The following is a 57671-nucleotide window of genomic DNA, read 5'->3' as shown; positions in this document are numbered from 1 at the left end:
GAAATAATCGTTCGCTTTCGCCGCGGAATGGAAGCACTCGACGATTTCTTCCGCTATCAGGGCCGCTTGAACGCGTTCTTCAGTGGGCGGTTCGAGACCCGGTCGCTCCAAAACCACCAGGACCTGAACCGGGAAGGGCTTATGGCACGGATACTCTCGGCTTCCTATATGCCGCTTCCATATGACCCGGACTATCACGACCTGCTAAAAGCCGTCGATACCGCGTTCGCAAGGTTCGAGCGCTCGGGCAAGGTGCGGATCGATTACAACACCGATGTTCATTACGGCCGTCCGGCGGCCTGATCTTACGAAAGGACTCAACTGCATCCGGTCATCTTTCAGATAGGCGCCTTCAAACTTCACAGTTACGGCCTCATGGTGATGCTCGCCTTCGTCTTCGGTTTCTATCTGGCTGCTCGGCGGGGGAAGGCAATGGGCGTTTCGACCGAGGCGATATCCGATCTGACGCTCTGGATTATGGTCGGCTCGCTGGCAGGTGCTCGACTTACCTATGTGATTGCGCATTGGCGGGAGTTCGAAGGCCGGTGGCTCGACGCGATCAGCCCGATACAGAGCGACGGCACCATCGGCATTGCCGGGCTGGTCGTCCTGGGAGGCGTTGCCGCCGCGATTCCGATAGTGATCTGGCAGACACGCAAGCGCGGTCTCCGTTTCCTGCAAGTCGCCGATGTGATGATGCCGTCGCTCGCCTTTGGCCTGGCATTGGGACGGATCGGCTGCCATCTCAACGGCTGCTGCTTCGGCACACCGACCGATCTGCCCTGGGGTCTGCGCTTCCCTGAGACTTGCCTCGCCGGGGCGGTCTATCCGGGGAAAGCGCTCCACCCTACGCAACTTTACGAATCGCTTTACGCCGCCGGGATCGGCATCGCACTCATTCTAAGGACACCGTACCGCCGCTTCGAAGGAGAACTCTTTCACCTGTTTCTGGTTCTCTACGGTATCTTCAGGTTCTTCAATGAGATCGTCCGGCACTATGATGCGCGGCTGAACCTCTTCGAGGTCGGGGGCGTCCATTTCACCGGCAGCATGGCGGGGTCGCTTCTGATGATCGGCGTCGGTGTTTACAATCTCTTGCAGGGCGGCAAGGCGGGTCGCCGTGCCGGGTAAACTGATCACCCTCGAAGGAATCGACGGCTCGGGCAAGTCAACCCAGGCCGCGTCGTTGGCAGAATATCTAAGGGTGCAGGGCAATGAGGTGGTCCTTCTGCGCGAGCCGGGCGGCACCCCGGTCGGGGAAGCGATCCGGCAGATTCTGCTCGGCGATGTAGTCTCAGCGCAGACTTCCGGCGCGAGAGATGATATTCCGGGCGCAATGACGGAGTTTCTCCTCTTCAGCGCGGCCCGTGCGGCACTGGTTCGGCAGGTAATCGCACCGGCGCTCGACCAGGGCAGGACCGTCCTGCTCGATCGGTTCTACGATTCGTCCGACGCTTACCAAGCCTTCGGGCGGGGGCTTGACCGGGAGTTTGTCCGGAACGTCAACCGGCATTCTGCGGGCGGTCTGGTCCCCGAGCGGACGCTCCTCTTCGACCTGACGCCGGATTCTGCACTAAAGCGTATCCCCCGTCCGGTCGACCGGATGGAACGTGAAGGCTTCGAGTTCCTCGCCCGCGTCCGCGAAGGCTACCTTGCCATTGCACGTGAAGAACCTCATCGGATTCGGGTGATCGACGCTTCGCAGCCGCAGGTCAAGGTGTTCGAAGATGCTAAACGCGCACTTGAAGAGTAGAGATGCCTCTCGATTTGGAGTCCAATTCATCTTCAGTTAGTTCGAATAGAGCCGTCAAGAATTCACTTCGCAACGATACAACTTATGGCAGAACAAGAGGGAAGACGCAGCGTACTAATCGCATCGCCGTCGTTGAAGAACGACGGCTTAGTGGAAGCCTTGCGGCATGCGCCGGGGCTCGACGTCGTCGAAGCCACAGATCCTGCTGAAGCGATTGAGGTCATCGGCCGCAAGCCGCTCGATTTGATCCTCTTTGACTGGCAGGGCGACACCGCCATCCCGGTCGAATTGGTCATTCGCGCCCGGGGCTACGATGCCGGGCTCTCGATCATCGCTGTAACCGACGATTCCGGTCGCGAGAGCGAGCGGCTCTGGGGGCTGGGCGTAAGCGACTGCCTGCCTCGCCCGGCCGGGCCGACGGAACTCCTGGGCCGTGTTCAGCGCAGTTTGCACCATCGGTCGCTCGAGCAGCAATGCGATCACCTGAACCGCGAGAACAAGAAACTCTACGAGATGTCGGTAACCGACGGCCTGACCAAACTGGTCAACCGGCGGCACCTGTCGGAGCGGCTCACCGCCGAGTTTTCGCGCGCGATCCGGTTCAGCGGCCGGTTCGGGTTGCTCATCATCGACATCGATCACTTCAAGAAGGTGAATGACCGCTTCGGCCACCTCGCCGGGGATCGGGTACTGGTCGAGGTCTCCCGCCTCATCAAGGAGTCCTTGCGCTCGATCGATACCGCCGGGAGATACGGGGGGGAAGAATTCGTCGTCCTTCTGCCCGAGACAGCATGCGAGGGCGTCGCCTTCGTCGCCGAGCGGCTCCGGCGCAGCATCGAGGAGTGCGACCTGTCGGCGCTTGAGTCCGACCTGCCGCTGCCGTCTCATGTGACAGTCAGCATCGGCGGTGCGGTCTATCCCGACCAGTTGGTGCGCACCGGCGAAGAACTTCTCGAAACCGCCGACCGAAGCCTTTACGCAGCCAAGCAAAACGGTCGCAACCGAGTGGAAATCTGCTGATGGCAACAACTGATGCCGGAGTGATGCAGGGGGGCGGTCCCGACCATTCCGGGCAATAAGAGATAGCCCGCAACCTCGTGCGGCTTCATGCTTATGAGTTTCTTTTGCGCACCTCGCCGGATCTGGCACGGGAACTTCCGACGCTGATCGACTCCTGGATACCATCAACCCGCCGTCCGAAGGCGGCTCGTCATCCCGTTCACCGGGTCTGCGATAACCTGCTCACCTGTGTCGATCTGAATGAAGCCCGGCTGACACCGCCTTCAGACGACATTCTTATCGCGGTGCACTCCGACCATCAGCCGACAGACGGTGAAGTGCGCGAGTCACTGCGCATGGGGCTTTACGACAGCGGCGCTCTTCAGCGGGACGGCCATTTTGAGATCGACGAGTGGAGCAGCATTGCGATAGGTCGTGCACCGCTCTTGCGGCAGGCATTGGCACTAACAGGACGCGCCGCCGCCAGCGATCTCCCGGTTCTGATTGCGGGCGAAACCGGCACCGGTAAGGAATTGGTTGCGCGCTTGATTCACCGGCATAGCAGTAGGTCGAATAATCCCTGCACGTTCGTCAACTGTGGCGCCATACCGGAGGGCTTGATCGAGTCGGATCTTTTCGGATTCGAAGCCGGCGCCTTCACCGGTGCGGCCAAAGGTGGATATTCGGGGCGGCTCGAGTCTGCCGCCGGAGGAACGGTTATTCTGGACGAAGTTGGAGAACTTTCGCCCCGGGCTCAAGCCGCGCTCCTGCGAGTCCTCCAGACGGGGGAACTGCAGCGCGTCGGTGGTGGGATCAAGGCGGTCAGTTTTCGGCTCATAGCGATCGCCAATGCTCCACTCGATGAAGCCGTCGCCGCGGGCCGGTTTCGCCGCGACCTTTATTACCGGATAGCTGTCCTGCCGATACATCTGCCGCCGCTGCGTCGTCGCAACGGTGATATAACGTTGCTCGCAAATCATATCCTTGAACGGCTCAACGCCGCCAATCCCGCAAGACCCCGGGCGACACTCTTCCGCGAAGCCCTCGCCCGACTCGATATTTACGTCTGGCCCGGCAATGTCCGCGAACTGGAGAACGTCATCGCCCGGGCGCTCATTCTTACGGCCGGCACCTCGATCCCGGCCAAGGCGATCATTTTCGACGGCGGCATCGCGGGAGACGCCTCTGCGGACGAACCGGCAAGGCGCTATCCCGACATCCCGACCGAATGGGAGCAGTTCCTGTTTGAACATCCCGCCGGCCTGACAAGCAGCCTCTGGGCACGCCGGTTTAAGTGCAGTGAAGCGACCGCCCGGCGACGGCTGCAAAGCCTTATCGAATCCGGCATCCTCGTCCGGATCGGCGACCGACGCGGCAGCAAATACCACCTTGCAAATGAATCTAACGAATTGGATGAACAATACTACGATCCGGCCGGCCCGGACGAGGCATTATGATAAAGGATGACACGATGCGTCTGACCGCAATCCTTGCCATTCTTATTGCTGCAGTCGATCCGGCTTCCCTAAAAGGTGCACCCGAATCGACCGTTGCGATCGACATCTATAATCGCGATTTGGCACAGGTTCGCGACACCAGGCAGGTCGATCTGGTGCGGGGCAGTCAGACGATCGACTTCACCGGCATCGCTCCCGGCATCTTCGGCCATACCGCCAACGTGGTGCCGTCGGGACGGGGCGGCGAAAACATTCGCACGCTCTCGCTCGCTTACCACTACGACCTGGTTAGCCAGGAGAAACTGATGGATCGCTACCGCGGGCAGTGGTTCTCGTTCAGCGCCGACGATGCTACCTATGCCGGCCGGTTGCTTCGCTTCGACGCGACGCACCTTTTTCTGCAGCCCGACACCGGCGATGTCATTGTTCAGGTCGTTGAGCGAGGTAAATTGAAGGAGATGTTCTACCCGCGCTTGCCCGACGGCCTCTACACCCGACCTACGCTGCGCTGGGAAGTCAATGCGGCTCAAGGCGTCAAAGGTCGTCTTGTCGAGATCAGTTACCTGACCACCGGCATCACCTGGATGTGCGACTACCGGGCAGACCTAAGCGACGAGACGCTGTCGCTGAGTGCGAATTTCACCATCGCCAACGACCTCGAACTTGATTTGGAGGATGCGACGGTGACGCTGGTCGCCGGGAAAGTGCACCGGTCCGACGACCCGGAAGGCGGAAGCGGCGACGAAGCGTCGGAAGGGCGGGAGAAATTTGGCCGACCGGAGGCAGCAGCTCAAGTTTCGGGGGAGCGATTCGACGAATACTACCGCTACACTCTGCCCCGCCCGGTCAGCCTATCGGCCGGGCAGACGCTTCAGGTGCCAGCATTCGAACCTGTTGTATTCAAGTATGAGCGTCGCTACCTCTTCCCGCATCTGCTCGACAGCCGGGAAGTGCGGGTGAAGGTCTCGTTTCAGAGCGGCGCCGGCACAGGCAAGTCTGCGCGCCCCTTGCCCGAGGGTGATGTCGGATTCTATCGCCGGGACAATTCGGGAGCGCTCATCTTCGCCGGGCAGGATTTTCTCCCTGGCACACCGGCCGGGGGAACGATCGAACTCGACCTCGGAGGCGCTTTCGATCTTACCGCCCGGCGGACGCGACTTACGCAATCCCGCCCTACGCGCGACCGCCACTCTGAGACCTGGCGCGTCGACCTGCGCAACGGCGGAGCCCGCGAAGCCGTAGTGCATGTCGAACAGCGTATTTATGGCTATGCGACTGTGGAGTCTGCCGAGGCGGGCGGCCATTCCGTCGAGCCAATTCGGGAGGCCTCCGACCGGGTCCTCTTTCCGGTGCCGGTTCCAGCGGGAAGCGCGGTGGCTCTGACGTTCACGATCAGTTTTGGCTACTGAGGTGAGGAATGCCGATGCTAATGCTGATGCTGATGGTGAAGTTAGACAGATCGTTTCCAAGCCTTTGAGCTAACCAGTTGGATCGCCATCCTGTGATTTTGACATTGGCATTGGCATTTTCATTGACATTGGCATCGAAGTCGGACAGCGCTGCTGCGGTCGAAATAGTAGCCGGGCGCGCTGAGGCTACTGTCAAGCGTGGATACGAGCGCGTCTGGCACTACCGGCTGTTGATGGAGACCGCCGACACGATGCGCGACACGTTCAAGACCGGTCTGATAGGGCTGCCCTGGACGTCCATTACCACCACCGTCGGCTACGAAGAAGCGAAGGAACTGGCGACCAAACCGGGCTGGGCTGCGTGGCTGGTGAAGGAACTAAAGGCGCGCAACATCGGGCCCGGGAGCAAAGTCGCCGTCTCGCTCACCGGCTCATTCCCAGCGCTCAATCTGGCTCTATTGGCAGCACTGCAGGAACTTAAGGTAAAGATGGTGGGGATCTGCTCGGTGGGGGCCTCCAGTTTCGGCGCTAATGAGCCGGGCTTCACCTGGCCGGAACTGGAACGTTATCTGTTCGAGGAGGGGGTTTTGAAGATTGGCTCCACGGCCGTGACCTTTGGCGGAACCGGCGACCGCGGCGCGGAGTGGGATGAGTATGCGCAACGCCAGGCGCTCGGCTGCGTCGAACGGAGCGGCCTCGACCTGATCCGTCCGGCGCACTTGCGCGATGCCATCCGCAAGCGAATGGCTCTCTACGGCGATCCCAAGGACTATTTCTGCTATATCAACGTCGGCGGAAGCCAAGCCTCGCTCGGCGCCGGAGCCAAACTCCGCTTCACCCATGGCGGCTGGTTCTACGAGCCGCTACCGGTCAAGGGTGATCCCCCCGGCGTGATGGACTACTTTCTCGAAGCCGGAACGCCCTGCCTCAACCTGCTCTTTCTCGACGACTTGAACCGTAAAGAGAATATCGTTAAGTGATGCCGATGATGATGCTAATGATGATGATGATATTGCTCTGATGATCTGTTGAAAACCTCAACTTGTGCATACCGGACGCCCTCGTCCGGCGTGTTCAAGTCACGTTATTTTAGCCGAATCTCCATTGTGCATTCCTATTCGGCATTGGCATTAATTCTTTGTCTATAACTAAAGTCCATCCCATGAACCAAAGTCAACCTTCCCAGCAGATTCAAGTCCAGATCGACGAGAAGACCGGTCAGGGCATCTATGCCAACCTGGCGCTCATCAGTCATTCATCAGCCGAGTTCGTCATCGACTTCACCCGAATGCTGCCCGGAATGCCGAAAGCGGTCGTGCAGGCGCGGATCGTGCTGACGCCGATTCACACCAAATCGCTGCTCAAGGCCCTCGACGAGAACATCCGCCGATATGAAGAACGTTACGGTGAGATCAAGATGGGGTCCGACAAGCACGAATCGCGCAACATCGGGTTTCAGACCGGGGAGGAGTGAACTATTATTCTGTTTAACAAACAGTTGCCTTGGAGGGCGGACATTCCTGTCCGCCCTTCTGGAAAGGAATACTGAATCAGGGCGGATAGGAATGTCCGCCCTCCAGGAATGGCAACTACAATCTGCCAGTAGTATAAGAGGCGAGCGGTGGGGGGAAGATAATGGAGCGAATAGATCCACCATTATCTTAAGGAACTCTACTTACAACCGCCTAAGTCCTCTGCCTTCAACCCGGTGACTATCCGTTCCGGCGTCGCGGGCAGTTCTTCGATCCGGACGCCGGCGGCGTCGTAGATAGCATTGAGAATAGCCGGGATCGTCGGCATAATGGCGCCTTCGCCGACCTCCTTGGCGCCGAACGGGCCGTTCGGTTCGTCGGTCTCGATGACGACGGCTTCGATCCTGGGAATGTCCATCGCCGTCGGAATCTTGTATTCGGCGAGGTTGGCATTCAGGATGTTGCCCCGTCGGTCGTAGTGTATCTGCTCGAAAAGAGCCTCGCCCATCCCCATCGAAACCGACCCCTGCATCTGCCCTTCGACTTGCGTACGGTTGATCGCAAAGCCGCAGTCGTGAGCTCCAACCACCCGCTCAACAGTCACTTCGCCGGTCTCCATATCGACCGCGACCTCGGCGATCTGCGCCGAGCAACCGAAGGCTGGTGAAGTCCCGACCGTAGCGCCTTTGAACGAACCTCCCAATTTCGGCGGTTTGTATTTGCCCGTTCCGACGATCGTCCCCCGCCCAAGGTAGGCGATCCGTGCAGCTTCGCGGAAGGTGAGGTCGGGCGTATCGGGGATGTCCCCGAAGTTGAAATGCTCGGCGGCGAACTCCTTGCGGATGGCTGCAAAGTCGAGCGACCCGTTCGACGACTTGACATAGCCTTGCTCGATGCGCAGATGAGCCGCCTCGACGCCGCAGCGGCGGGCAACTTCGGTTAGTATCTGGTCCCGGCATGCTTCGGCGGCTTCCCGGGCGGCGGCTCCGGCCATCAGCGTCGTCCGGCTTGAGTATGCCCCCAAATCGACCGAGAGGTCGCTGTCGCCGCTGACCACTTTGACATCGGCGAGGGGCACGGCGAGCACTTCGGCGGTGATCATCGCCAGCATCGTATCCGAACCCTGCCCGATGTCGGCGGCGCCAGACTCGACGATTACCTGACCGCCAGTCTCGCTGACGCGGGTAACGACCGTCGCGTGGAAGGTCTCCGACCGGTAAATCGGGTAGCCGGCTCCCGATACGAAGAAGCCGCACGCGACGCCGCGCCCGCGACGAACTCGGCTGTCATCGCGGGCGGGAAGAATCCCACCCTCCAAGTTTTGCTGCGAGTCCCATCCGGCAACATCCCTTACTGCCTCAAGACACTCCCGCATCCCCAGGCTCGACATGTAGAGTTCGTTGCAGGTCGTTTCGCCTCGCCCCATGACATTGCGAAGTCGCAGTTCGAGGGGATCGATATGCAGTTCTCCCGCGATCCGGTCAAGTTGCGTCTCAAAGAGCGCCCGCGCGATGACCGCGCCATGGCCGCGCTGAGCGCCGCAGGCGGGCTTGTTCGTTACCACCCGATAACCGTCGTAGGTCATATTCTTCAGCCGGTAGGGGCCGCCTAACAACGACCCGGCATAATAGACCGTCGCGATGCCGAAACTGGCGAAGGCTCCACCGTCGAGAATGCACTTATGGCGCAGGAAGAGGAGCGTCCCGTCGCGCTTGACGCCGGTCGTCATCGTGTGGAAGAACTGATGCCGGGCGCGGGAGTGGAGAAAAACCTGCTCGCGGTCGAAGGTCATCCGCACCGGCTTGCCGGTTCTTAGCGCGAGTGCACAGACGACCAGTTCGGCTGTAGAGCAGGAGGCTTTTGGCCCGAAACCGCCGCCAACCGCCGGTTTGATCACCCGGACTTTCTCCGGACGCAGTCCCAAAGCCATTGCGAGCGTCCGCTGGACATAGTGAGGAGCCTGCGTCGATGACCACATCGTGAGCCGCCCCGAGGCATCGACTTCAGCCAGAACCGCTTGCGGCTCGAGGAATGCGGCATCCTGCATTTTCGAAATGATCCGATCGGTGCGAATGAAATCTGCCTCACGTTCGGCGGCATCGCAATCTCCGAAGTTCCAGTGCACCTCGGCGCAGATGTTGCGCGGGTACTTGTCGTGCAATTGCGGCTGACCGTCGTCCATTGCGATCTGGCCATCCAGAACCGGGGGTAGTTCCTCATAATCGACTTCAATCAATGAGACGGCTTCGCGAGCCCGGTCGAGGTCTATCGCGGCAACGGCGGCCACCTCGTCACCCACATAGCGCACCTGTTCGCGAGCCAGTATCGACTCGTCGTAACGGGCTGGAGAAACGCCATAGACTATGCTGCCGATATCCTTGCCGGTGATGACCGCCTTGACGCCGGGCAGCCGCTCGGCTCGCGAGGTGTCGATCCGAAGGATGCGGCCATGCGCAATGGGGCTATGCAGGATGGCGCAGTGGAGCGCACCCGGGCGGGCGATGTCGTCCGTGTAGAGCGCCCGTCCGGTTACCTTGTCAAGGGCATCGATCCGCGGCGCGCGGCTGTTGAGAATCTGATACTTGCTCATCGGGCTAAACGCTCGCTCGCTTACTCGCTTCCCGTATCGCCTCGAATATCTTTTGATACCCCGTGCATCGGCAGAGATTGCCGGACAAGGCTCTTCGTATGTCTTCGTCCGTTGGATCGGGCGTCTCCCGCAGGAGCGCCAGCGACGAGAGCACCATGCCGGGGGTGCAGAAGCCGCACTGGATGGCGCCGACCTCGACGAAAGCCTCTTGCAGCGGGTGCAAGTGCCCGTTTTCGGCCAGACCTTCGATGGTGGTCACATCGCGTCCGTCAACCTCAAGCGCCGGCACCAGGCACGAGAAGACCGGCAGGCCGTCGAGCAACACCGTGCAGGCACCGCAATCGCCCATGTTGCAGCCGACCTTGGTGCCGGTCAAGCCGAGGTCGTCGCGCAGGAGTTCGACCAGCATATGGCGCGGTTCGACGGCGACGTCATAGGCAATGCCGTTGACACGGAGGCTCATCAGGACTTTGCCTGGCGCTCTTAGGGCGCCCTGCGACTCTGGAAGAGACTCAAGCGCCATAGATCTGCTCCAAAACCCGTCGCGTCAGCACGGCGACCATTTTGCTCCGGTAGTCCTTTCCGCCCCGGTAATCGGTAATCGGAGTCGCGGCTTCCGACGCCAACACTGCGGCTTTCAGCATCTGCGACTCATCCATCTCCGACCCGATAAGCGCTTCCGATGCTTGCCTTGCTACCAATGGCCGGGGACCGACCGCTCCGAGGGCGATGACAGCATCTGACACCTGCCCGACTCGGTCCACCCAAACCGCTCCTGCAACTCCGACGACCGCAATCTCGAGGCTCTTGCGCTGGGCTAGTTTGAGATATGCGCCACGGCTCTGCATCCGGCAGTCGGACGGCAGATCGAAGATGACGTTGGAGACGATCTCGTCTGGTTCGAGGGCGGTCCTTCCTGGCGCGATGATGAAATCTTCCGCCGGGATATTCCTTTCACCTCGTAGCGAGACAGCCTGAACCTGGCCCCGATGCGCGATAGTTGGGATGGCAGTATCGGCGGCTGGCCGACCGTTGCAAAGGTTGCCGCCGTAAGTTCCCCGGTTGCGCACCGGTGCCGAGCCGAGTTGCCGTGCGCCATCGCCAAGCGCCGGGAGATGCTCCCGGACGACTGGCGAACGCTCGAGTTCGGCGATCGTCGTAAGCGCTCCGATACGAATAACTCCCGTCCCTATGCGAATGCCGCGCAGTTCATTCAACCTCCAGAGCGCGCAAAGGACCTCAGGGCGCCCGGCAGAGGAACTACGCGCTTCCCAGATGCCCTCCGGCGGACGGCCAAGCGGCGGCCGGGTGCCGTTCGGAATGACCGGCAGGCGCATATCGACGAGCAGGTCAGTGCCTCCGGCAAGCACCTTGACGCGACGATCCTGATGGTCGGCGAGATACCGGAGCGCCTCCGGGAGCGTCGCCGGTCTATGGATGTCAAACTTGGGCAGCATTAGTCATATACTTCCGGGTGCAGATTATTATTGTATTCTCCCCCTTGCTTCGAGGGGGGTGTATAGACCGGACTGATGGGTAACAAACGTGCGGGGAGATGGGTGACAGTTTTTATTCATAGGGTTGATCCCAATGAACGGTATCGACCCTTTGATTACAGAAGTATACAACGAATAGGCCGTTAACACTGATATGCAGATTTCAATCATTCCAGAGCCACCGGCTGAGAGCCTGAAGCCCTCACTTGCACCAGCCGCCCGGCGACGGCAATGGCAATCTCGACCGGTGTGTGCGATCCTATGTCGAGCCCAATGGGGCATTCGATGCGGGCAATTTCATCCTTTGAGAAGCCGTCATCGGAAAGCCGTTTCTTAATTTCCAGAGATTTCCGGGGGCTGCCTATGACTCCGAGGTATCGGCAGGGCTTTCGCGCCACTCGCGTCAGGACCCGGTAGTCGTCGGCGTGGCAATGGGTCATTATGGCGATCAAGTCATCGGGTGCTGACATTAGCGCATCGGCCAGGTCTTCATACCGGCCGGTTACGATTCGGCAGCGGGGAAATCTCCCGGCGGAAGCCCACTCGGGACGCTCGTCATAGATCGTTACCGATAAGCCGAGGTCAACGGCGAGCCGCGCCGTCGGCTGAGCGACGTGTCCGGCTCCGAAGAGGTGCAGAGCCGGACCGGTGCCGAACGGCTCGATCAGCAATTCGACCCGCCCACCGCAGATCATGCCGGTCTCAACCGCTTCGAGGTCATTCAGGCTTAGTTCGAGCCGGGATATCTGCCCCGATGCCATGGCTTCGAGAGCCTTCAGGATGGCGAGCCGTTCAACCGCAGCTCCACCGACCGACCCGACGACGTCCCCGGCGGGATCGACGAGCATCCGGCTGCCTTCCTTGCGCGGCGTTGAGCCGGTCGCTTTGACGATGGTTACCAACGCAAACCGCTCCCCAGCCTCAATTCGTCTCGCTACTTCTACCAAATACTCGCTCACTCGCTCGCCCCTTGAAGACCATACCTTTCCGCATCCTCCGAAGTGTCGATGTTGACCAGAACTCCCGGATCGTCAACCTCGACCTCGCAGACGTTGACTGCCGGCAGATAGAGCACCTTGCGGGCGCCGCCATTGGCAATCCGGCTCTTCAGATGCCGAAAGGTCTGCCGTCCCCACCAGACCGGATGACCGCGACGACCTGCGAAGAGCGGCACGACGGCGTTGACGGCATTGGCGGCGCGCTGAATGCTCAGCAATGTCCCGTCCTTGATGACGGGGTGATCGACCGGCCAGATAAGCAAACCGGGCGCTCCCGCCGGCAGGGAGTTCAGAGCCAGCCGTAAGGAACTGATCGGGCCGCGCTCGGGCCGGTCGTTGACGATGACCAGAGGCCGGTCGAGCGTCCAGTGCACCCATTCGGCAAGGTCTTCGGTGGCGACCACAACCGACGACAACGTCCAGCCGCACCGTTTCAGAGCCTCCGCCATCAGCCGGAGCACCGGCTCGCGCTCTTTGGTGAGCATTGCCTTCGGGAAGCCCATACGTAACGAGTTCCCACCGGCCATGATAGAGGCTGGATGTTGCGTCATCTCGCGACGCTTTCAGTTCGGCGGGCGATTGTCGTCACTCCTGCAGCGCGAGCAGTTTCAGCAGCCGCTGATGTCCCCGTTCGACGTCCTCCTGTGCGCGGACGATGTCTTCCTCTTTGAAATGGGCGAACCGGCGCTGGAGAGCGAGGTAGTCTCCAACCGGCCGGCGCGGAGGGTCGAGGGTCAATCGTCCCTGCCCGTTTGCTACCTCGTATAGAGGGAAGATGCCGGTTTCGGTCGCAAGGCGGCTGATGACGATCGAATCGGCTTCGACCGACTTATGCCCCGGCGGACAGGCGGAAAAGACATGGATAAACCGAAAGCCGTGCATTCCTTTGGCAGTCCGGAACTTCCGCTCGAAGTCTTCGGGATAGGCCGGATTCGCGGAGGCAATGTAGGGTATGTCGTGCGCCAACATCAGAGTCAGGGCGTCCTTCTTGGGCCGGTTCTTGGGCGAACCGGCGGGCGTCGTTGTCGTCCAGGCGCCGTAGGGCGTCGCCGACGATTGTTGGATGCCGGTGTTCATATAGGCTTCGTTGTCATAGCAGACATAGAGCATATCGTCGTTGCGCGACGCCGAAGCTGAGACTGCCGCCAGGCCGATGTCAAACGTCCCCCCATCACCGGCCCAGCCGACAACGACGGTCTCACTCCGTCCCTGGGAGCGCAGGCCGTTCAAAAGCCCGGCTGCGGTCGAGGCCGTTGCCGCAAAGGCGGTATGGTAGAGCGCCGCGCCGAGCGCCGAAATCGGCCAGGGCCCGTCAACTACTGCCATACAGCAGGCGGGAATCACAAAGACGCAGTCCGGCGCAAGCACCCGGACTGCCATCCGGAGTGCGAGTATTCCACCACAGCCGGGGCAGGCCAAATGCCCGCTGCAGAGGACATCCGTATTGGCAAAACCCGCCGCCGACTGTGGCATCACCTTCACTGCCCCCCCCTTCCCCTCACTCCGAACCACTCCAATAGCGCATTTCCTGACTTCTGCCCTCTGCTTTCTACCCTGCGCGCCGTTTCCTCTGCAAGCGTCTTCGGATCTATCTCCCGGCCGCCCAGTCCACCGGCCAGACCGATCACCCGGGGCCGTTGCGGGAGGTCATAAAGCGCTGACCGGCATTCGGCTGCGAAGATGCCGCCATGCCCATACGAGCACGACCGGTCGAAGACGACGAGATGCTCGAGACGTTCGCACCGCCGACGTAGATCGGCGACGGGAAAGGGTCTAAAGAGCCATAGTCCGAGGGCTCCAGCCCTTATGCCTGCCTCCCGCAGGTGATCGACGGCGAGGGTCATAGTGATGGCGGCTGTTCCAGCGGCCAGCAGTGCCACCTCGGCGTCCTCCATCCGGTAGGCTTGAAGGGCATTCAGGCATCGTCCGGTGAGGGACTTCCAGAGCGCCGCTTCCTCGGCGATGAGATCTGGAGTCGCTTCCATCACCTGTTCGAGTTCTACCCGCGTCTCCATCCAGGCTTGAACACCCTTCATCCCACCGAAGGCTGCCGGGTGGTCGGGATCGATCCGGTAAGCCGCCTCCCGCCGGGGCAGGAACCGATCGACCAGAGATTGATCGGGAATATCGACCGGTTCGACGGTGTGCGACAGGACGAACGCATCGAGTACCACCATCGCCGGCAATGAGACGCGCTCGGCGACCTTGAACGCGAGCAGAGTGCTGTCGAGCACCTCCTGATTGTCCCGGCAATAGAACTGCAGCCAGCCGGTGTCGCGCTGCGAGAGACTGTCCTGCTGGTCGGTATAGATCGTCCAGGGCGGCGCAAGACTGCGGTTCACTTCTGCCATCACTACCGGATGCCGGCCGCCGGCTGCCCAGTGGAGCATCTCGTGCATATAGGCAAGCCCCTGGCTCGAGGTCGCTGTAAAGGCCCGCGCACCGGCCGCCGACGCTCCGATGCAAGCCGACATCGAGGAGTGCTCCGATTCGCTGTGGATGAATCGCGCGCTGCACCGGCCGTCGGCACACATCTCGGCGAGTTCTTCGACGATGGACGTTTGCGGCGTTATCGGATAGGCGGCGATCACCTCGGCTCGCGCCAGCCGAACGGCATGACTGACGGCGGAATTGCCGGTGAGGACTTTATGCAAGGGATATTAAGGCTGTTCGAGCGAAACTACTCACTTGGCTCAATACAAGGCTAATGGAAAGCACTGTGTGGTCCGAATCCGCTCTTTATTAATGAGTGCATATTGTTGTTCTTGGAGGGCAGACATTCCTGTCCGCCCTGAATTGGAAGCTCGTCTTGGCAGGGGGCGGATAAGAATGTCCGCCCCCTGCCAAGGCAACGCTTTTCTGCAGTTATTAATAAGGATTGGGTGAGAGGAAAATCCTATTATTAATCGGGGCATCAAATAGTAGCATCAGTAGGACGGACATTCTTGTCCGTCCAAAGGGCAGGCAGGAATGCCTGCCCTACTGGAGAATACCACAATTATCTGCACCCATTAACATTAAGGGGTGCATCGATTAGTGTCATCCTGAACGAAGTGAAGGATCTCGTCTGGAATGTCCATCTTAGGTCGTGATGCTTCACTGCGTTCAGCATGACAAGCGCCCTTCTTGACACAATATATTGCACCAGGTAATATTAACGGCGGCGATTTCCAAATCGCCCAAGAGATGGTCGGATTGGAATCCGACCCTACGCGAACACCCACTCTCGGAAAGGGCAACTATAAACTGCCCCCAGTAATATCAAGTCCTTTTAGACGTTTCTTACCAAACGGATAAACTTCCTGCCCCATATTCTTGTGCACCACATCGTAGATGGCGCGAGTGATGCAGATGCCGCCCGGCACCGCGAGGGGCCGCACCCGCGCCGCCACGTTGACGCCGTCGCCGAAAACATCGCCCTCCCGAATGACGATGTCCCCCAGATGAACGCCGATGCGCACCTCAATCTGGTCGTGGTCCGGCTTCCCCCGATTGTATTCAGTCAGGTCCTTCTGGATCTCCAATGCCGCCAGAACCGCGCTGGTCGCGCTGTTGAAGCGCGCCAGAAAGCCGTCCCCGGTGCCCTTGACGACCTCGCCTTCGTGCCGGTCGAAAATCTCGCGCAGCATCCGGTTGTGCACCTCCAGCAGGCGCAGCATTTTTGCTTCATCGATGCGAATCTTGCTTGTGTAGTCGACGATGTCGGTGAACATAATGGCGGAGAGTCGCTGGTCGGACACGGTTCTATTCCGCTCGCTAAGGAACCGCCACCAGCCGGATCACCTGCGGCGCGCCGCGGCGCAGTTCTTCGAACGCCTCATTGATCTGTTCTAGCGGATAGCGACCGGTTACCAGTTCCTTCACCTTGATTCGCCCCGTTGCTGCCATGTCGATGATGCGGGGATAATCGACCGGCCGGCAGCCGAGCGATCCGGTGATGCCCTGCTCGAAGAACATGATCTTCGCTGCAGGCAGTTCGACCGTTTGATTGGTGTAACCGATCAGGATGCAGCGTCCGCCCTTGCGCAGGGTCGAGAACGCCGCCTGGATCGTCTCCGGCTTGCCGATGGCCTCGAACGCCACATCGACGCCGTCGCCGAGAAGTTTCCGCATGGCTTTGTCGAAGCGCCCGCCCTCGACTGTCGAAGCATCAATGGTGTGCGCCGCGCCGAACTGCCGCGCCAGTTCCAGTTTCTCCGGCGCGATATCGACCGCTACCACGACCGCTCCTTGCGCGGCAGCGATTTGCACGCAGTTGATTCCTACCCCGCCACAGCCGAAGACCGCTACCCGGTCGCCTGGTTTCACGGCGCCACGATTCACCACCGCGTGGAATGGCGTCGAAACTGCGTCGGCGATAATCGACCCCTCGATCAGCGGCACCGCGTCGGGCAGATGGAGCGCGTCCTTAGCTGGCGCAACCACGTACTCAGCAAAGGCGCCGTCGAGGTGGTTGCCGAACATCCGCATATCGTCGCAGATGTTTTCGCGCCCCTCCCGGCAGTTCCGGCATACGCCGCAGGTTAACACGGCGGGCAGGAGGAGCCGGTCGCCTTCGTTCCAACCCTTGACGCCAGTGCCCAATGCGGCGACGGTCCCGGATGCTTCGTGACCCAGGATCAGAGGCGGCGTCTTGAACGTCGGGACGCCGTGGTCGAGGTAGTGTAGGTCGGTGTGGCAAAGCCCGCAAGCGGCAACTTTGACCAACAACTCACCCGGGCCGGCGACCGGCATCGGGACGTCTTCGATGCGCAGAGGTTGATGCGGCCCATAAAAAATTGCTGCCTTCATAAGTCCTTACTCTTAATAATATGGAAAGTGTGCGAGTGAGCGAGTAGACGAGTGAACGAGTGTGCGGGCAGCCGAGTTTGTGGGAGCATAGGCGAAAATGTCTCGCTTACTCGCTTACTCACTTACTCGCTCACTTCTTCGTATAGACTACCATCGCCCCCGACTCGCCTTCGCTGAAGCACTCCTTGCAGCAGCCTTCGCACTCTACCGGGTCGAAAGGGACGATCATCACCTCGAAGCCGATTTCGCGATACATTCCGGCGACCTCGCTGAGTCGCGGTTCGCTGCCGATGAACCTCGGCTCCCAGCCGTCGAGCAGCGCTGCCCGGGGCGGTTGCAGGTTATCCGCGGCCAAAGAGCCCCTCACGCGGGAGTTCCCGCTCGAACGCAACCAGTTTCGCCGGATGGAAGCCGCGCTCCTTAAAGAAGGAGATCACTTCGGGCCAGTCTTCAGAGACGAGCGTCGTCATCGTCTCGACGCCGGCTTTGGCCGCGACGGCGCAGTATTCTTCGAGCAGCGTCCGCCCGACGCCGGTCCGCTTATATTGCGGATCGACGCCGATCGTATCGACCGACGCGACCGGCTGCATTATGCCATATTCGCCGGTATTGACTTCGCCCAGAATATACCCGACAAGCCGGCCTGCGGCTTCAGCCACAAGGCCGAGCAGGATAGGCGCGTCTTCCCCGAAGAAGCGGCGAAACTTACGGTCGTAATAGAGGTCGCGCCGGAGGCCGGTCAATTGGGCGTCGAGTTCTATCAGGCGAACCTTGTCTTCCCGACGCAGATTGCGAATAATGAGGCCGGGCGGAAGCGGCGCTTTACGTTTCATTGCTCTCTGCTCTTGATACTTGACACTTGATACTTGATACTTGGAGTCTCAGAAGAGATCATCCAATTCCCCCGACACCGGCATCGCGCCGTGCGCAGCCAGATGCGCCGCGAGGAGTTCCGACTCCCGTTTGGTATAGAGCGGATCTATCTCCCACCGGCACCATACGGCATCGGGATTTTCGTGGTGGGCTTCACGGAAGAGGGTTCTCAGGTCCGAGGCGCCGCTAATACGAATCGTCTTGCGGTCGGCATCGGCAAGAATCAGGACGCCCTCGAGTGCCGGCACGTCGTCAACCATTTCGGGTTTGAACCGGCGCCATTCATCCGGAGGCAAAGGTGAGGGACTGATCCTGGCGCGCAAATGGCACTGCAGGCAGCGGCTTGCTTCCAGGCGGGCTGCACTATCGTCGAAGCCGACCTGGATCGGGTCGAAGTTGGTGGTGCGCTCCGAAACAGGCTGTTCCAGAGGGTGTGAGCGGTCAAGGCTTGCAAAGCCGCCGATGCGACCAAGGCTGCCCCCGGCTGACCTGGCAATACTCTTCGACACTTCGCCCTTGCCGCCCAGAAACCGGTCAACCTCTCGTGCGGCGCGACGTCCATCCGCCATCGCTTCGACGATGGTCGTCGGTCCGGTAACCATATCCCCGCAAGTGAACAATCCCTTACCGGTCAGAAACCGGCGGTCTATCCCAAGCCGTTGCCCGATGGCGACGATCACACTCCGGACGGGGAGGTCTTTCGTGGTCGTAGTATCATAGAGCGGGCTGAACCGACCGGCGGGGTCGAAGACGCGGGTGCACTTCTTCAGTCGGATACCGGTCAATTCGTCGTCCCGGACGTTGAATGACTCGACGCCCCAGCCGTAATCGATGGCGATCCCCTCGTCCTGCGCCAGACGGAGTTCGTCGGGATGCGCCGGAATCTCTTCACGGCTTTCAAGGCAGACCATGCGGACATTCGACGCGCCAACCCGGAGCGCGCTCATCGCACAGTCGACCGCCACCGCGCCTCCGCCCACCACAATGACATCACCCTCCAGTTCGGGGGGATTCCCGCTTGAAATGGACCTTAGAAAGTCAAGCCCTCTAATTACTGCAGGATGCTCTTCGCCGGGCACACCGAGCCGGGCAGTCTGACTCAGCCCTATTGCCACTAACAGAGCGTCGAAATTCAAATCGTGCAGGTCTTCAGGAGTGAAATCGCGTCCCAACTCCCCGCCGGGGTGGTAACCCATTCCCAGGTCTTTGAGATATTTCAGATCGCGGTCGATGACCGCATCGGGCAGACGGAAGTTGGGAATCGCTTCACGGAGCATCCCTCCGGGGCGGGCATTGCGGTCGAAGACCGTGACCGCATGGCCCATCCGCAAGAGGTCATAGGCAGCGGCCAGACCGGCCGGCCCGGAGCCGACGATGGCCACCCGGCGACCGGACGGAGGCACTTTAGGCGCGTGGACTTCACATTCGCTTGCAACGTCGCTGGCGAACCGCTTCAGGAGGCAGATCGAGGCTGGCTCGCCGAGCGCCGTCCGGCGGCAGTTCGCTTCACAGGGATGAAAGCAGGCGTAGCCGAGCACGCCCGGCAGCGCAGCGCGGTCGCGAATGATCTCTAACGCATTCAAAGGACGACCAGCCGCGATTTCAGCGAGGTAGCCGGGGATGTCGATACCGAGCGGGCACGATTCCACGCAAGGCGCCTGCCCTTCTATCAGAGGCGCTATCCCGGGCTTGTCGCGCAAGGCGCCGGTGGGGCAAACTTCGACACAGGCGCCGCAGAAGCGGCAGTCCGAGTCGGCAAGTGTCGGTTCGTTCGTCCCGACGACAACACCCGATTTGACGATCGACGCGCCGAGCGCATCGACGCCGCGGACGTCGCGGCATATGCGGACGCAGCGGGTGCAACTAATGCAAAGTTCGTAGTCGCGCAGGTAGAGCGGTTCATCGATTACGGCAGGACGACCTTCATTGCGATAGGGAGGCGTATCAGGAGGGATGCCTACCCACTCCGAGACCCGGCCGATCTCGCAGCGGCCCAGCAATTCACAGCAGCGTTCGAGGACCGGAACGTTCATGCTGCAACTGAGTCGGTCGCAGCCGTGCCGTTGGGCGCAGGTAAGGCAGGCGTGGGGATGACGGGCGAGGATCGCCTTCAAAGCGTCTCGACGCGCCCGGGTGATATCGTCGCCATTAGTCCGGACGCGTATTCCCTCGCGGACGATCGCATCGCACGACCGCACCAGCCCGACGCCCTCAATGGAGACCAGACAGAGGTCGCAGTGCGGATTGAGGTGGCTGGAATGCAGTGTTCCATCATCAAGTCCGCCTTCCTCATTCCTCATTCCGTATTCTGCATTTCCCCGCCAGACCGATTCAGACCATTGGAAGGGCCGAAATGGATCAAGGTCGGGATGATCGCACAGTCCGGGCAAGTAGATGCCGGACGCGATCAGTTCGAGTCTCAGGCGGCCGCCCGTCTGAACCTCGACCTCCCGCCCATCAACAACAATGGTTATCCGGCCCACTTGACACTTGATACTTGATACTTGGCACTTGATACTTGATACTTGGCACTTGATACTTAATACTTGCCACTACCACGAGTGGCTTATTGCGCCGGCTTTGCAAGCCGCTGCGCAAGGCAGCGGCGGCCGATTTGCTACCGGCTTGCAGGGTGCGCAGGCATACTTGATGTTGTGCCGGAAGGTGGTGCCTATCGAGGCGACGTCATCGTCATAGTCGTCCGGCTCGACGACGAACATCCCAACCGGACAGGCTTGGGTGCAGGAGTGTTCGGCGCAGGTGGCACATCGGTCGGTGTCGATAGTGATGTAGTAACTGCCCGATCCATCGGTGTAGCCGTAGTTGGCGATCATATTAGGCTCATGGCTTAGGGCTTAAGGCTTAAGGTTCAGGGCTTAAGAATTTTGGAATCATTCGCCCTGCGGTGTGAATTGATAAGCGCGCCGAGGAGTTGGGCGCATTCAGTCTATTGGGCAAGCAGATTGTCCCGTTTGTCTTGCGGCAAATGGCCGAGACTGGCAGCGAAGTCGATCAGGTATCCAGTTTCTGCAAGCGACCCCATCGCAACGTCGAGGAATCTCAAGCAATCTCCGCGACTGGTGCGATGAGAGCCCTCAACGGAGTTAGTTGGAACTGATAGCGCTGCCCGGCGCAATTGGTTCGTTGCTCCGAACAACTCTTCATTTGGAAATAGTCTGGTCGATTCATAGACCATAAGGGCAAGACTTTGCGCCGATCGAAATACCCGAAGTTTCCGGTAGTCCCTTGACATCATCTCACCCCTTGAGTGATCTTGAGCCCTAAGCCTTGAGCCCCAAGCCCTTCTCAAGCAGCGCCTTCGCAAATAGTGCCGCGCCGAGCGCACCCGCGATCTGAGTGTCGTAGGAACTGGTCATCGAGGTAACGCCGAGTTCCTTTTCGAGGCGCCGGACGACGCCGCTGTTCTTGGCAATGCCGCCGGTGATCGCGAACCCGCCTTCCATACCGAGCCGCTCGATCAGCGAAACGACGCGATGCGCCATCGCCGAGCAGTAGGCCGCGAGGACAAGGTTCTTCGGCCAGCCGGACCGGAGCAGCCCGGCGGCTTCGGTCTTGGCGAAGACGACACAGGTCGAAGAGACCGGCGTCGGCTCGCTCTCGACCTGGAACGACATTTCGCCGACCTGCTCAATGGGGATTGCGAGTAAATCGGCAAAGACTTCCATCCCGCGTCCGGTCCCGGCAGCGCACTTGTCGTTCATCAGGAAGTTCGTCACCTTGCCCCGTTCGTCGCAGCGGATCGCCTTGCAGTCCTGCCCGCCCATATCGAGCAGCGTCCGGACAGCCGGGCCATACATATAATTGGCACCGCGGGCATGACAGGCAATCTCGGTGATGGCTTTATGAGCAAACGGCACATTGACCCGCCCGTAACCGGTGCCGACAATGAAGGGGATATCGCCAACCTGCAGTCCCGTGCCTTCGAGCGCCCACTCGAACGCCTTGCGGGCGCTGTCAGGCGAGTCGGAGCCGGTGCGCATATTGCTGTAGGCGTAGAGATTGCCTTCGTAGAGCACCACCGCCTGCGATGAGACCGATCCGACATCGACGCCTCCGGAGAGGATGCCTCCGCCGCGCGGATCGACCGCTTCGTTGCGCCAGTTGTATTCCTTCCACCGCCAGTATTCGACTGACATTGCTGACTCCTCCAATGCGGACTGTTGTTGATTTGAATGAGTAAGCGAGTAAGCGTTAGTTATTATGCAAGATGTTGTTTGCGAATGGCGGAGGCGAGGCTGCCGATCATCTGAGATAGTTCTATGCAGCGTTCGATCAGGGTTGTCAAATCTGCCTCGCTAATCTTACCGGATGCCTGCAGGATGTAGTGTTGCGTCTTCAATTCACGCAGGAACCTTTGGCGATCAAGAGATATCTCCTGAATTCCGCTTGCGAGTTTCGCTCATATCCCTCCGCGATGTTCGATGCAATGGAAACTGCCGCACGCCGCAACTGATCTCGAAGCCCCCAATCCTTGGCGAGCGGCTCCTGATCGCAGAGGGAATAGAGATCGACCGCAAGCCTGCATGCCCGCTTCCAGACCTCTATATCCTCCACCTTCCTGAAGACCGTCCCCATTTTCTACTCCCGCCTGTTCACTTACCCGCTTACCCGCTTACTCGCCTACCCGCTTACTTCCTACGCCACCGCCGGCACTTCGGCTTCGGCAAAGCGCTCGGCGGCGTGGAACGCGGCTCCCTCGGCCGGGACAAACTCAGGATCGGATAGGATTTCGATCTCCATCTCGAGCGTCCGCTTCAGCGATACAATGAAGCCGGTATTGTGAGCCATCCCTCCCATTAGCACGACCGCCGGTGTGATGCTGACTCGCCGGGCCATCGAGACGATGCGGCTGGCGATGGCGTCGAGCACTGCGCGAGCGATGTCCTGCTTCGGCGTCCGGGCGTGGAGCAGCGATACCACCTCGCTCTCGGCGAATACTGCGCATTGGGCATTCATCGGCACCGCCTGCTGCGAAGTCAGCGCGAGCGGGCCGAACTCCTCGAGTTTCACTTCGAGGGCGCGCGACATCGACTCGATAAACGTGCCCGCTCCGGCGGCGCACTTCTCATTGACCGCAAAGTCCTTCACCCGGCCGTCGGGATTGACCAGAATGGCGCGTCCTTCCTCGGCTCCAACGTCGAGCACAGTGCGCACTGCGTCGTTGCGAGCGATGGCGCCCCGCGCCGCGGCGCCTACCTCGGTCAGGAGATCCTGCGCGAATGGCGCTACCCGGCGGCCGGCTCCGGTTGCCGCGATACGGGACAGTTCGCTCTCGGCGATGCCAGCGAGGGCGCAGGCTTCCCGCAAGGCTTCAGCCGCGACGACCTCTTGTTCGAACCCCGAAAACCGCTTCACGCGAGCCAGCACTTCGCCGTCGCGCAGGATGACGACCTTGGTGGTCTTCGACCCCAGGTCAAGTCCGGCTGTAATCAATTATCTATCCCTAATGATTATTCTCACCACAAAGCACACCAAGAGCACCAGGATATCTTTGTGATCTTTGTGTTCTTTGTGGTTAATTCCTAAGTCCCAGCGTCTCCATGAACGCATCCATGCGGTCTTTGGTCTTCGCTTCGTCGAACTCCCGCTCGTCGCCCATATTGCCTTCGAAGGTCATCACCGGCACGCCGGCTTCGGCGATGGCGAGGCGGTTTTCCATTATGCCGCAGGAGAGGCCTTCGCAGCCGCGATTCAGGTGCAGCATGACGCCGTCGAGTTTCCATTCCTTGACGATCCGCAGCATCATCTTCGACTTCAAACTTGCGTCATAGAAATGCTGCCATTCGGGTTTGGAGAGGTTCCAGTCCGCCAGTATCCGGAGCGCCTGATCGCGGGTATCCATCGGCAAGCCGAGGGCCATCGGAGTTGTCCGCGCGCCCCAACTGCCGTCCGGCTTCTCTTCCCAGATGCCGATTAGGGCGAAGGTGTAAAGGCTCCCGACCGAGACCGCGCCGAAGCCTTCGAGGTAGCGGAATATCTTCAAGAAGCCCCACGGCGGCTGGGTATCGGACATCAGCCGGCAACGCTCGCTCGGAACGGCAGCGATGCCGCGCGCCACGCGGTCGGCAACCTCGTCCCGCAATTCCTCGTAGAAGTCGGCGAACTCCTTCTTCGACTTGTTGAGCGTCCCGAGGACGTAGAGCGAATACATCGTCTTTTCGTCGAGCGGTGCCGGGATCGCCTTGTTGAGGGCACAGACCTCGGCCCAGGCGGAGGTGGCTCGCGTCTCGTTCTGCACCGCTTCGATCAGCAGTTCGTCGTCGTAGCGGCGGCCGGTGATGCGCTCGAGGAAGTCAATCGACTCGTGCATCTGCCCGACGACGAAGTTCAGTTTGTGGTCGTCGATCAGGTGATAGGGACCGACCGAAACGTCGATACAAAAGTAGGGGATCTGCTTGTATTCCGCGACATGCTGATACCACTTGGCGTGGGAGCAGCAGATATGATCCTGAAAGGCGAAGTCGGGCTTCGGATACTTCCCGCCGAAGTTGAACTCGTCGAGATACATCGACCCCCAGTAGTTGCGCATATAACTGCAGAGATCGCGCGCCCAGCCCTTGGCTTCGGCGGCTTCGAGGGCGCGCTGGCTGAATGGCTTGTTGAAGGCCATCGACGCGCCGTAAGGCTCGCCGGTGATGGGCCAGACGTCGCGCCCTAGCCCGGCGGGGATGGCGTCGAACGACCAAGCGCCGCCGGTCCAGCGCAACCCGCCGCACTCGTGGGCGGTGGCGTAGTCGCGATAGTAGTTATCCCGAAGTTCCTTGGCTTTAGCCCAGCACTTCAGGGGTTCGGTGGGGTAGGTGGACATTAGTATTCCGAATGATGCGGATTATGTTTCCTTGGAATTGCTGACATTCATATAAATGGCGTCCCGAGCTCTAATTGCGGTCTTGAGTACAATAATCATTCCAATAGACGTCAACAGTTTTACAAAAGCATTTAAGCCGGGATCGGTCAATCGGGCTAACAAGTCAAGTGCCTCATAAGGCAATAAGATCCAGATGATCCCTATGATGATGGAAAACTGATATCGACGCCGCATTGCTGGATTAGATGATATCAAAGAGAGCATAAGCAAAGCTATCCCTATCAATATCTGAATGACGGCCAGCACTAAGATTCCGCTTGAATCACTAACAGGTGCCCCTCTCTTGATTCCTTGTAGAAACTCATCTCCCATAGTTCCTGCAACTCCCAGAACAAGAATAAGCCCAAGAATAGAATAGGCAATGCCAAATATTCTGGTAGACAATGTGGCTTTTTGAATCAAGCTGTCAAGCCTACCTTTAGATATTTCGCCAGTCACTTCGATGGAAGTCAGACAAGAATCCCTAAGTGATTTTGGCGCTATGATAAGGAGAATTCCAGCAGCTGCCGTCAAAATACCGGCGCGATAGCTGTATTCTTGACCCATGAAATTACCTATCCAAGACGCGAATACTCCAAGTGCAGTTAGCAATGAGAAATTTAATCTCCAAGATTTCCGAAAAGCCCTCATCGCAAATACTCCGGAAAGCGTTATCATGATAAGTGAAAGCACGCCTCTGCCACCAATAGCGTTATTGTTGAGCAAGGATAGAATGAGGTATTCATGTGTGGTTCCCTTGCCCGATAGGAAAGATATTGGGGCGACCAACAATCCCGCCAAGATTGGCAATTTCACGGCTGCATCAATCAATGACAAGATTAGACAAATTCCGATGAAGAAAAGCAAGACTCCCGCAACCTCTCCCAGATCCTTGCTTAGACCCGGGCGTGTTGGATATTTTAGGTCCAGTTCGCGGTTTTGCTCTAGCGCTTCTTCAACTCCAGATGGATAGTAGCCAAGTGTATTTTGTATCTCGGCGAATCCATTCCCCGCCCAATAAAATAAGGAGGCGGTCAGAGTTGCTATGGCAAGTAATGCTCCCACTCGCTCGAGGTATCTCAGTTGCTTCCAAGAAGCTGTCCAAGTATTGATCATTTGGGTTGATATTGTCACTGTTCTTCTCCGTCATCGAATCTTTCGACCGCCCAATCTGCATCATTGAAGTACCTTATCGCAAAGTGTCTATTCGATGTATCGTTAAAGGTCATCCCCAACCCGACAGCGGTAACCTGCCGGGAATTTAGAATTGGCAGCGGATAGGTTCTATCAGTTCTGATGATAGCGTGATAGTTTACACTTGCAAAGAGGTCGATGTCAACCGTAAGAAAGCTTGAGGCAGAGAATGAGATCTGAATCCTATGAAGATAGTTGGGTTCGTTAAGAAGCTCCACCGATCTTGTAAACAATCTGCCTTCTTCTCTTTCAATACTTCCGTAAGCTACATCTCTATAATAGTCAAGATCTTTCATCGCTGACTCAGCGATCTCGGGCGAAAGCAGATAGAAACTGATCTCGTATATTATTTTAGCGATCAATCTATGATCTTGAAACGAAATGGCAGGAAAATGTGTCTCTATGTTTCCAATCTGCCTCATTTCGATTGAGTATCCCGCTTCTCGAAGATCGATACTCTCATGCGGCTTGAGTTTGAGAAATTCTGGCGTTACGATTTCACCGATGTATCGGCCTGCCTTTTCGTTTGGCCAATTCAGCTCCTTGTCTCTGGATAACAATGTGCGCAGTAGAGGCAAGGTGTTATCTATATCCGCGACTCTTTCACCCGTAAAAGATGGCTTGGGAATAAGTATAGGGTGCCCATCCTTCATATGAAACCTTCTTTCGGCGCCATCCTGTGTATCTGTTCCTATGGTTTCACCTATTCTCAGGATGTTATTTTGAATATCAGAAAGTTCAAGACAGTTTATAGCTTGAATAATCCGTGGATCATTCAGTATAAGCTTATCCGCCTCGCTCAATTTGCTGTTACAGCATCTGCAGACATCTTGACTGATGAATGATCCCATTATGATCTGTGGAACGATATGCTCGCGAGATCTATTGGTCTCGTCTAAGTCGCAGCCGCAGAAAATGCAATTTGAATAAAGTGCCTTCATTCCTGTTTTTACAAAGAAATGTAGATCTGAATTCCATCTTCCGAAGGAATGATGATGTTTAGCTTCACTTTTGCCTCACCCTCCCCAACACCTCATGCCTCCCTACCGCCACCAGCACGATAACCTCGCTCCCCATCTGGCATATCAACCGGTGGTCGCGGTCGATGCGCACCTCCAAGTATTGAGGCAGCCGTTGCAGCCGCTTCAAGCCAAGCGACGGATGCGACCGGTCGGCGGCAAGCAGGCGGATCGCTTTCGCTGCCCTCGCCTGAACGTCCGCAGGCAGTTTCTTCCACATCCGCTTGAATTGACTCAGCCGGATGATCTGCATCAGTCGTTCAGGTCCTTCAGCAGGTCATCGACGCTCGCGAAGGTCTCGTATTCGCCCTCGCGCAGTTCCTTCTCGGCGGTTTGAAGCGCCCTCTGCCATTCCGGTGTGAAGAGATAGGCTTCATCCCGAGGAATGGTAACGACCGGCAGCAGGCGCAGCGAATCGCCCTCGACTTTCACGATGAACTCATCCCCCTCATTGATTCCCAACTCGCTGACCGCCTCTTCCGGAAGCGTGATCTGGCGTCTCGAACGTAGTTGAACTTTCATTGTAATCCCTCTACCGTTCAGAAATTCTGATTTTCTGAAAGATAACACCTATACCCCTCCAAAGCAATAACCCTCGTTCCTCATTCTACATTCTACATTCTGCATTCTACATTCAAAACAACTCCTCCTGCCCGATCATCTCCAAGAACGCTTCTACCCTGATCCTAAACGGCCCCAGCGGCGTGGTAGCGTCGAACTCGAGCATCAGGTTCGGGATGTCGTGCTCGTTCAGGAAGGCTCTTAGCGGCACCATGTCGCACTCGTGCGGGTCGCAGAACTTCTGCTGGATGATGATGGCGCCTTGCACCTCCCACTCCCGCGCCAGACGCAGGATATGCTCGAAGCGGGTGCGATCCTCCCAGTCTTTCACCGGGCAGGTCGGGCGGTCGATGTAGCGCTGGGCGATCGCGGTCATCAGGTCGCGCCCCCCCTTCTCGTCCCCCCCGCTAAGCGGGGGGGATTTATCCTCGCGCACTTCCCTCCCGCTAAGCGGAGGGGATTTATCCTCGCGCACTTCCCTCCCGCTAAGCGGGGGGGATTTATCCTCGCGCACTTCCCCCCCGCTGAGCGGGGGGGATTGAAGGGGGGGAACCTCACATTGATTCCAAAAATACCGCGTCCCGGTGCAGTGTTCGTCCATCACCACCGTCGCGCCGACCTTTTCGACCATCTCGATGAACGGGATGTCGTCGTTCTCCGAGCCGATGATCATCAATTTCGCCCCGGTCTGGCGGGTAAGGCTTCGGTTGGGCAGTTCCTTCAGCACCCGCCGCAGTTCGGCGGAATGTTCCTCCTTATCAACCCACATGCTCGAGGTGGTCATCCACATCGCTTCGGTGCCGGTCACCTTGGGGCTGTCGCCTTTGCGAAACTCATAGACTTCGCGCATCAAGCGGCGGTTCTCGTTGACGACGGCGATGCCGCGGTTCAGGTCGTCTTCACTTAGCGTTGTCCCGTCGTAGGCCTCCAGAGCCGCGCGAAACTTCGCCAGTTCGCTCCGGTGATAGGGCACTGCATGAGGCGTCTGAACCTTCTGCGGCATATAGATGTAGTAATTGAACGGCACCGGAACGTGCATCTGCCATGAGTTGAACGACTGCCGCAGGTGAATGCAACTTTGCGTCAGCAGGATGCCGTCGAGATAGTCGTAGCGCCCTTTAAGCCCTTGCGCCAGGACGTCGCGGGAAAAGGGACAATACATCCCGAACATATATTTTTCGGCGACGTCCTGGGGCTGGTGACCGCCTAACACGCGCGCCGGGAGCCAGTTCGCCGCGACGAGGATTTCCTCGGGGGCATAACTGCAAAAGCAGCCCATCACTTTGCCGCCGGTGCGCGCCTTCCACCCTTTAGCGTAAGCGTGCCGTTCTTCATACCAGGATTTGAATTGAGAAAACACTTCGGCCTCTTTTTACCACCAAGAACACAAAGACCACAAAGAATTCTTGGCGCTCTTTGCGTGCCTAGTGGTTAGTTGTCTTTCCAGTTTGGTTCGCGCTTTTCCATAAAGGCGTTTAGCCCCTCGACCGCGTCCGCCATCGTCATCAGTTCCTGCCGATAGATGCGATCCGATTCCTGTGCCGCCATTTCGGGCGAAAGGCGCATCCCTTCGAGCGCCGCTCTCTTTGCCACTCGAAGGACAACTCCACTGTTGCAAATGATCCGGTCAACGAATCGGTCCACTTCGTCCGAAAAACGATCCACCGGAAACACCTTCGTTGCCAATTTCATTTTTGCTGCGTCTTCTGCACTGAAGACATCCCCGGTCAGGATCACCTCCATCGCGTTCTGCCAGCCCATCTTCATCGCGAAATGGGCACAAGCCGCGGGAGGGAAGACACCGACTTTGATCTCCGGCTGACCGAACTTGGCGCGCTCCGACGCCAGTACAAAATCGCACATTAGCGCCAGTTCACAGCCGCCGCCAAGGCAGAGCCCGTCCACCGCAGCAACGGTTGGCACCGGATAGGTGCGCACCAGTTCGCACAATTCGCCGAAGGTGTCGAGCATGGGTTCAAACTGCCCGGGCAGGTGTTCACTCACGTCCGCCCCGGCCGACCAGGCTTTCCCCTCAGACCGAATGACGACGGCTCGCAGGTGGGGATCGGAGGAGGCGTCCTGCAAAACTCGGATCATCTCCTTCATCACCGCGCCAGTCAGAATGTTGACGGGTGGATGGGAGAGAATGATGTCGAGGCGGTGGTCGTCCGGATCGATCTTGATATAATGGGAATCCATTCTTTTCTTCCATTACAAGGCGCTTAAAGATCACAAAATCACATTTCTTTGTGCTATTTGTGCTCTTTGTGGTTAGTTTTCAATTCTAAACGGCAGGCAAGAGTTGGCCAGGAATCCCTTCGCCCGCTCGATGAACTCCTCGTCTGTCAAGCGCCGTTCACGCCATTCGCGGTCGCCGGTTTCGAAGCCTAACAGCACATTCGATGATAGGCGCACGGCTTCGATGGCCAGTTCGTAAAGGTGGGTGCAGCCCGACGACCGACCCATCACTTCGGCGACTTTGCGCGTTACGCCCCGCTCGATCCTGAGTCCGGTCAAATTGCGGGCAAAGGCGGCGGTCTGGTCGCAGATGCCAAAGGGGGCTTTCACCATTTGCGCCTCGGCTGCGACGACCGTCCGGTTGGCGATGCAGACGCGGATTTCGACTCGCATGTTGTGGTTCAGGTCAAGCAGCGAGGCTTTGGTGACGATATGATCGTCTCCGTCGCGCCGGACCGCAGCGTTTATATTGCGTTCGTAGATTTCCATCGGGATGTTACCACAAAGAGCACGAAGAACACTAAGAATATGTTTCGAGGAAACTTATCATACTACAATTCGCCTAATTCCGTTCTTAATAAGTTTAGCGTTGAAATTCATTAGGAAACCAAGCCGAATGCCCGAGAGTCGAAGATATGTGATCAATTGTGCTTCACGAATCAGGTGGAGTTCTTCTACCGCCTTCAGTTCGACATGACCTTGTCTTCGCCGACCAAATCCAATCGAAATCCCGCATCGATCCTGACTCCTTTGTAGATGACGGGAAGAATCACCTGCGTCTTGTCATCGAGCCCTCGCGACACAATCTCATGCGCGATGCAGGATTCGTAGGCTGATTCAAGAAGCCCCGACCCAAGCGCTTTGTGAACCTGAAAGGCCGCATCAACAAATTCTTGCCGGTCAGGTCTATATCCTCAGGAATGATCTCTATCATTTATGACAAGAAAGTCTTTGTGTTCTTTGTGCCTTTGTGGTTAGTTTTCCCTCTTGATGATCATTGCCCCGGTCACACCTCCTCCGCCGCAGATTGAAGCCAGCCCGATCTCCTTATTCAGCCGCTTCAGCGCATGATAGAGCGTCACCGCGATCCGCGCGCCCGAGATGCCGGTCGGATGCCCTAACGCGATGGCTCCGCCGTGGATGTTCAGTTTATCCCGGTCCCAGCCGACCATCTTTTCGTTCACCAGCACCTGAATGGCGAAGGCTTCGTTGACTTCGATCAGGTCGATGTCGGAAAGGGTCATCCCGGCTTTCTTCAGCACCGCAGGGATAGCGATGCCGGGACCTTCGCCCATAGTTGCCGGTTCGGTGGCGGTGAATGCCATCTCGACCACCGAAAAGAGCGGTTTGGCGCCCAGTTCCGAAGCGCGTTCTGATGACGTCAGCACCAACCCGCAAGCCCCGTCCGACATCCCGCAGGCATTGCCCGCTGTTACCGTCCCGTCCTTACGGAAAACCGGCGGCAGTTTCCCCATCTTCTCGGCATCCACAGGGAAGCGGATCGTCTCGTCTTTGGCGAAGACCACCGACTCACCGGTCTTCTTGTCGGGCGGGAAGGTGATGGGGACAACCTCCTCGTCGAACCAGCCGTTCTCCCACGCGGTATGCGCCTTGATGTGCGAGGCTGCCGCGTACTCATCCTGGTCGCGGCGGGGGATCTGCCACTTGTCGAAGAGGTTTTCAGCGGTGGCGCCCATGCCCTGCCCGATGAGCGGGTCGGTGGCGTCGGACCAGCCGTCTTCCAGTTTGCGGTCGCCCATCTTGAACCCAGCCCAGCGCGCTCCCTTAAGGAGATAGGGGATGGTGCTCATCGAGTCGAAGCCGCCGACCAGCACCGTGGAAGCCATCCCGGAGGCGATTTCATTAGCCGCGAACTGGATGGCTCGCATCCCCGACGGGCATGCCATATTGAGGGTGATGACCGGCACCGAGGTCGGGATGCCGCCCCGGACGGATGCCGTGCGAGCCGGATTAGGCCCATTGCCGGCTTGACGGCACGAGCCAAGGATCACGTCGTCGATCTGCTCCGGCGTCAGTCCGGCGCGCTCGACGGCGGCCTTCACAGCCACGGCTCCGATGTCGTAGGATGCCATATCCTTCAGCGTCCCGCCGAACGACCCCATCGGAGTCCGGCAAGCGGATAGGGCGAGGATGTTACTCATTTTCCTGACTCTTCCTTTTCTTCGTTTTTCCATTGAACTTGCTCAAGGATCGCCTGACATACCCCCTCGATATTGTTCATCACATCCCGATCTGAGAACCTCAACACCATGAATCCCAACGACCGCAGGTAGGCGTCCCGAACTTCATCCCTCTTCTTGCCTTCATCGGTGTAATGCAGCGAGCCGTCAAGTTCTATGACCAATCCTCTTTCTATGCAAGCAAAGTCCACGATGTAAGATCCGATAGGCTCCTGACGCCGGAATTTGGCGCTTATTCGCCCTGACCGCAGCCTTGCCCACAGCCGCCGCTCGGCGTCAGTCATCTTACGGCGTAGGCTGCGGGCGAAATTGACGGAATGAGGCTTAGTTTTAGGCAAGCGCTTTGGGATTGCTCTCATTGGGGATTTTCCATCCCTAATTCCACTCCAATGCACATCCAGCCCCCCCTTTAATTCCCCCCCGCTTTGCGCGGGGGAGTAGAGCGTCTTGCCCCCTTGTCAGGCGGTTGCGAATACACTACAACGTTCCATCTTCACTCCCCCCCGCTTTGCGCGGGGGAGTAATAGTCGCAGGCGCGCTTCTGCCTTCTCTCCCCCCCGCTCTGCGGGGGGGAATCAAAGGGGGGGCGAATGGAGATCAAGTCAGATATACTGCCCCCCATCCACCTTGATAATCTCCCCCGTCACATGCTTTGCGAAGTCACTGCAGAAGAAACTGACCACATGCGCGATGTCGTCCGGCTCCCCCAATCTGCCCACCGCCGTCTCGTCCACCGCCTTCTGCTTGACCTCCTCCGGCAGCGCAGCCATCATATCGGTCAGGATCATCCCCGGCGCGACGGCGTTGACGGTGACGCCCGACCGCCCTAATTCCTTGGCGGCGCTCTTCACCAGCCCGTGGATGCCGGCTTTGGAGGCCGCGTAGTTCGACTGGCCGAACTTGCCGCGCAGCCCATTGATCGAGGTGACGCAGACGATCCGCCCGTACTTCTGCTCGCGCATCACCGGCGCAGCCGCGCGGACGTAATTGAAATAGCCCTTCAGGTTCGTCCCGATCACCGCGTCCCACTGCTCTTCGGTCATCTTCCAGAGCACCGCGTCTCTGGTGATCCCCGCGTTACAGACGAGGATGTCCACCCGGCCCCATTCCGCCTTGACGCGAGCGACCATCGCTTCGGCATCGGCAAAGGACGATGTGTCGGCCTGGATCACCAGCGCCCGGCGGCCCATGGTGCGGATCTGTTCGGCGACAGCTTCGGCTTCGTCCGCATGCTTGCGGTAGTTGAGCGCCACATCGGCGCCGTCGGAGGCGAGTTTGAGGGCGACTGAGGCGCCGATCCCTAACGACCCGCCGGTGACAATGGCGGTTTTCCCTTTCAGAATGCCCATTTTTTCCTTTTCACCACGAAGAGCACAAAGAACACCAAGTATTCCCTATGATCTTTGTGATCTTTGTGTTCTTTGTGGTTAGATTTTCTTTCCCAACACGGCTTCCATCAGTTCCGCGTCGAACGGATGCCCCTCCGCTTGCAACTGCCGGAACTTGATGAAATCGATAGTGTCCTTCCCGGTCTGTTTCTTGGTATTGAAGGCGTGGAAGCCGAGGAACGCTTCGCCCATCATATTCGTCGCCAGCCAGTGCCGGTTGGCAAGTTTGGTCTGATCCCACCAGAACTTCTTCTTCTGCCGGATGCCGTCGATCGACTTGATGAGGCAGCCCGGGAAAAGGTTAGTGAAGGTCCAGACCAGTCTGTTGACCTCGGCGTCGAGCCGGCTGAAGTCGTAGGTCGCTGCCTTAAACTGCTCTTTAGCCAACGCTGCAGCAGCGCCGGTGACCGGTTCGCCATAGACGATCTCGCCCTCTTCGACATAGCGGTCGGTGATGACCAAAGGGTTGCGGATGAACTTTTCGCGCGCAGGTTGGGATTCCGATCCCGACGCGCGAACCAGCACCGGCGCAACCTTCGACACCAGGCCGTAGCGCGCCATCTTGTAAGCGCTCCAGAGTTCGCAACTGATGCAGCTCCACATCGCCTGCTCGAGTGGCAGCATCCAGGGGAGGAAGTCGGTCGATCCGCCATCCGGCGCCGAACCGTGTCGCGGACCGGCCTGGCCGAAGACGGCCGTATCGGCTGCGATGGTGAGGTCGCAGGCCATTCCGATCTCCTGACCGCCCGCCACGCGCATCCCGTTGACCCGGCAGATGACCGGCTTCTTGGCGTTCAGAATGGCATCGACCATCGCGTTGAAGAGGTCCATATAGAGGCCGTATTCCTGCGGCCGGCCGGAGTAGTATTCGGCATACTCCCGGGTATTCCCGCCGGTGCAGAAGGCGCGTTCGCCGACCGCGGTAAAGACGATCGCCACCACCCGCCGATCCATCGAGGCTTTGTGAAACCCGGCGATGACGCCCTTCACCATGTGCGTGGTGTAGGAATTGAACTGCGCCGGGTTATCGAGCGTGATCCAGGCCGTGAACAAGCCTTCGGCAACGTTGCCGTCAGGGGCTGTAACCGGTTTCAGTTCATAACGGACGGTGGGGGCTTCACCGCCAAAGAACTCATCCCCCCAGAGGTCATGGTCCTTCAATCCCCCTTCGCGAGGCAGCCAGTCAAGCGACATTGTGAACTCCTATCTAATCTGTACAGTAGGACAGACATTCTTGTCTGTCCCGTCCCATCCCCATGCCAAATTCCGGACAGGCAGGAATGCCTGTCCTACTACTTCTTCCTCTCCACATGGTTGAAGTGGCCTTCTTTCAGCAGCCGCCCGATAGTCGAAGCGAGTTCCACCAGCCGCAATTCCGATATGCCGAGTCGGTCGTATTCGCGGTAGTAGGCCTCGGTGATCGAGGTGAACTGGTCGCTCCGGGTCCGCTTCTGGCGGGCATCCTTGACGAAGAGCGTAACCGCTTCGATCAGGTCGTCGTTCACTTCGACTCCGTCCCGCTCAAGGCCAGACCGGTACTCGGGCTTCTCAAGCACTGCCTTAACCGCAGCCAGCCCGGAGTGCTTGCCGAAGACATACCGGATGCGCGCACCGACTAATTCCGGTGGAATCACCTGATAGATCGAGGCGTCGATTAAGAGTCCCGCGGTGTGAATGCCCGACTCGTGGGTAAAGACCCCCTCACCTATGACCGGCTCGTGCGCCGAGACCGGGATTCCCGAAAACTCCTCGACCAGTTGCCTCAGTTCACGCAACTTCTCGTAACGAAAACGTGGCAGGTGAACGCCGTAGAGCAGTTTCAACGCAACCGTAACCTGATGCAGCGGCGCGTTTCCAGCCCGTTCGCCCATTCCGTTGGCGGTGCAGGTCGGGACGTTGAGGCCATGCGACATCGCGCGCAAGGTGTTGATCGTCGCGAGACCGAAGTCATTATGAAAGTGGCAGACCAGATCGCGATTCGGGAACTCGGCGACGATGCGCGGAATGTAATAATCGACGCCTTCCGGAGTGAAGCAGCCGACCGTATCGGGAAAACTGTAGCGCGTCCCGCCGGCATCGTAGCCGGCCTTTGCAAGTTCGATGGTATAGTCGAGGTCGGCGCGGGAGCCGTCTTCGCCGCCGAATTCAATCCGCTCGACGCCTCTTTCGCGAGCATACCGGATCGCGTCGCACTGCATCCGGATATTGGCATCGCGATAGTAGGAGACCGGCTGATCGAGCCACTTCGCCGGATCGATCCCATCCCGCTTCAGGAGCGTCTTGCCAATCTTATACTTCAGGTGCAGGTCGGAGCCTGAGGTGAAAATGAAGAAAGTCACCTCGTTGATATCGACGTCGATGTCGCGCAGCGATTGAATGGTCGCGTCGATGTCCTGCTGGGTCGAACGGCACATCACCAGCAGATCGACCTCCTTGCGGATTTCGCCGAGCCGCTTGGCTTGGACGATCATCTGTAGTGCATAGCGATCGGAGAGCGCAGCATAGGGGAAACCGAGGTCGAGGATGTCGCAGCCGATCTCCGAGAGCGCCTTGGCGACCTGATACTTCTGCCCCGGCGAAAAGGCGACGCCCGGCATCTGTTCGCCGTCGCGCAGGGTCGAATCGTAGATTTTGATTCGCTCCGGCACAGGGAACTTGAGTTGTGAGGTGAACCTTTGCGGGCTGTTCACCAACTGGTCGATCGGTTCGCGAAACTCCACGATGCTCCCGATTTCCAACTTGCCGATGGCTCTTGGAGGGTGGGATCATTCCCGCCCACTTTAACACCTGGAGGAGTCAGCCCGCCAGGTGCTTCCTTCCCTTATCCCAGCACCCGCCTGGCGGCGGATCCCACCGCCCCTTTCCGACATGCCTCACCGATCATAAAACCGGCAGAATGTCGCGCTTGTCGTTCGAGTGCAGTTTCATAATCGATTCCCACGCAGTCCCGTGCCGACTCGGCAATCGCCTGTCGTCCTGCAGCACCAGTTGATGCCTCCACCGCTTCGAACAGTCCGGCCGACAGTTTGAGGCTCTCCCGGCGCAAGGATCGTTCCGGCGCTGATCCATTCATAGCCAACCCCCACGTTTGGGCTAGCGCTTCGTCCGTCGTCCCGACCCGGTCGCAGAGCCATCCGACGGCATCAGCCGCTTTCACCGCCTTGCCGGTCATCAAGAGTTGCGCCACACGGCTCCAATCGGCTTCTTTTGCGCGGCGAAAGAGAATATGCGTCCCGTCCATTCCCGGCACGACCGGCAGAGTCACTTCGGGCAGTCCCAACTGAGTATCCCGCTCCGCGACTACGAAGTGGCAATGTTCCATCAGTTCGAGCATCCCGCCGAGGCATCGCTTGCCGCCGATGAAACCGACACTGACCTTGAATCCATCGAAGAGCCGCCGCGCGGTGCGGGTCCACTCGCTGGAGAGGTTGAAGCCGGCTTGCTCGTCCGTAAGGGCTGGATAGAATTCGCCGGTATCGGCGCCGATCATCTGCGTCGAAAGGTGGAAGTCGCCGGACAGGATCACCCGTTCGATACCCTCTGCGATCAACCAGTCGAAAGCGCGGTTCAATTCGGCGATGACATCGCCGTTCAGCGCCTCCCGGCTGATCGTCACCACTCCGACCGTCCCGTCGTGCCCGGCGTTGACATAGAGCATCGCGCCTTCGGGGCTTTCAAGCGCCAAAAAAGCCTCGGGATGCCACGCCCTCGTGGCAGCCTCGGGATGGAGACGGTGATATCGCTCTACTATTTCGATTACCCTTGTCGTTCCTAACGACCGTGCCAGCACCGGAACTCCTCTGGTGAACTGTGCACACATTTCCCCGATGGCGTTGATGTGTGCCAGGTGGGCTCGCGACTCGCGCAGGATGAGGCTCGTCATCTGCAGCAACGGCCCCAGAATCCAGGCTTCGAGGCGATCGCCGTCCGTGAACGGCCGGTCCACTACCGGCCTAAACGAGGAATACCACGTCTCGCCCGAAGCCTTGCGGCGTTCGAGTTCCGCCGCCGGTTGAAAGAGGTCGCCATACTCCCCGGCCAGATGATAGAGGCACGACCAGGTGAGGAACGACGCCCCCGCGCCAATGGCATCATGCGCCCGGAGGGGATTCGGTCCCACCAATAGCCGTACCAGTTTATCTACCTTCCAGGCCGGCATATTTGCCGCTTCCTGAAACCGGAGTGCCGCAAGCGTTACACCGCAGAAGAGCACATCGAGAATGAACGACCAGTAATCCCCCACCGGCACCGGCACCAGCCCGAGCGCCCAGAGCAAGCGTGCCGCATCGGATGGGGAATCCTCTACCACCTCCCAGACCTTGTTGATCGGATGCGGAAACGAGGGATGGAAGACCCCCACCCCGAGTTCCCGGCTCGGGAAGCCGGACGTAACCGACCGGATGGTGATCTCTGGATAGACCTCGCGCCAGAGCGCATAGTGCGCCCGCTTGATGGCGAGCACTTCGGGAATCGCCTCGAGGACGAATCGTGGGTTGAACCGGGTCAAGGTCGCGGGTAGGCGCCTGCCGTCGTAAGTCATTTGGACGATATTGGCTGCAATGGCAGCAGCCCCGGCTGGCCCGAACGACCGGATGAGGCCGTCCATTTGCCCTTTCAGCCCGGGTGGAGCATCAGGCAGGTCGAGGGTCACTACCGGCACACCGTAATCGAGCAGCCGCGCTCCCAACTGCATCGCCTTGCCCGACCCGACGATCCCGTTTCCGCCGCTGATGACGAGCGCGCCGCGGCCAGTGGCGCCGCCAAAGACTCGTTCAACCAGTTCAGCCGCGGTAACCGGCAGCCGGCCATTTTTGAAGAAGGCGAGCGGATGACCCAGTCCGAGCGTCTCCGTTGTCGCCTGTCGCATCGTCTTCACTTTGATCCCCCCGCTTTATGATCATCGACCCGAAAGAGTGCGGCTATCCCGACATCACCGGCTGCACAGCCGAAGACCAGGGCGAGTCCGCCGCCCTTTTCAACGGTTCTTTCAAGGGCTTCGACGGTGACCCGCACCAATGTTGGACCTTGCGGATGGCCATAGACAAGCGGGCAGCCGGTCTCGTTCATCGGGTGCCAATCTATCCCGAAGTGCCGCGCGAAGATCAAGTCGTTAACAGCGAATGGATTGTGGTCGTAGAAGGTCGTAACATCGCCGATCTTCAGGCCGAGCCGGTTCAGGAGTTGCGCGGCGGCTAACGCGGGGGCTTCGGGCATCATTCCAAGCGCGGTGCGATATTCGGCTGCGCCAAGCAGTTGAATCGCGATCTCAGGGCGGGAACTGAATTGCGACAAACCCTCCCGGTCGGTTACGACCATCCCGAACATTCCGTCCGAGGCGTGGGTCTGGGTTCCGGCGCTGACCCCGGCGTCGATCTGCCGCTCGGCTCGGATCTGATCCGCCGATTCGTAGCGTCGGACGCCGGTGTCTTCATCGACGGTTCCGATCTTCTGCCCACGCACGTCGAGAACCGACATCGGGAAGAGAATCCGGTCCAGCCAGCCCGAGGACCTGGCGTCGAAATACTGCTGATAACGATGCCAGGCGAGATCGGCAATCTCGCTGAAGTCCAATTTAAACTGACGGCAGGCTCGCCCGGCGCAAGCAATCATCGAAGTCTCGCCGGAGGCTTGCGCCCGTCCGGAGGCTCCCGCCGACGGGTCGAAGCCGAAATTGTCCCACACGTCGCTTTGGACTTCCGTCCGGCGGTAACTGCCTTGGTTTGGGAAGATCGAAGCCGGCGAGTTGCTCGTCTTGTCGAAGGCGAGCACCCCGACCGCGCGGTGGCTGCCCGAGGCAACCTGTGCGGTCGCCTTGACGATCACCTGCAATCCCGTCGCACAGGCCTGCTCGAGGTGAAAACCGGGCAGTCGTTTGCCGAAGAGATGCGACAGATAGGGCGAACCCCAGAACTTGAAAAGCCAGGGAATCGTCGAGCCACTGATCAGGTAGTCGAGGTCGACAGTGCGGATGCCGCGCTGCCCAAGGACAAAGGCAAAAGCCTCAGCGGCGAACCGTCCGATATCGATCTCAGCCAACGCGCTGGTGTGCCAGGCCGGAAACCAACTGCCGCCCCAGGCGCCATAAGGGATGTAAGCCGCACCATAAGGACCTGATCCGGGCTTATGGTCAGGCACGATACCAGTCATTAAAATGCCCTGTTATGCAATTTTTGCACACACTTGTATCTGTAAAGGTCGCATTTGCAAATATCGTTCCATAACTGATTATTAGATACTTACGTGATTCTAACGGGCTATCTACAAGGCTATTGGCCTATACCGGACGGACTGATGCAGTATAGGTGTGGTTTGGCACAGTATCCGACGTTTGATTGGGTGATTTTGCACAGCGTCGCCCGTGCAGAAGGGCAGACATTCCTATCCGTTATTGGGGGGTTGAAACCCGCCCTCCACGAGCGTCAAGAGGCTGCGTTTTGGAGTCTGGCTCGTACATAGCCAACCAGTCCCCCGGCTTCGATGATGCCCTGGATCTCGGCCGGAAACGCCGCTGCCTGCCACTCCCCGCCCCGGGTATGGTTGCGAATCGTCCCGTTGGCGGGTGCGACCTCGACTTTATCACCGTCTTGAATGCCTTCAACGGCGTCGGGACAGATCAGGATCGGCAGGCCGATGTTGATCGAGTTGCGGTAAAAAATGCGGGCGAACGATTTTGCGATAACCGCCGCAACACCGGCGCCTTTGATGGCAATCGGCGCGTTCTCGCGCGACGAGCCACAGCCAAAGTTCTCGCCTGCCACGACGATGTCTCCGGGGCGGACCCGGCTGGCAAATGTCGCGTCGAGGTCTTCGAGGCAGTGCTGCGCCAGATAAACCGCATCGAACCGGGTGCAATAACGCGCCGGAATGATGACGTCGGTATCGACCGAATCGCCGTATTTGAAAGCAACTCCCAACAAACCTCCCTAATTCTGAAGCCCGCTACTCGCTTACCCGTCTACTCGCTTGCCCGCTAACCCACACAATGGTCATACCCGACTCGCCTCGTCAGCATAATAATCCACCCGTTTTTCGATCAGGCTCTTCAGAGCAGTCTCGATTCGCGAGACGCTGCTCCAAAGAATCTCCCGCTCCTCTTCCGACAGCAACTGGACTGTTTCGCGGTTGATTTCCTCACCGATTTGCGCTGCGCGGATGGCGACGCTGCGACCTTCGCGGGTCAACAGGATCAATTGCACCCGGCGGTCGTGGTCGTCGCGGTAGCGGTCGATGTAGCGTCTCGCTTCGAGGTTGTCGAGAGCCCGGGTCATCGTCGGCGCGTCCATTCCGGTGCGGTCGCCAATATCGCTTTGGGACTGACCGTCCTGTTCGTAGAGCGCAACCATCACCGGCCAGGTAGTGCCGTTCAACCCAAACGGCTTGATGCGAAACTCCAGTTCACTGCGCATCAGCCGCGCCAGATAGTTGACCCGGAAACCGAGGCTGTCGGAGAGCCGTTCGAAGGTGATCCGCTCTTCTCTATCGTTGGTCATAGTGAACTTTGCTCTATTGGCAGGCGAGAGAGTCAGTGAGCGCATCATCTCTCCGGCTCAACGATCCTCCCGGCTGCCGCGCTCGCCGCGGCCACTGCCGGTCCAGCCAGATAGACCCGTGAATCGGGATGCCCGTTGCGGCCGTGAAAGTTGCGGTTGGTGGTGAAGAGGCCGGTCTCACCGGCACCCAGAACCCCCATATGCCCGCCGATGCAAGGCCCGCAGGTAGGTGGCGTGATAACCGCTCCGGCTTCCATAAATTGCGCGGCAAGACCTTCGCTGATGAGCGCTTTATAGATTTCAGGCGTAGCCGGGATGATGAGCAGCCGAACTTCCCGATGAACCGGCCTTTCGCCCAACACTTCGGCAGCGATACGGAAGTCCTCGATCCGTCCGTTGGTGCAGGAGCCAATCACTACCTGATCAACTTTGATGTCACCCAACGCAGCCGCCGGTGCAATGTTCGATGGCAGGTAGGGAACCGCCACGGTAGGCCGGATGGAGCCGACGTCGAAGGCAAGCCGCCGCGTATAACGCGCATCGGGATCGCTGGTCAGGTCGAGGGCTGCTTCGGGCATCGCCGGACGCCCCTTGCGGCGACGGATTTCATCAATATAGGCTGCGGTGGTCCAGTCCGGTTCGATCAGGCCGGCTTTGGCGCCGGCTTCGATAGCCATATTGCAGAGCGTGATCCGTCCGTCCATGGTCATTTGGCGGATTGCTTCACCGCCGAATTCAAGTGCTTGATAGATCGCGCCATCGACGCCAAGTGTTCCGATAACGTTTAGGATGATGTCCTTGGCCCCGACATAGGGAGCCGGTTCACCATAGAGGTCGATCCGGATCGTCTCCGGAACGCGGAACCAGAGTTCCCCCAATGCCCAGGCGCAAGCCATATCGGTCGAGCCGATGCCGGTTGAGAAGGCGCCTAACGCGCCGTAAGTGCAGGTATGGCTGTCCGCGCCGACAACGAGGTCCCCCGGTGCGACGAGGCCTTCGTCGGGCAGAAGCGAATGGCAGATCCCCGACCTTCCGACCTCGTAGTAATGAACGACACCCTGCTCGCGGGCAAAGTTGCGCATCGTCTGCGAGAGCGTCGCGGCCTGGACGTCCTTGGCCGGGACGAAGTGGTCGTTGACGAGGACGACCTTCGCCGGATTGAAAAGGCGCGTCGCGCCCATCGAGCGAAAAACCTCGACCGAGAGCGGGACGGTGACGTCGGTGCCGAGCACCATATCGACCTTCGCCATCATTAGGTCGCCGGGCTTGACGCGGTCGCGACCCGAATGGCGGGCGAGGATCTTCTCAGCGAGGGTCAATTTGTTAAGCGAACCTCATTGGATTCGATTTTGCTTGACTTTGACAAAGTCGTTTCGTATCCTATATCAACGCTGGGAGAGGCTTCGTAGGGGGCCTCGTTGGGAAACCACCCAGCGTTTACTCTATCCGAGATAACCAATGTATATCCTCTACGTAGATGAATCCGGTGATACCGGTTTGGGGGCGGAATCGACCAGACACTACGTTCTGGCTGGCATAGCACTCTTTGAAGGCGCCTGGCGAAAAGTCACTGAATACATCGAAAACATCCAACGAGATTTCTTTCCGGATGCAGGAGTACGGGTCGAGTTTCATTTCAAGCACCTGCGGCATGGAAAGGGTGTTTATTCGCACCTGACACACGATGATCGCAACGCACTATGGACTCGTATTGAGTCGGTTTGGCAACTTCATCACAGGGATTTCAGTTCTTTTTGCGTCATCATTGATAAGCATACCTGTGGTCCGCTGAAAAGCACCATCGAGCACGAGGTGTTCGAACAGCTCAGTTCAAGGTTCAATCTCTTTTTGAAGCGGAGATGGGCCGAAGGGTTTTGGCATAAGGGAATCATTGTGTTCGACCGACGGACAACTACTCAAGACCGAATATTGCAAAGCTTGCAAAGGACTTTCCAGCAGCAGGGGCATCGCTGGGCACCGTTGGATAATGTCATTGAAACCGTATTCACCTTGCCGTCCCTCCCACGACACTCGCATCTTACAGTTGGCAGATCACCTGGCAGGCGTTGTCTTTCAATTTGCAGAAAATGGCATTATCGATCATCTCCAGCCTATTGCACCTTACTTTGATTCCGAAATCATGCCTGACAATAGGTCTGTTAAAATTCATGGTTTCAAATACATAGGAAGAGATGCCTCATTAAGGGCAAGGCTTAGAGATCTAGGATTACTATAGCCCCCTCACCACCCTATCCCCTGTCGCCGCCGTCCCCAACTTCCCTCCCATATCGACCGGCACTTCGCCGGAAGCAATCATCTCCTTGACAGTATCTTCAAGCTGCCAGGTCCATTGCGGATGGCCAAGGTGCTCCAGCATCAGTCCCGCGGTCAGGATCGCAGCCAGGGGATTGGCTACATCCTTGCCGGCATACTTCGGCGCCGAGCCGTGCACCGGCTCGAAGAGCGACACCCGCCCGGGATGGATGTTCCCCGATGCCGCCAGACCGAGCCCGCCGCAAATCTGCGCGCCCATATCGGTTACAATGTCGCCGAACATATTGGACGTGACGATCACCTGAAACTGCTCGGGTCGCTTCACCATCTGCATCAGGAGCGCGTCTATGTACCAATGGTTAGCTTCGATGTCCGGATATTCGGCAGCCACCTCGTAGAACGTCCGCTGCCAAAGGTCACCCTCGAAGCGCATCGCGTTCGACTTGTCGGACATCGTCACCCGGGTTAGGCCGAATGTCCTGGCATACTCGAAGGCGTGGCGAATGATCCGCTCGACGCCCTTGCGGGTGTTGATCGAAGTCTGAAGCGCCACCTCGTCGGCAGTGCCCTTCTTCAGGTGCCCGCCGACGCCGGCATACATTCCCTCGGTGTTCTCACGAAAAACGACGAAGTTGACATCGGAAGGGCGCTTGCCCTTCAGAGGGCAGAGCGATTCGTCGAGCAGTCGGCAGGGACGGTAGTTGACGTAGAGGTCGAGTTTGAATCGGAGACCGAGCAGAATGTCGGCAGCATGCTTCATATCGGGGACGCGAGGGTCGCCGACCGCGCCGACATAGACAGCGTCGTAGTGGCGGCGAAACTCGTCGATCTGGGCATCGGGGAGGGTGATTCCGGTGGCGAGATACTTCTCGGCGCCGTAATCGAACTCATCCCAGGTCAAATCGACGCCCTGGTCGCGAATAGCGGCGAGAACCTTCAAAGCCTCACGGGTAACGTCGATACCGATCCCGTCCCCGGGTATGACGGCTATCTTCGGCATCGAGCGCCCGCTAAAGACGACTTACGAGGCATCCAACTCTCCTTAGGGTAAAGGCCGGGCTGAAGGTGATGTCCAGTCAGGTCCGATGACATCACGAGTTGAATTTAGCGTCTTTGACCGATAGTTGCAATAGCAAAAGTTAACATTCGCAACTATCCTTCAAAAAAGTGCCCGTCTGGCATCATGAGCCCTCAGGCCCAAGCAGCCAGACGTAGCCGAACAGGAGCGCCACGACAATGTGAATCACCATAATCACCAACATCACCACTGCGAACGGGCGGTGGATAACGTGCCAGTGATGCAGCAACTGATGTGCCGTGTCAAGGAACCGAATGCGACGGGATAGCAGTACCCGACGTCGGACGAGACGCAGCACTTGCTGAAAAGTTGAGCGGTCGAGATTCCCCCCGGATTGCAAACGCCTCCTGAGCAAGTGCAGTCGGTAAGGTCGGGTAATGCTGTCGAGAAGCATACCGAATAGGCCGGGCAGCCCACTCCTGGCTCGACCTGCTTCGAAGTCCTGCACCGCCGCCAGTGAGTCTCCGGATAGGTTAAACCGATCCATTAGATCGGCTGTCATACGGATCTCTTCGTTCTGCAGGTCTTTAAGTGGGAATTCAACGCCGGTCCGGGTGCGCGGGATTTGCAGGTATAGGTAGCGACCGAGGATACCCGAGAGCGCCACCCCGACCATCGACCAGAACGAAACCGCGACTATCCCCCCGATCTTGAACGATGTGTGCAGGACGACTAAAAGAGGGCCGGTGATTCCCATCCAGATATGGTAGTTGAGCCACCAGCGAATGTTGCCTCGGCCGTGGAAGATTCGCAGCCGCTTACGTGCGGAATAGGTGAGCAGCGCCACCATCAAGGACGATCCGGCAATCCCTAATCCGTGAGCGATCCGGCCTGAAGGCTTATAATCCGAATGACGGGGGTGATAAGGTCGCTCGATGCCCGGCGTCGCCCAATAGTCCCATGCGTCTATTGCGACGAAAACGACGACCGTGATAGTCAGAAGATAGAGAAGGGAAAGCAGGATGCGGTTGAAGAGGTCCATCACTGTATGGTCTTGCATCATGCTGATGAAGGTCAGCATCAATCACCTGCATCATGCTGACGAAGGTCAGCATCCATCATAAGACGAATAAGATCGCCCATGACACGCTTGCCTAGGCAATCTCACCCCGAACCGCAGAAACCGCCGTTATCGTCATCCAACGACCTCGCCCAAGGTGTCGAAGAAGCGTCGATTCTCTTCCGGAAGTCCTATCGAGACCCGGACGTAATTGTTAAGGCCATAGGAATCGACGGGCCGGACGACAACGCCAAGTCGCAGCAAGCGGTTGAACAACTCCCGTCCCGGCAGCAGCGTCCGGACGAGCAGGAAATTCGCAGCACTCGGGACAAACTTAAGCCCCAATCGGAGCAGTTCCGACTCGAAGACCATCATCTGCTCGCGATTGAGGGCGATGCTGCGGGCCAGAAAGTCGTCGTCGTCAAGCGCCGCTAGTGCCGCCGCCTGACCTAACGAGTTGACATTGAAGGTCTCGCGAACCCGCTGCAGGGCGTTCGCCAGGGGCAACGGGGCGATGGCATAGCCGACGCGCAGGCCGGCCAGTCCATAGGATTTGGAAAAAGTGCGAAAGACGATCACCGGACGGCCCTCACGAACATATGTGAGGGTGTCGGGATAGACCTCCGGAACGCGATAGTCGTAGTAGGCTTCATCGAAAACGACGATCAGGTCGCCGGGCACCCGGTTTATCAGATAGTCCGTGCCATCCCGGTCAAGCAAGGTCCCGGTCGGGTTGTTAGGATTGGCGATGAAGAGCACCTTAGTCCGCGGAGTCAAAGCCCTCAGAAGCGCATCAGGATCGTAACCTAGACCCGGCATTTCGGCCCAGCAGACGACGCCGTTCATGATCTGGACTGCAATGCGGTATTTGAAGAACTCATAGCGCCCAATAACCGCCTCCTCGCCGTCGCCGATAAAGGCTTCGGCTACCAGTTCCACCAGTTCCGTCGAGCCGTTGCCCATAACCACCGAGTCAAAGGAGACGCCGTGCCGTACAGCCAGTTTCGACCGCAGTTCAAATGCCGCACCGTCGGGGTAGCGGTGCAAGCCGCGAAGAGCCTCTCCGACAGCCTCCAGCGCTCGCGGTGATGGTCCGAGAGGGTTCTCATTGGAGGCCAGTTTCACCACGCCGGTGAGGCCTAACTCGCGCTCAACCTCGGCGATCGGCTTGCCCGGTTCGTAGGGAGCGATCTCGGCAAGTCGGGGGCGGGCACGGGTGTAAAGTGAGTGAGCGGTCAAGGAACAGTGTTGTAAGTTTGGGACTTCAGCGGGTAGGAAGTCATGTACCGACACGCGAGACAGTGCGAAGCAGCAGAAACCCGGTAATGGCCATTACCATAGCCAACATAAGAGCCGCGTATGCCGGAATAGGTGAAGGCGCCGGGGTGGTCTGCCGGTAACGGGAACTGTAGATTTCGAGGTCCCAGTTGCGCTGCAAAGCCACAATCACCGGCCCGGGATTGGACTTCGACTCGGAATAGAGCAACTGTTCCGGCGTAAATGTCCGGCCCCGCTCCAGGAAGACCTCATCGTCGCCGTTCAGGATTCGCAGCGCGACATGTCCGTCCGGGCGGACTCCCGGATGATCGCTCTCGAACTCCGCCAGCGGGAAGCGCGGCCGGTCGATGAACCCGTCGATCAGGCGGGGGACGTCCTTCTCCAGATAACGGTCGATGGAAAAGAAGCAGCCGGCGAACTGGTAAGGCATCAGATTCGTCATCGGCACCGGCAGGAATCCAAGCCAGTGGCGCTCACCGTGCGCTTTAAAGGTACGTATGAAGAGTTGACCCGGGCGGAGGCCTTCACCTAAGGTGCTCCGCAGATTGTCGAGCACTATCTGCATCGCGTCGGGATCGACCGGATGGTCGGTGGCGAGACGGCTGCCGTCGGTCCACCAGACGAAGCAGGTCGGGAGGTCGTCATCGGGTGCCCACTTGGCCATTTGGTCGATGTTGACCTCGCCTCGATCGGGGTGCTCGAGCATGTAAGCCGAGAGCCGTTCCAACGGCGCAAAATAGGCATCGGTCAGGACTTGATGCAGTGCTGTGGCGATGGCTCGACCGAGCGCCGGGGTTGGAGCGAGCGGATCCGGTTCGGGAGCGGGAGGCCTAAAAAGACCTGCCAACGCCCATCCGGCAAGTGCCGCCGCTCCATATAGGAGGGCTTGTCCCAAACCGCGCTTGATGTTCACCTCTCAAGATAGGAACAGGAGTCGCTGCTTTCAAAGTCCCTGACGCGATCCCCCGAGTTGCCCCATCGTTGCGAGAGGTGAGAGTGAGGCTTGATTTTCGAGGTGCGGTTCATTACCTTGCGACATCTTCCACGGCAGTTGCAGCCTTGACCCCGGCCGGACCATATGCCGGCAATGGCGCCTCAACCTTCACCGTTTATTCCCAATTATCAAGGAGTTAGATATGCCTTTCGATCAGGAAGGCGTCCTCAAAGAAGTTCACGATCGCGGGATCGAAATCGTCCGGCTATGGTTTTCGGACATCAACGGCCACATCAAGGGCTTTGCGATCCCGGCGCGGGAACTCGAGGATGCTTTCGAGCAGGGTATGGGCTTCGATGGATCCTCCATCGAGGGCTTTGCGCGGATTCACGAGTCGGATCTGATGGCTCATCCCGACCCGGCGACCTTTGCGATCTTCCCCTCCAATGGCGGCTACAAAGCCGCGCGAATGTTCTGCGACCTAAAGACGCCCGACCGCAAACCTTATCCCGGCGACCCCCGGTATGTCCTGCAGCGCAACCTCGAGCGCGCTGCCGCGATGGGCTTCAGCCTGTTCGTCGGGCCGGAATTGGAATACTTCTACTTTAAGGACTCCAATTCAACCGAGATTCTCGACCACGGCGGCTACTTCGACGCCTCGATCAATGAGATCGGGACGCTGCTGCGCAAAAAGACGATCTTTGCTCTCGAGGAGATGGGCATTCCGGTCGAGTATTCACATCACGAGGTTGCGCCGTCGCAGCACGAGATCGACCTCCGCTTCGGCAGTGCGCTTGAGATGGCCGAGCGCTGCCTTACCTATCGGTTCATCGTCAAGGAGATCGCCCGGCAGGCAGGCTATTACGCAACCTTTATGCCGAAGCCGATGTTCGGCGTGAATGGCTCCGGGATGCACACCCACCAATCGCTCTTCAGCGGCGGGCGAAACTCTTTCTTTGACCCGAACGGCGACTATAGCCTTTCAACGACGGCACGGCACTATCTGGCGGGACTCCTGAAATATATCCGTGAGATCACAGCAGTGCTGAATCAAACGGTCAATTCTTACAAACGGCTGGTGCCAGGCTACGAGGCTCCGGTCTATATTTCGTGGGGCCAGATGAACCGCTCGGCGCTGGTGCGAGTGCCGCGGATTCGGATCGGAAAAGAGAAGTCAACCCGCGTCGAACTGCGGTCGCCCGATCCGGCAGCCAATCCTTACCTGGCCTTTGCGGTGATGCTGGCAGCGGGCTTGAAAGGGATTGAGGAGAAACTGGAAGCGCCTTCGCCAGTGGAGGAGGATATCTATCACCTGACCCCGTCCGAACGTGAACGGCTCGGCATCGGGACGCTGCCGGGAAGCCTATACGAAGCGGTGATTCTCGCCCAGGAGAGTTCGCTGGTGAAAGAGGCGCTGGGAGATCACGTCTTCGAAAAGTTCATCGAGAATAAACTGATCGAGTGGGACGAATACCGGATGCAGGTGACGGACTACGAACGCCGATCCTATCTGCCGGTGCTCTGATTGAGAGATAGAACTTGGAGGGCGGGTTTAATCCCGCCACTACAGACGGCTTGATTTCCGCCCTCCAGGCAGACCGGTTCCCTCCCCTTCTTACCACTGCACGATTGCACTATTCCGCTCTTTTGCGTCCGGCTTCTCATCCTCACGCCGGGCGGTTGACTAAAGGTTATCTCCCACCTTATATTTTGCGGTTATGATGATCCGCATCGCCGCGCTCGCTGCCGGAGTGAACCGCTGGGTCGAGCGTGTCGAAGCGTCCGCCGTCGGGCTCGATTCCGATGTTTTCCCGAACATCATTACTGTCTCCCTCGAAGCTGATAAGCGCTTTGGCAAGGTCGCAGTCGCGGTCGCTTCGCAGGGAGATGGATCGTTCCTCTGCGATCGTTGCGGCGAACCCTTTAACCGCAATTTGGGTGGTCGCTTCGAGGTAATGTTCGTCGAGCGAAACGAGCCGCTGCCCGACGAGATGCCGGGCGACGATCTGCGCACTTACCGGCCAGGTGACGAAAGCCTCGACGTCTCGACTGAAGTGCGCGACGCCCTGGTGCTCGCAATCCCGATGAAATTGCTCTGTCGCGACGACTGCCGCGGGCTATGTCCGCGCTGCGGCGCCAATTTAAATCTTGAACCCTGCCGCTGCCCGGTGCGCGGCTCTAACGACGAGTAAACAATGGCAATAGCCCAGGCCAAGACATCCCGCGCCCGTCGCGACAAGCGGCGCAGCCATCATAAGTTGCAGGCAGCCGGCATCGCCGAATGCCCGAACTGCCATCAGGTCTCTCTGCAGCATAACGCCTGCCCGCATTGCGGATACTACAAAGGCCGTCAGGTCATCAAGCCGCGGGAAGCGTAGAATTTCTAAGACGCTGGAGCGCTCAAGTGCTTAAGCGTTAAGGTTTCAATACTCAACCGAGAACTTGAACCCTTGAGAACTTGCGATGCGCATTGCGCTTGACGCATTGGGGGGTGATCGGGCACCGGACATTGCTGTCGAGGGTGCCCGTAGAGCGATGGAACTGGCAGTCCAGGAAGGGATGTCGGAACTTGAAGTCGTCCTGGTCGGTGATCGCACTCAGGTCGTGAGCAGCCTGACCGGCGCCTTGCCGCCAGAACTTGCCTTCCTCGACATTCCGATGACCCCCCCGGATGCGGAGGATCCTCATCTGGTCGGCTCGGACCCCGACTCAGCCATTCGGACGGCGCTGAGACTGCATGCGCGGGGTGAGTTCGATGCCGTCGTATCGGCCGGTGGAACCGGTGCTCAAGTGCTGGCATCGCTGCTCGAATTGGAAAAGTGTTCCGGCATCACCCGTCCGGCCGTCGGCGCTGTCCTTCCGACTGCAGCCGGGCCGATGTTCCTTGTCGATGTCGGAGCCAGTCTTGTTGCAAGCCCGCATCACCTGGTGCAGTTTGCCGTGATGGGTCAGGTCTATGCGCGGGTGGTGCTGGGAGTTGAGTTGCCCCGGATCGGCCTGCTCAATGTCGGTCGGGAGTCCGGTATCGGCGAACATTCCGTCGTCGAAGCACACCGGCTGCTTGCCGAGAGTCCTTTCGACTTTATTGGCAATGTCGAGGGCCGCGACCTGCCGGCCGGCATCGCCGACGTGGTCGTTACCAACGGCTTCACCGGCAACGTCGTCCTGAAGATGCTGGAAGGTCTGCCCCCGCTCCTCAGCCGATTGATGCCCGAATTGGCCGCCGAGTCCGGTGCGGCACATCTGGCGAGAGCATTCGACTATCAGAGCCTGGGCGGAGAACCTTTGTTAGGGGTGAAGGGCGTCTCGCTTATCTGTCACGGCGCATCGGATGCCGACTCGATTGCGGCTTCGATATTCAAAGCCGCCCGTATCGCCCGTGCCGGTATAGATAGTCTCATCGAGGCGCAGATCGAAGGCGCATTTGACAGTTATTTCAGCCGCGTCAAGTATTTAAGGTCGTTTCGTCGCGGTCTGAAATGGAGTTTGCGCGCACCGGCGGAGAGCGATGGACTTTCCACAGTCCAAGGTGTCCCGGAGCCTGTCACAAGACCCGAGCCCAAGAAACGAAGCCGTAGTCGCTGAACCGAAATAACACATTTTACCATAAATTCAATCTCACAAAGACCCCCGGGAGGGCAGAATGGACTACGAAAGTCGCGTCCGTGAAATCATCGTCGAGCGCCTTGGCGTCGATGCCGCAAAAGTTACCAATGAAGCCTCATTCATCGACGACCTCGGTGCCGATTCGCTAGATACCGTCGAACTCATCATGGCCTTCGAAGAGGAGTTCAGCATTGAAATCCCCGACGAGGAAGCCGAGAAACTGACCACCGTCGGGAAGTCGATCGACTACCTGAAGGCTAAACTCTCTGAGAAAGGCTAAAGCGGTGTCCGCCGCTCTGGCAGCCCCGCGACGGGTCGTCGTTACCGGCATAGGCGTAGTTACGCCGGTCGGTAGTTCGCTCGCGGCCTTCTGGGATAACCTTGTCGCCGGTCGGGGAGGCGTCCGCCATATCACGCGAATGGACTCGTCCGAATATCCGACCCAAATCGCCGCCGAGGTTACGGACTACAACCCCGAAGACTACATAGAGAAGCGCGAACTGCGTCATCTCGATCTCTTCTGCCAGTTTGCCATTGGAGCCGCGGTGCAGGCGGTCGAACACTCCAGAGTCGACTTCAGCGCGACCGACCGCGATCGCGTCGGCGTCATCATCGGCTCCGGTATCGGCGGAATGTACATTTTCGAGGAAGTCGTCCGCACCATCCACGAACGAGGACCGCGACGGGTAACGCCGTTCTTCATTCCGATGATGATCTCCGATATCATTGCCGGGCACGTCTCGATACGTTACGACCTCCGCGGCCCCAATTATGCGACGACCTCGGCCTGCGCTACGTCGGGGCATGCCATCGGCAGTGCGATGCGCGAGATCCGCTACGGCTTTGCCGAAGTGATGATCACCGGTGGAGCCGAAGCGCCGGTCTGTGCAGCCGGGCTGGGCGGTTTCTGCGCTCTTAAAGCGCTCTCGGCCCGCAACGACGACCCCGAGCATGCCTCGCGGCCCTTCGATGCCGGCCGGGATGGCTTTGTGATGGGTGAGGGTGCCGGGATACTGGTGCTCGAGGAACTTGAGCATGCCCGTCGGCGCGGCGCGACGATATACGGCGAAATCGCCGGCATCGGATTCACCGGCGATGCCCATCACATAACGGCTCCGCCCGAGGATGGGCACGGCGCGTTGCGCGCGATGAAGGCTGCGGTCGAGGATGCCGGACTATCCTTGACCGACATCGGCTATATCAACGCCCACGGCACCTCGACACCGCTTAACGATGCCTCCGAGACGAAGGCCATCAAATCCCTCTTCGGCGATCACGCTTACAAAATACCGGTCAGTTCGACCAAGTCGATGCACGGGCATTTGCTTGGCGCTGCCGGCGCTGTCGAGACGGCGGCGACGCTCCTGGCGCTGCGCGACGGCGTCCTGCCACCGACCATCAACTACGAATCGCCCGATCCTGATTGCGACCTCGACTACATCCCGAACGTCGCGCGCCGGGTTCAGGTCGAGGCGGCTCTCTCCAACACCTTTGGCTTCGGCGGACACAACGCCTGCATTGCGGTCAAGCGTATGGCATAGTCTCATCGGTGGTTTCCGGCTCCTCATGGCAGGATCCCGGGACCGCCGATTGGCGGCGCTCGAGCATGCGCTCGGCTATCGCTTCCGCGACCCTTCGCTGCTTCGCCGCGCCCTGACGCACCGTTCCCACCTTGCCGACACCGGCGGGCTTCCCTCCGACGCCAACGAAACGCTTGAATTGCTGGGCGACTCGGTCCTTGATCTGATCGTGATCGAAGAACTCATCCGCCGCCGGCCCGAGGCATCAGAGGGCGAGATCAGCAAGTTGAAAGCGATGATTGTGAGCGGCGAAGCATTGGCGCGAGTCGCGAGCGACCTCACGCTGGGGCAATTTCTCTACTTGAGCCAGAACGAATCGCGCAACGGCGGTCGTCGCCGCAACTCTATCCTCGAAGACACCTATGAGGCGATCGTCGCCGCAATCTACCTCGACAGCGGTTTTCGGGCGGCTGCATGTTTCGTCGAACGGACCGCGCTAAGGACGCTCGACACTCTAATCGCTCACGGTCGCGACAGCAACCACAAGAGCCGCCTGCTCGAGTTCGCCCAAGGACGGGGCTTCGAGTCGCCGCGCTACCGTGTCATTCGCGAGTCGGGGCCGGATCACGCCAAGATCTTCGTTGTCGAGGTCTCAGTCGCCGACAGCGTGCTTGGAACCGGGAGCGGTCCATCCAAGAAATCCGCCGAGCAGGCTGCGGCAATGGAAGCAATTGTCGTTCTGGAGCGGCGGGATAAAACCACAATCGATCGTATGGCCGTCGAGGATTTAGTCCTGCTGAATGAAGTCGAACATCCGGGCTGACCAATCGCCGCTCCGGCCATTGCTGGAGTGAAGTTCCGGACGGCACCACTAACCTTCCGCATCGTTGTCCACCTATTCCATAGAAACCGACACTCTGGTACGGCGTTTCAGGCTCGACCGGATCGCCCGTCGGGAACGTGGTGAAAGCATCCTGACCGCCCTCGACGGGATCTCCGTTCAGGTGCGGCGGGGCGAACTCTTCGGACTACTCGGACCGAACGGCGCCGGTAAGACGACGCTGATTCGGATCCTCTGCACGTTGCTTTCGCCAACAGGCGGACGGGCGCTGGTCGAAGGGCTTGACGTCGAGCGCGACATATGGCAGGTGCGCCGCCTCATCAACTCGGTCTCCGGTGGCGAGTCGTGCGGATACGGCATCCTGAACGCGCGGGAGAACCTGCGCCTCTTTACCGAACTCTACGGCATCCCCTGGCGCGACGCCCGACCCCGCGTTGAAACGATGCTGAAAGCTGTCCGGCTTGAAGACCTTGCCGGCGTCCGGGTCAACAAACTCTCAACCGGCCAACGGCAACGTATCAACTTTGCGCGAGGTTTCGTAACCGAGCCGAAGGTGCTCTTCCTCGACGAACCAACCGTCGGCCTCGACGTTACGAGCGCGCTCGACGTCCGCAAATTCGTCAAGGGCTGGCTCGCCGAACGTCCGCAGGCGACGATCCTCCTGACGACGCATTATATGGCCGAAGCCGATGAGATGTGCGACCGCGTGGCTATCATCGACCACGGGAAGGTCGTAGCCTGCGACACACCCAGGGCGCTGAAGAGGATGGTCCAGAAAGAGACTGCGCTCGAACTGACAATTTCCGGCTCTGAACCGACTCCCGCCCACTGGCAGAACCTTGGCGGCGTCTCGCGGCTTTCGTCTTCGGTCGCACCCGACGGCGCTTCGACGCACGTCAAAGCCCTGCTGGCAGATGGCGAAGCCGGCAGCGCTCTGATCCAGGCCGCTTCGACCGACGGCCGGCGGCTGCTCGACTTTCGCACCGTCGAACCGACACTCGAGGATGTCTTCCTCAAGTTGACTGGAAGGCGGCTGGTAGAAGAGGAGAATGCTGAATGAAGAATGCAGAACGTAACGCCGTCATCCTGACGGCAATTGCAACGTAACGCCGTTATCCTGACGGCAATTGCAACGTAACGCCGTCATCCTGACGGCAATTGCAACGCAACGCCGTCATCCTGACGGCAACTGCAACGTAACGCCGTCATCCTGACGGCAATTGCAACGCAACGCCGTCATCCTGACGGCAATTGCAACGTAACGCCGTCATCCTGACAGCATTTGTAACGTAACGCCGTCATCCTGACGGCAATTGCAACGTAACGCCGTCATCCTGACAGCATTTGTAACGTAACGCCGTCATCCTGACGGCAATTGCAACGTAACGCCGTTATCCTGACGGCAACTGCAACGTAACGCCATTATCCTGACGACAATTGCAACGCAACGCCGTCATCCTGAAGGCAATTGCAGCGTAACGCCGTCATCCTGACGGCAACTGCAACGTAACGCCGTCATCCCCTGACGGCAACTGCAACGTAACGCCGTCATCCTGACGGCAATTGCAACGTAACGCCGTTATCCTGACGGCAACTGCAACGTAACGCCGTTATCCTGACGGCAATTGCAACGTAACGCCGTCATCCTGACGGCTGCCGCCTGGAAGGCGGCGTTACGCAGATCAAACATAGCAACTCAAGGGACTTCACCTCATGGCTCTGCGCTCCCAACCTCATAGCGATATGACTATACCTTACGACGTAGCCGACATGGCGCTTGCCGACGAGGGCCGCCGGCGCATTCTCTGGGCCGATCAGGATATGCCCGTTCTGGCGCAGATTCGCGAGCGATTCTCACGCGAGCAGCCCCTCGCAGGCGTCAAGATGGCAGCCTGCCTCCACGTTACCGCCGAGACCGCCAATCTGATGCGGACGCTCGCAGCCGGTGGCGCCGATGTGCGGCTCTGCGCTTCCAACCCGCTCTCCACCCAGGACGACGTCGCCGCAGCGCTGGTGCAGCATTTCAACATCCCCGTCTTTGCCATTCACGGCGAAGACAATACCACCTACTACCGCCACATCCATCAGGCGCTCGAGCACAAGCCCCTCTACACGATGGACGACGGCTGCGACCTGGTAACGACGCTCCATCAGGAAATGCCCGCCATGGCCGCACAGATGAAATGTGGAATGGAAGAGACGACGACCGGCGTCATCCGCCTGAAGGCGATGCACCAGGACGGCGCGCTGGAGTATCCGGTCATCGCGGTCAACGACGCGCTGACTAAGCACTTCTTCGACAACCGTTACGGCACCGGCCAGTCCACCATCGACGGGATCGTCCGCGCGACCGACGTCCTGCTCGCCGGCCGGAGGGTCGTCGTCGCCGGCTACGGCTGGTGTGGACGCGGCTTTGCAATGAGGGCGCGGGGGATGGGCGCCATCGTCGCCGTCACCGAAGTCGATCCGATCAAGGCTATCGAAGCAGTCATGGACGGCTTTCTGGTGATGCCAATGGCCGAAGCCGCCCCGTGGGGCGACCTCTTCTGCACCCTCACCGGCGACATCGACGTCCTACGGCCGGAGCACTTCGCGGCAATGAAAGATGGCGCGATCGTCGCCAACTCGGGGCACTTCAACGTCGAGATCGACATCCCCGGCCTCGAGCAGATGGCGGTCGAAAAGCGCCCCGGCGTCCGGCGTAACGTCGATCAATATGTCCTGAAAGACGGACGCAAGATCAACCTCCTGGGCGAAGGAAGGCTCATCAACCTCGCAGCGGCGGAGGGCCATCCGGCTTCGGTGATGGACATGTCGTTCGCGGTGCAGGCGCTGACGAGCGAGTTCGCCGCAAAGCACGATCTGCCGCTCGGCGTCCATACCGTCCCGCCCGAGATCGACCAGACTGTCTCGACCCTGAAACTGCAGGCGCTCGGCATCCGGATCGACACCCTGACCCCGGAGCAGGAAGAATACCTGAAGAGTTGGCAGCACGGGACGTAGGGAAGGCGGATTTAGAGGATGGCGTGGGGTAGGACAGGATACCGGTCCTGTCGCTTGCGTGTCTATGACTACAGATCATTCGTGGCTGGCGGATGAGGGCATCCGCCAGCGCATTGCGGGCAGACGAGGGCATCCGCCAGCCACGACGTAAAGCGTAGAGGATCAAGATACAAATAACGGACGAATAGTCGACAACCAATCTTCCCAATCTGCTCTTTGCTCCGCACTCTTTGATAATGGCAAACCTGGAACACCACCCGCATCCCCCCCGTATAACCTGCAACGGCACTCGCCGGTCACCTCGCATCAATTCACAGGTAACGCCTTATGCACCATAGACTTCGCTCCGCGTCTGCAGCGTCATTCGCGCTCGCTATATCTGTCTCTCTACTGACTACTACCTATGCGTCGGACCTTGTGCCGCAACTCGAGATCGGCAGACAGGCGCCTGACTTCACGCTGGTCAACGCCATCGACGACCGGCCGGTCGCCATATCCGCTCTGAAGGATACTGCCCGGGCGGTCTGCGTCATCTTCGCCGCCAACCATTGTCCGGTCTATGTGGCTTATGAAGAGCGCATCATCGATCTCGGCCGGCGGTTCGCCGCAACCGGGGTTCAGTTTCTGCTCGTCGCTTCAAACGACACCTCGTTCGTCCCCGAGGACGGCCCGGCCTTCATGAAGGCTCGCGCCGCCGAAAAGGGATATCCCTTCCCCTACCTCTTCGACCCCGACCAGTCGGTCGGAAAGGCCTTTGGGGCGCGCGTGACGCCGCACGTCTATCTCTTCGACCGCGGCCTGATCCTCCGCTACCGCGGTGCCATCGACGACAGCCGCGATCCTGATGACGTCAACCGGCACTATCTTAGAGATGCCATTACCGCTCTTCTGGCCGGAACGCCCGAGGCGATTGCTGAGCCCGCCACCATTGCCAAAGGCTGCACCATCAAGTGGAAGAAGTAGAAAGCAGAATGATGAATTTAGAATGAAGAATGAATCTGTGACCTGAAGTATGAGCGATCATTAGTCATCTATTAGGCCGAGTCTTTATGTAGTGGTGGGCAAGCGCCCTCGTCCGCGTACACCACGTCACACTTCACACGCCGGACGAAGGCGTCCGGCATGCACAAGTATCTGCATCGCATCATCACTCTTCACTCTACACTACTTACTCTTTATTCTTCATTTGTATTGTCTTGTCAACGTGTTTACAATCAAGCAGCTTTTGGAGCCGCGATAAGTCGTTCTGCTGGGGTGCAGCCGTTTAGTCTATAGCCCTGATGCGGGCGGTTACAGTTATACTCGTTCATGAACCTGTCCAGGTCACTCTGGAGCTGTTC

56 protein-coding genes and 3 pseudogenes (1 of these 59 running past the window's edge) are annotated in these 57671 nt (G+C 58.9%); 19 read left to right on the top strand and 40 right to left on the bottom strand.

Features of this window, described 5'->3' with window-relative positions:
* The 8 genes from FJY67_00295 to FJY67_00260 form a co-directional block, all read left to right on the top strand.
* Positions 1-303: the final stretch of a class I SAM-dependent methyltransferase gene (locus FJY67_00295; protein MBM3327896.1), read on the top strand. 468 nt of this gene lie to the left of the window's left edge; the window shows 303 of its 771 coding nt (coding positions 469-771); its start codon lies off the left edge, out of view; its stop codon occupies positions 301-303.
* Between the two features lie 18 nt (positions 304-321).
* The gene (gene lgt / locus FJY67_00290) at positions 322-1131 is read left to right on the top strand and encodes a prolipoprotein diacylglyceryl transferase (protein MBM3327895.1); all 810 of its coding nucleotides are present in this window, start codon (positions 322-324) and stop codon (positions 1129-1131) included.
* Entirely contained in the window at positions 1121-1753 is a 633-nt protein-coding gene (tmk, locus tag FJY67_00285; GenBank protein ID MBM3327894.1) for a dTMP kinase, read from the top strand. The genes lgt and tmk overlap by 11 nt, the downstream gene beginning before the upstream one ends.
* An 84-nt stretch (positions 1754-1837) precedes the next feature.
* Positions 1838-2773 (top strand): GGDEF domain-containing response regulator, encoded by a 936-nt coding sequence (locus FJY67_00280; GenBank protein ID MBM3327893.1) that lies wholly within the window; start codon positions 1838-1840, stop codon positions 2771-2773.
* A 104-nt stretch (positions 2774-2877) separates the two neighbouring features.
* The gene (locus tag FJY67_00275; protein ID MBM3327892.1) at positions 2878-4209 is read left to right on the top strand and encodes a sigma-54-dependent Fis family transcriptional regulator; all 1332 of its coding nucleotides are present in this window, start codon (positions 2878-2880) and stop codon (positions 4207-4209) included.
* Between the two features lie 14 nt (positions 4210-4223).
* The gene (locus FJY67_00270) at positions 4224-5618 is read left to right on the top strand and encodes a hypothetical protein (protein ID MBM3327891.1); all 1395 of its coding nucleotides are present in this window, start codon (positions 4224-4226) and stop codon (positions 5616-5618) included.
* Between the two features lie 77 nt (positions 5619-5695).
* Entirely contained in the window at positions 5696-6598 is a 903-nt protein-coding gene (gene pgsW / locus FJY67_00265; GenBank protein MBM3327890.1) for a poly-gamma-glutamate system protein, read from the top strand.
* Positions 6599-6780: 182 nt separating this feature from the next.
* Positions 6781-7092, top strand: coding sequence for a DUF3467 domain-containing protein (locus FJY67_00260; protein ID MBM3327889.1), 312 nt, complete (start codon positions 6781-6783; stop codon positions 7090-7092).
* Positions 7093-7289: 197 nt separating this feature from the next.
* On the opposite strand, the gene FJY67_00255 is transcribed toward FJY67_00260, so the two are convergent.
* From FJY67_00255 to FJY67_00080, 36 genes and pseudogenes are all read right to left on the bottom strand, one after another.
* Positions 7290-9680, bottom strand: a complete 2391-nt coding sequence (locus FJY67_00255) for a 4-hydroxybenzoyl-CoA reductase (GenBank protein MBM3327888.1) — start codon at positions 9678-9680, stop codon at positions 7290-7292.
* 4 nt (positions 9681-9684) lie between these two features.
* A complete protein-coding gene (locus FJY67_00250) occupies positions 9685-10203 on the bottom strand; it encodes a (2Fe-2S)-binding protein (protein MBM3327887.1) in 519 nt (172 codons plus the stop codon).
* Positions 10193-11137: a xanthine dehydrogenase family protein subunit M gene (locus FJY67_00245; GenBank protein ID MBM3327886.1), complete on the bottom strand. Its 945-nt coding sequence runs from the start codon at positions 11135-11137 to the stop codon at positions 10193-10195. The genes FJY67_00250 and FJY67_00245 overlap by 11 nt, the downstream gene beginning before the upstream one ends.
* Positions 11138-11343: 206 nt before the next feature.
* Positions 11344-12135: an XdhC family protein gene (locus FJY67_00240; GenBank protein ID MBM3327885.1), complete on the bottom strand. Its 792-nt coding sequence runs from the start codon at positions 12133-12135 to the stop codon at positions 11344-11346.
* Positions 12132-12725, bottom strand: coding sequence for a nucleotidyltransferase family protein (locus tag FJY67_00235; GenBank protein MBM3327884.1), 594 nt, complete (start codon positions 12723-12725; stop codon positions 12132-12134). Before FJY67_00235 ends, FJY67_00240 begins: the two co-directional genes overlap by 4 nt.
* Before the next feature lie 34 nt (positions 12726-12759).
* Positions 12760-13647: a pyruvate synthase subunit beta gene (locus tag FJY67_00230; GenBank protein MBM3327883.1), complete on the bottom strand. Its 888-nt coding sequence runs from the start codon at positions 13645-13647 to the stop codon at positions 12760-12762.
* 5 nt (positions 13648-13652) lie between these two features.
* Positions 13653-14783: pseudogene (gene porA / locus FJY67_00225) on the bottom strand (pyruvate ferredoxin oxidoreductase).
* Between the two features lie 630 nt (positions 14784-15413).
* Positions 15414-15914, bottom strand: a complete 501-nt coding sequence (locus tag FJY67_00220; protein ID MBM3327882.1) for an adenylate/guanylate cyclase domain-containing protein — start codon at positions 15912-15914, stop codon at positions 15414-15416.
* A gap of 16 nt (positions 15915-15930) precedes the next feature.
* Positions 15931-16965, bottom strand: a complete 1035-nt coding sequence (locus FJY67_00215; GenBank protein MBM3327881.1) for a zinc-binding dehydrogenase — start codon at positions 16963-16965, stop codon at positions 15931-15933.
* Between the two features lie 130 nt (positions 16966-17095).
* Positions 17096-17320, bottom strand: coding sequence for a hypothetical protein (locus FJY67_00210; protein ID MBM3327880.1), 225 nt, complete (start codon positions 17318-17320; stop codon positions 17096-17098).
* Entirely contained in the window at positions 17307-17798 is a 492-nt protein-coding gene (locus FJY67_00205) for a GNAT family N-acetyltransferase (GenBank protein ID MBM3327879.1), read from the bottom strand. Before FJY67_00205 ends, FJY67_00210 begins: the two co-directional genes overlap by 14 nt.
* A gap of 48 nt (positions 17799-17846) precedes the next feature.
* Positions 17847-20321, bottom strand: coding sequence for an FAD-dependent oxidoreductase (locus FJY67_00200; GenBank protein MBM3327878.1), 2475 nt, complete (start codon positions 20319-20321; stop codon positions 17847-17849).
* Between the two features lie 69 nt (positions 20322-20390).
* Positions 20391-20672 (bottom strand): ferredoxin, encoded by a 282-nt coding sequence (locus FJY67_00195; protein ID MBM3327877.1) that lies wholly within the window; start codon positions 20670-20672, stop codon positions 20391-20393.
* A 113-nt stretch (positions 20673-20785) separates the two neighbouring features.
* On the bottom strand, positions 20786-21094 hold the full coding sequence (locus tag FJY67_00190; protein MBM3327876.1) for a four helix bundle protein: 309 nt from the start codon (positions 21092-21094) through the stop codon (positions 20786-20788).
* A gap of 25 nt (positions 21095-21119) precedes the next feature.
* Positions 21120-21995, bottom strand: a complete 876-nt coding sequence (gene bzdQ, locus FJY67_00185) for a benzoyl-CoA reductase, bzd-type, subunit Q (GenBank protein ID MBM3327875.1) — start codon at positions 21993-21995, stop codon at positions 21120-21122.
* A 62-nt stretch (positions 21996-22057) separates the two neighbouring features.
* Positions 22058-22434 (bottom strand): annotated as a pseudogene (locus FJY67_00180) (four helix bundle protein).
* A 60-nt stretch (positions 22435-22494) separates the two neighbouring features.
* Entirely contained in the window at positions 22495-23292 is a 798-nt protein-coding gene (locus tag FJY67_00175) for a CoA activase (protein MBM3327874.1), read from the bottom strand.
* An 82-nt stretch (positions 23293-23374) separates the two neighbouring features.
* A complete protein-coding gene (bzdO, locus tag FJY67_00170) occupies positions 23375-24667 on the bottom strand; it encodes a benzoyl-CoA reductase, bzd-type, subunit O (protein ID MBM3327873.1) in 1293 nt (430 codons plus the stop codon).
* A 21-nt stretch (positions 24668-24688) separates the two neighbouring features.
* Complete coding sequence (locus FJY67_00165; protein ID MBM3327872.1) at positions 24689-25840, bottom strand: hypothetical protein; 1152 nt, start codon at positions 25838-25840, stop codon at positions 24689-24691.
* On the bottom strand, positions 25837-26841 hold the full coding sequence (locus FJY67_00160; protein MBM3327871.1) for an HNH endonuclease: 1005 nt from the start codon (positions 26839-26841) through the stop codon (positions 25837-25839). Before FJY67_00160 ends, FJY67_00165 begins: the two co-directional genes overlap by 4 nt.
* Positions 26842-26905: 64 nt before the next feature.
* The gene (locus tag FJY67_00155; protein MBM3327870.1) at positions 26906-27172 is read right to left on the bottom strand and encodes a hypothetical protein; all 267 of its coding nucleotides are present in this window, start codon (positions 27170-27172) and stop codon (positions 26906-26908) included.
* Entirely contained in the window at positions 27172-27441 is a 270-nt protein-coding gene (locus tag FJY67_00150; GenBank protein ID MBM3327869.1) for an AbrB/MazE/SpoVT family DNA-binding domain-containing protein, read from the bottom strand. The genes FJY67_00155 and FJY67_00150 overlap by 1 nt, the downstream gene beginning before the upstream one ends.
* Before the next feature lie 112 nt (positions 27442-27553).
* Positions 27554-28840, bottom strand: coding sequence for a benzoyl-CoA reductase (locus FJY67_00145; protein ID MBM3327868.1), 1287 nt, complete (start codon positions 28838-28840; stop codon positions 27554-27556).
* A 71-nt stretch (positions 28841-28911) separates the two neighbouring features.
* Positions 28912-29679 carry an enoyl-CoA hydratase/isomerase family protein gene (locus tag FJY67_00140; protein ID MBM3327867.1) on the bottom strand — a complete coding sequence of 256 codons (768 nt, stop codon included), beginning with the start codon at positions 29677-29679 and terminating at the stop codon, positions 28912-28914.
* Between the two features lie 72 nt (positions 29680-29751).
* Positions 29752-30207, bottom strand: coding sequence for a DUF2889 domain-containing protein (locus FJY67_00135; protein MBM3327866.1), 456 nt, complete (start codon positions 30205-30207; stop codon positions 29752-29754).
* A gap of 57 nt (positions 30208-30264) precedes the next feature.
* Positions 30265-30536 (bottom strand): annotated as a pseudogene (locus FJY67_00130) (GxxExxY protein).
* 156 nt (positions 30537-30692) lie between these two features.
* A complete protein-coding gene (locus FJY67_00125; protein MBM3327865.1) occupies positions 30693-31880 on the bottom strand; it encodes a thiolase family protein in 1188 nt (395 codons plus the stop codon).
* Entirely contained in the window at positions 31877-32278 is a 402-nt protein-coding gene (locus FJY67_00120) for an endonuclease domain-containing protein (GenBank protein ID MBM3327864.1), read from the bottom strand. Before FJY67_00120 ends, FJY67_00125 begins: the two co-directional genes overlap by 4 nt.
* A 243-nt stretch (positions 32279-32521) precedes the next feature.
* Positions 32522-33268, bottom strand: coding sequence for a beta-ketoacyl-ACP reductase (locus FJY67_00115; protein ID MBM3327863.1), 747 nt, complete (start codon positions 33266-33268; stop codon positions 32522-32524).
* Between the two features lie 78 nt (positions 33269-33346).
* Positions 33347-34501 (bottom strand): 6-oxocyclohex-1-ene-1-carbonyl-CoA hydratase, encoded by a 1155-nt coding sequence (gene oah, locus FJY67_00110; GenBank protein MBM3327862.1) that lies wholly within the window; start codon positions 34499-34501, stop codon positions 33347-33349.
* 98 nt (positions 34502-34599) lie between these two features.
* Complete coding sequence (locus FJY67_00105) at positions 34600-36027, bottom strand: hypothetical protein (GenBank protein ID MBM3327861.1); 1428 nt, start codon at positions 36025-36027, stop codon at positions 34600-34602.
* A 101-nt stretch (positions 36028-36128) separates the two neighbouring features.
* Positions 36129-38183, bottom strand: coding sequence for a hypothetical protein (locus tag FJY67_00100; GenBank protein ID MBM3327860.1), 2055 nt, complete (start codon positions 38181-38183; stop codon positions 36129-36131).
* Positions 38180-39454, bottom strand: a complete 1275-nt coding sequence (locus tag FJY67_00095) for a hypothetical protein (GenBank protein ID MBM3327859.1) — start codon at positions 39452-39454, stop codon at positions 38180-38182. The genes FJY67_00100 and FJY67_00095 overlap by 4 nt, the downstream gene beginning before the upstream one ends.
* 272 nt (positions 39455-39726) lie before the next feature.
* Positions 39727-40221: a 3-isopropylmalate dehydratase small subunit gene (locus FJY67_00090; protein MBM3327858.1), complete on the bottom strand. Its 495-nt coding sequence runs from the start codon at positions 40219-40221 to the stop codon at positions 39727-39729.
* Positions 40222-40293: 72 nt separating this feature from the next.
* The gene (locus tag FJY67_00085) at positions 40294-40845 is read right to left on the bottom strand and encodes a winged helix-turn-helix transcriptional regulator (GenBank protein ID MBM3327857.1); all 552 of its coding nucleotides are present in this window, start codon (positions 40843-40845) and stop codon (positions 40294-40296) included.
* Positions 40842-42116, bottom strand: coding sequence for a 3-isopropylmalate dehydratase large subunit (locus FJY67_00080; GenBank protein ID MBM3327856.1), 1275 nt, complete (start codon positions 42114-42116; stop codon positions 40842-40844). Before FJY67_00080 ends, FJY67_00085 begins: the two co-directional genes overlap by 4 nt.
* A 139-nt stretch (positions 42117-42255) precedes the next feature.
* Here FJY67_00080 and FJY67_00075 point away from each other — a divergent pair, with 139 nt between their 5' ends.
* On the top strand, positions 42256-42927 hold the full coding sequence (locus FJY67_00075; protein MBM3327855.1) for a DUF3800 domain-containing protein: 672 nt from the start codon (positions 42256-42258) through the stop codon (positions 42925-42927).
* Positions 42928-43027: 100 nt separating this feature from the next.
* On the opposite strand, the gene FJY67_00070 is transcribed toward FJY67_00075, so the two are convergent.
* From FJY67_00070 to FJY67_00055, 4 genes are all read right to left on the bottom strand, one after another.
* Positions 43028-44071, bottom strand: coding sequence for a 3-isopropylmalate dehydrogenase (locus FJY67_00070; GenBank protein ID MBM3327854.1), 1044 nt, complete (start codon positions 44069-44071; stop codon positions 43028-43030).
* 181 nt (positions 44072-44252) lie between these two features.
* Positions 44253-45170, bottom strand: a complete 918-nt coding sequence (locus FJY67_00065) for a hypothetical protein (GenBank protein MBM3327853.1) — start codon at positions 45168-45170, stop codon at positions 44253-44255.
* 114 nt (positions 45171-45284) lie between these two features.
* Positions 45285-46388, bottom strand: coding sequence for a histidinol-phosphate transaminase (locus FJY67_00060; GenBank protein MBM3327852.1), 1104 nt, complete (start codon positions 46386-46388; stop codon positions 45285-45287).
* A gap of 40 nt (positions 46389-46428) precedes the next feature.
* Positions 46429-47340, bottom strand: a complete 912-nt coding sequence (locus tag FJY67_00055) for a hypothetical protein (protein MBM3327851.1) — start codon at positions 47338-47340, stop codon at positions 46429-46431.
* 223 nt (positions 47341-47563) lie between these two features.
* On the opposite strand from FJY67_00055, the gene FJY67_00050 reads away from it, so the two are divergent.
* From FJY67_00050 to FJY67_00005, 10 genes are all read left to right on the top strand, one after another.
* Positions 47564-48886 carry a glutamine synthetase gene (locus FJY67_00050; GenBank protein MBM3327850.1) on the top strand — a complete coding sequence of 441 codons (1323 nt, stop codon included), beginning with the start codon at positions 47564-47566 and terminating at the stop codon, positions 48884-48886.
* 193 nt (positions 48887-49079) lie between these two features.
* Positions 49080-49553 carry a DUF177 domain-containing protein gene (locus FJY67_00045; GenBank protein ID MBM3327849.1) on the top strand — a complete coding sequence of 158 codons (474 nt, stop codon included), beginning with the start codon at positions 49080-49082 and terminating at the stop codon, positions 49551-49553.
* A 3-nt stretch (positions 49554-49556) separates the two neighbouring features.
* Positions 49557-49739 carry a 50S ribosomal protein L32 gene (locus FJY67_00040; protein ID MBM3327848.1) on the top strand — a complete coding sequence of 61 codons (183 nt, stop codon included), beginning with the start codon at positions 49557-49559 and terminating at the stop codon, positions 49737-49739.
* An 85-nt stretch (positions 49740-49824) separates the two neighbouring features.
* Positions 49825-50946, top strand: a complete 1122-nt coding sequence (locus FJY67_00035; protein ID MBM3327847.1) for a phosphate acyltransferase — start codon at positions 49825-49827, stop codon at positions 50944-50946.
* Positions 50947-51004: 58 nt separating this feature from the next.
* Complete coding sequence (gene acpP / locus FJY67_00030) at positions 51005-51247, top strand: acyl carrier protein (GenBank protein ID MBM3327846.1); 243 nt, start codon at positions 51005-51007, stop codon at positions 51245-51247.
* Between the two features lie 16 nt (positions 51248-51263).
* Positions 51264-52508, top strand: a complete 1245-nt coding sequence (gene fabF / locus FJY67_00025; protein ID MBM3327845.1) for a beta-ketoacyl-ACP synthase II — start codon at positions 51264-51266, stop codon at positions 52506-52508.
* 25 nt (positions 52509-52533) lie between these two features.
* Positions 52534-53310: a ribonuclease III gene (gene rnc / locus FJY67_00020; GenBank protein MBM3327844.1), complete on the top strand. Its 777-nt coding sequence runs from the start codon at positions 52534-52536 to the stop codon at positions 53308-53310.
* Positions 53311-53374: 64 nt separating this feature from the next.
* The gene (locus FJY67_00015; GenBank protein ID MBM3327843.1) at positions 53375-54388 is read left to right on the top strand and encodes an ABC transporter ATP-binding protein; all 1014 of its coding nucleotides are present in this window, start codon (positions 53375-53377) and stop codon (positions 54386-54388) included.
* Positions 54389-55071: 683 nt separating this feature from the next.
* The gene (locus FJY67_00010) at positions 55072-56331 is read left to right on the top strand and encodes an adenosylhomocysteinase (GenBank protein ID MBM3327842.1); all 1260 of its coding nucleotides are present in this window, start codon (positions 55072-55074) and stop codon (positions 56329-56331) included.
* A 327-nt stretch (positions 56332-56658) separates the two neighbouring features.
* The gene (locus tag FJY67_00005) at positions 56659-57294 is read left to right on the top strand and encodes a thioredoxin family protein (GenBank protein MBM3327841.1); all 636 of its coding nucleotides are present in this window, start codon (positions 56659-56661) and stop codon (positions 57292-57294) included.
* The last annotated feature ends 377 nt before the right edge of the window (positions 57295-57671 follow it).

The organism is Calditrichota bacterium (assembly GCA_016867835.1).
Taxonomy (GTDB): Bacteria; Electryoneota; AABM5-125-24; order Hatepunaeales; family Hatepunaeaceae; genus VGIQ01.
This window is presented reverse-complemented; position numbering and strand designations above follow the sequence as displayed.

Excerpts from the sequence above, each read along its gene's own strand:
- FJY67_00215 (MBM3327881.1), bottom strand. The coding sequence starts at position 16,965 with ATGAAGGCAGCAATTTTTTATGGGCCGCATCAACCTCTGCGCATCGAA.
- FJY67_00010 (MBM3327842.1), top strand. The coding sequence starts at position 55,072 with ATGACTATACCTTACGACGTAGCCGACATGGCGCTTGCCGACGAGGGC.
- bzdO (MBM3327873.1), bottom strand. The coding sequence starts at position 24,667 with ATGTCCACCTACCCCACCGAACCCCTGAAGTGCTGGGCTAAAGCCAAG.
- FJY67_00050 (MBM3327850.1), top strand. The coding sequence starts at position 47,564 with ATGCCTTTCGATCAGGAAGGCGTCCTCAAAGAAGTTCACGATCGCGGG.
- FJY67_00035 (MBM3327847.1), top strand. The coding sequence starts at position 49,825 with ATGCGCATTGCGCTTGACGCATTGGGGGGTGATCGGGCACCGGACATT.
- FJY67_00075 (MBM3327855.1), top strand. The coding sequence starts at position 42,256 with ATGTATATCCTCTACGTAGATGAATCCGGTGATACCGGTTTGGGGGCG.
- FJY67_00160 (MBM3327871.1), bottom strand. The coding sequence starts at position 26,841 with ATGAAGGCACTTTATTCAAATTGCATTTTCTGCGGCTGCGACTTAGAC.
- FJY67_00195 (MBM3327877.1), bottom strand. The coding sequence starts at position 20,672 with ATGATCGCCAACTACGGCTACACCGATGGATCGGGCAGTTACTACATC.
- rnc (MBM3327844.1), top strand. The coding sequence starts at position 52,534 with ATGGCAGGATCCCGGGACCGCCGATTGGCGGCGCTCGAGCATGCGCTC.
- FJY67_00045 (MBM3327849.1), top strand. The coding sequence starts at position 49,080 with ATGATGATCCGCATCGCCGCGCTCGCTGCCGGAGTGAACCGCTGGGTC.
- FJY67_00150 (MBM3327869.1), bottom strand. The coding sequence starts at position 27,441 with ATGAAAGTTCAACTACGTTCGAGACGCCAGATCACGCTTCCGGAAGAG.
- FJY67_00005 (MBM3327841.1), top strand. The coding sequence starts at position 56,659 with ATGCACCATAGACTTCGCTCCGCGTCTGCAGCGTCATTCGCGCTCGCT.
- FJY67_00135 (MBM3327866.1), bottom strand. The coding sequence starts at position 30,207 with ATGGAAATCTACGAACGCAATATAAACGCTGCGGTCCGGCGCGACGGA.
- FJY67_00205 (MBM3327879.1), bottom strand. The coding sequence starts at position 17,798 with ATGAAACGTAAAGCGCCGCTTCCGCCCGGCCTCATTATTCGCAATCTG.
- FJY67_00280 (MBM3327893.1), top strand. The coding sequence starts at position 1,838 with ATGGCAGAACAAGAGGGAAGACGCAGCGTACTAATCGCATCGCCGTCG.
- FJY67_00230 (MBM3327883.1), bottom strand. The coding sequence starts at position 13,647 with ATGCCACAGTCGGCGGCGGGTTTTGCCAATACGGATGTCCTCTGCAGC.
- FJY67_00235 (MBM3327884.1), bottom strand. The coding sequence starts at position 12,725 with ATGACGCAACATCCAGCCTCTATCATGGCCGGTGGGAACTCGTTACGT.
- FJY67_00255 (MBM3327888.1), bottom strand. The coding sequence starts at position 9,680 with ATGAGCAAGTATCAGATTCTCAACAGCCGCGCGCCGCGGATCGATGCC.
- FJY67_00115 (MBM3327863.1), bottom strand. The coding sequence starts at position 33,268 with ATGGGCATTCTGAAAGGGAAAACCGCCATTGTCACCGGCGGGTCGTTA.
- FJY67_00250 (MBM3327887.1), bottom strand. The coding sequence starts at position 10,203 with ATGGCGCTTGAGTCTCTTCCAGAGTCGCAGGGCGCCCTAAGAGCGCCA.
- FJY67_00095 (MBM3327859.1), bottom strand. The coding sequence starts at position 39,454 with ATGACTGGTATCGTGCCTGACCATAAGCCCGGATCAGGTCCTTATGGT.
- FJY67_00040 (MBM3327848.1), top strand. The coding sequence starts at position 49,557 with ATGGCAATAGCCCAGGCCAAGACATCCCGCGCCCGTCGCGACAAGCGG.
- FJY67_00070 (MBM3327854.1), bottom strand. The coding sequence starts at position 44,071 with ATGCCGAAGATAGCCGTCATACCCGGGGACGGGATCGGTATCGACGTT.
- bzdQ (MBM3327875.1), bottom strand. The coding sequence starts at position 21,995 with ATGTCAGTCGAATACTGGCGGTGGAAGGAATACAACTGGCGCAACGAA.
- FJY67_00120 (MBM3327864.1), bottom strand. The coding sequence starts at position 32,278 with ATGAGAGCAATCCCAAAGCGCTTGCCTAAAACTAAGCCTCATTCCGTC.
- FJY67_00125 (MBM3327865.1), bottom strand. The coding sequence starts at position 31,880 with ATGAGTAACATCCTCGCCCTATCCGCTTGCCGGACTCCGATGGGGTCG.
- oah (MBM3327862.1), bottom strand. The coding sequence starts at position 34,501 with ATGTCGCTTGACTGGCTGCCTCGCGAAGGGGGATTGAAGGACCATGAC.
- FJY67_00260 (MBM3327889.1), top strand. The coding sequence starts at position 6,781 with ATGAACCAAAGTCAACCTTCCCAGCAGATTCAAGTCCAGATCGACGAG.
- acpP (MBM3327846.1), top strand. The coding sequence starts at position 51,005 with ATGGACTACGAAAGTCGCGTCCGTGAAATCATCGTCGAGCGCCTTGGC.
- FJY67_00065 (MBM3327853.1), bottom strand. The coding sequence starts at position 45,170 with ATGCTGACCTTCATCAGCATGATGCAAGACCATACAGTGATGGACCTC.
- FJY67_00140 (MBM3327867.1), bottom strand. The coding sequence starts at position 29,679 with ATGGATTCCCATTATATCAAGATCGATCCGGACGACCACCGCCTCGAC.
- FJY67_00270 (MBM3327891.1), top strand. The coding sequence starts at position 4,224 with ATGCGTCTGACCGCAATCCTTGCCATTCTTATTGCTGCAGTCGATCCG.
- FJY67_00245 (MBM3327886.1), bottom strand. The coding sequence starts at position 11,137 with ATGCTGCCCAAGTTTGACATCCATAGACCGGCGACGCTCCCGGAGGCG.
- FJY67_00085 (MBM3327857.1), bottom strand. The coding sequence starts at position 40,845 with ATGATGCGCTCACTGACTCTCTCGCCTGCCAATAGAGCAAAGTTCACT.
- FJY67_00190 (MBM3327876.1), bottom strand. The coding sequence starts at position 21,094 with ATGATGTCAAGGGACTACCGGAAACTTCGGGTATTTCGATCGGCGCAA.
- FJY67_00155 (MBM3327870.1), bottom strand. The coding sequence starts at position 27,172 with ATGCAGATCATCCGGCTGAGTCAATTCAAGCGGATGTGGAAGAAACTG.